Origin of the sequence: Novosphingobium sp. UBA6272, from assembly GCF_002440635.1 — a bacterium.
Taxonomy (GTDB): Bacteria; Pseudomonadota; Alphaproteobacteria; order Sphingomonadales; family Sphingomonadaceae; genus Novosphingobium.
The window spans coordinates 195,677-252,223 of record NZ_DJUW01000002.1; the positions used below are offsets into that span (position 1 = coordinate 195,677).

Consider the following 56,547-nt stretch of genomic DNA (forward strand, 5'->3'; position numbering starts at 1 on the left):
GGGTTCCTTCGGGAACCCGCCACTTTGTTTTTATCCGCCCCCCAAGCTAAGACCTTCAGCATGTCCGAACGCGCCGCCGCTTTAGCTGCCCTTCACCGGGTGCCACCCGCCGATAGCCTTGCCTTGCTTCGGGCCGCGTCCGAGGCTCTCAGCCATGGCCTCGCCGATACTGCCGAACCCTTGCTGGCTGCCGCCGCCGAACGGCAACCCGAAGATGCCCGCCTGTGGCAGTTTTTGGGACTGGCCCGCCGGGATCAGCAGGACAGCGCCGGTGCCCACGCCGCCTTTACCCGTGCCGCTGCCCTGGCACCCGCCGACCCGCTGATCGCGCACAGCCAGGCGCGGACGGCTTTCGAGGCAGGTTTCCCTGCGCTCCCGCTGTTCAACCGCGCCCGTCAACTCGCGCCCGGCGATGGTGCGGTGGCGCTGGGCCGGGCCGCAGCCATGTTCGCCGAAGGCCAGGGCCCCGCCGCCTGTGACCAGCTCGCCCACCTCCTCGCTAGCAGCCCGGGTTGGATCGATGGTCATGTCGCCTATGCCAGGCTCAACGCCCAGGTGCGGCCGGGCGAACCAATCGACGCTACGCTTCGTCAGGCACTGCGCCAGCACCCTCAGGCCGGTGCAATCTGGCAGGCGCTGTTCCAGGTTTTGATGGAAGCGCGCAATTATCTAACGGCGCTGGAAACCGTTGCCGAAGCGCGGCAATCGCTTGGCCCCGATCTTGAACTGAACCGGATCGAGGCGGCCTGCCTCACCGAACTTGGCCAGGCCGAAAGGGCTCAAATCCTGTTCGATAATCCGCCGTTTCCCGAAAATGGCGAGATGGCCTGCTGGCCGATCCGCAACTACATCCGCCTCGGACGGATCGAAGAGGCCCAGCTGCTGGCTGAGCAAAGCTTCGAGGGGCGCAGCGAAGGGGCGCTCTGGCCCTACCGCGCGCTGCTGTGGCGGCTGACCGGTGATCCGCGCTGGCAGTGGCTGGAAGGCGACGAGCGGATGATCGGCACGTTTGACCTTTCGTCCGAGGTCGGCTCGCTCGACCGGCTGGCCGAAGTGCTGCGCAGCCTCCATGCGGCAAAGGGTCAACCGCTCGACCAATCGGTGCGTGGCGGAACTCAGACTGATGGAAATCTGCTGGCCCGCGCAGAACCCGAAATCCGCCAACTCCGAGCCGCGCTGCTCGAAGCGGTGCGCAGCTATGTTGCGCAGCTCCCGCCGCCCGATCCGGCGCATCCTCTGCTCGTCACGCAACGGGATGCGCTGAACGTGGCCGGTGCTTGGTCCGTACGGCTGACCGACAAAGGGTTCCACGCCGACCATGTCCATTGGCAAGGGTGGATCAGCTCGGCCTTCTATGTGGTGGTCCCCCGGCCCGATCCGCTCGAGCCTGAAGGCGGCTGGCTGGCGTTTGGCGAATGCCGCGATCTGCTGCCCGACTTCGCGGCATTCCGCACGGTTGAGCCAAAGCCGGGAAAACTCGCGCTGTTTCCCTCTACGCTGTGGCATGGCACGCGTCCCTTTGGTAGCGGAGAGCGTATGACCGTCGCTTACGATATCGCCCGGCCGCAGCAAGACTGATGGATCCGGTCCAAGCCATCCGCGCCGCAGCAGACGCGCTGCGCCAGCGCCAGTTCGCTGCCGCCCTTGCGGCCGCGCAGCAGGGGCTTGAAGCAGCGCCCGAGAATCCGGCACTGCTTGGCATCACCGCACTGGCGCTGCTCCAGCTTGACCGCAAGGTCGAGGCGATCCCCTATCTCCGCCAGCAAATCGCCGTGTCACCGCAGGACATGGCCGCGCGCTTCAATCTGGCGACCGTTTTGACCGCTACCGGACAAAGCGATGAGGCAAGGCACCTGGCCTTTGATCATGGCGGGCATCCCGGGCTCGCGCGTCTGGCCGGCTATTTCCACCAGCAGGATGGCGCGATAAACGCTGCGATCGCCGCTTACCGGATCACCGTTGCCGCCGCGCCGCAAGACTGGGAAAGCTGGAATAACTTGGGCAATTGCCTGACCGATGCGGGTGACTGCAACGGCGCGATCCATGCCTTTGAAAATGCTGTCAACGGCTCTCCCTATCCCAGTCTACCGGAGATTTTCCTTAATCTGAGCCAGGCCCTGAACGCCGTCAAGCAACGCGAGGCGCGCCTGCGGAATGCGGAAGAAGCAGCTCGCCGCTTTCCTGATCATCACGAAATCAAGATCGAGCTCGGCCTGGCACTCGCCGCCGCTGGTAAAAGCGAACTGGCCCGGAAGATACTTCGTGCAGCGGCGACGGCCGAAGATCACCTTGGAGAGGCACGCATCGAGTACGGCTTGCTGCTGGAGCAGGCCAATCTTCTCGACCAACTCGACGCTCACATTGCCGAATGCGAAGCGCTCGATCCGCGTCCGGAGCTCTCGTTTCTCAAGGCCTGGAGCCTGCGTCGTCGCGAACGGTTCGAAGAGGCCGAGCGCGAAGCTGCCCGCATACCCGACACGATCAATCCGATTCGTACCGCTCAGGTCAGGGCGGAGATCGCCGAGCGCCTTGGCCAAACAGCCGAAGCATTCCGCCAGTTCGAAGCGATGAACCAGGCATCGCGCGCGGCCCATCCGGCCGAGCCCGGGCCGACCTATCGCGAGACAATCGAACGCCAGACCGCAGAGATGCAGCCGCCCTTGCCGGCGGCAGCGCCGACCGCGGGACTGCCGCAGGACCCGATCTTTATCGTCGGTTCACCGCGATCCGGGACGACACTTCTCGATACCTTGCTGACGGCCCTGCCCGAACTGCAGGTGTTCGAGGAACAGCCGACGCTGTCAACTATCGAACGCGAATTTCCCGATCTTGCCAGCGAGACCGATCAAGCTCGGGTCAATGCAGCGCGAACCCGCTATTTCGAGCTGGCCGCAGCTTTGCAGGGTTCCGCCGACGGACGCCGCATCGTCGACAAGATGCCCTTGCACATGACGCACATGCCGGTGATCCATCGCCTGTTCCCCGATGCGGCGATCGTGCTGGTAGAACGTCATCCCTGTGATGCGGTGCTGAGCTGCTTCATGGCCAACTTCGCGCCCAACCATGCGATGCAAAGCTATACCGAACTGGACGAAGCCGCGCGGACCTATGCCGCGATCTTCAGCAATTTCGAACGTGCCGAAGCGCTGCTCGGGCTGAAGCCGCAGCGGGTCCGCTACGAACGGATGATTGCCGATCTCGAAGCTGAAATGCGCACCTTGCTGGCTTTTCTGGGGCTGCCCTGGCGCGATGAAGTGCTGGACAATCAGGCCAGTGCTGCCCGGCGCGGGGCGGTGCGCACCGCCTCCTACGCCCAGATCGGGCAGCCGCTATACCAGCGCGCGGTCGGCCGGTGGGAACGCTACCGCCAACAGCTGGAGCCGGTCATGCCGGTGCTCCAACCGTGGATCGAAAAACTCGGCTATCAGGATTGAGCGGTCAGTCGCTCTTCCAGCGCTGGGTCTGGCTGCGTTCCAGATCCTGGCGATTGGCCGCCGCTTCGGCGTCCCACTGGGCCTTGGTCCGGCAGACCTTCTTCGAGCCGAGGCGCGTGCCGATCGATTCAACGCGGCGGCAAACCATCTTGTTGGTTTCGCCTTCGTCGGATTGCGCAGAATTCGACGGTGCCGTGTCCGATTTCGCGGAAACCGGGCCAGCCATCATTAACAGCGCGATGGCGCCAGCTGCGATCAGGGACTTGGTCATGAAGTCGAATTCCTCGTTGCGACGTGCAATATTGCAGAAGCAAAGCTGAACCCGCCATTACCCGTCAACCGTTTTTCGATCAATTGCCCTTGTCATCATCACTTGCAATTGGTGCCCCGGCGGCACATTCCGGCGTGACGATGGTGACCGACCCTGATCTTGCGCAACGTATTGCCGCAGCCGATCGCGCCCTAGCGGCGCGGAATCCTGCCGAAGCACGCGCAATCCTTGAAGCGGCGGCGCAGTCCGAACCGCACGACCCGGCTTTCTGGCAGCGGCTCGCCACGGTCCGGCAGATCTCGGGCGCGCCAGTCAAGGCAATCGAAGCGATTGACCGGGCGCTGGCATTTGCCCCGCTCGATTTCATCAACCTGCTGATGCGAGCCCGCATGCTAGATCAGGCCGGGCAGCCCGAAGCCGGCGAAGCCTATGGTCGCGCGCTGGCCCAGAAGCGGCCCGATCCGCTGCCGCCGTCGCTCGGGCCAGCGATCGATCGGGCCGAGATCGCCTGGGCCGCGCACCAGCAGCAGCTGGAGGCACGGCTTCACGCCGCAGTTGAGGCGAGCGGGGCCGACCTTACGCCAGCGGAACGCCGCCGTGCCGAGCGGCTTGCCAGCAATGTCACCCACCGCACCCGGATCTATCATTCGCAAGCGACGCATTTTCACTATCCCGGGCTGCGCGAAATGGAGTTCCATGACCGGGCGCTGTTCCCGTGGCTGCCCGAACTTGAGGGCCTGACCCAATCGATCCGGAATGAGATGGACCAGGTCGCCAATGCCGAAGAGGCCGTTCTCGTCCCCTATGTGCAATACGGGTCGAGCGAGCCGCTGGCGCAATGGCGCGAGCTCAACCACAATCGCGACTGGACTGCGATTCATCTGATCGAGCGCGGCGAGGTAGTGGGGCCAAACGCCGCGCTGTGCCCGCAGACGATGGGATTTTTGGACGGCATGGACCAGCCCTGGATCGCCGGCTGCGGCGCCAATGCGATGTTTTCGCTCCTGGCGCCCGGCACTTCGATCCCTCCCCATGTCGGCGTCGCCAATTTCCGGCTACTCTGCCACCTGCCGCTGATCATTCCGGGCCGGTGCTGGTTCCGGGTCGGTGAGGAAGTCCATGACTGGCAGCTTGGCCAGGCCTGGGTATTCGATGACACGATCGAACATGAGGCGGTCAACGAGACCGACCAGCTGCGAGTGATCATGATCTTTGACATCTGGCACCCGGATCTCTCCCCGGCCGAGCGAGCGGCGATTGCCGCTACGGTCGGGGCTGCGGCGATGCCCGCCGGCGCGCTCTGACCGGCCCGATCATGCGGCGGCGTGTGCTTGCCTTGCTGATTGCGCTGGGTCTTGGTCTGGCGACCTGGCTGCGCAGCACTCCGCTGCCCAGCGATGACCGTCCGAACCTGACGCTTGAGCGTCTCACGCTTGATCCCACTTGCTGCCGACTGGGCCCCTTGCGGCTCGAGGCTGCCTGGCAGTTGACCAGCCGCCATTCAGCTTTTGGCGGATACTCGGCCCTCCTGACCGAGCCGCAGGGCCGGCTTCTGGCCTTCAGCGACCGCGGTTATTATCTGGAATTCTCAAAGCCCGATGGTCCGGCCCGTCCGCCACGCTTTGGGGTCACACTGACCGATCGGCGCCAGCTCAAGAACAACCGCGACGTCGAATCCGCCACCCGCGATCCGCGGACGGGGCAGATTTGGCTGGCATTAGAGGGCCGCAATGCGATTGCGCGGCATGATGCCGAGCTACGCCGCGAAGCCTTCCGCGAGGAGCGCGACTGGAAGGGCTGGTCGAACAACGCGGGGGCCGAAGCGATGGTGCGGCTGACCGACGGGCGCTTCGTCGTGCTGTGCGAATGCCGCAACAGCTGGCTTGGCGCGCAGCACCCGGCATTTCTCTATGCCAGCGACCCGACCAGCGGGATCAAGGGCCAAGCCTTTACCTTCGAAGGCGGCGATGGCTACCGGCCGACCGATATGGCGGAATTGCCCGACGGCCGGGTGCTGATTCTCGCCCGTCGATTGCTCTGGCCGATGCCAGCGCGGTTCGCCATCAAGGTGCTGATCGCCGATCCCGCCGAAATCCGCCCGGGCCAGGTTTGGAACGCGAAAGAACTGGGCGAGCTGTCCGGCGGTTGGCCGGTCGACAATTACGAAGGTCTCGCGATCGAACGCCAGGCCGACGGCAGCCTGATCGCCTGGATCATCAGTGACGAAAACGGTGCGGCCAGCCAGCGGGTGTTGCTGCTGAAAGTAGCAATCGACGAGGCCCGCCTGCCACCAAAGCAAAAGGCGCCCGGGTGACCGGACGCCTTTGAATTACTTGACGAAAGTGCGCGGGGTTTAGGCCGCAGCAGCCTTCTTCTTGAGCTCGCGCTTGACCTTCTGAGCGGTGGTCGAGAGCTTTTCATCAGAGGTCTTGAGCAGCCAGTTGTCGAGACCGCCAACGTGCTCGACCGAGCGCAGGCCCTGGGTCGAAACGCGGAACTTGAAGCTGCGGTCCAGCCCGTCAGACATCAACGTGACGTTCTGCAGGTTGGGCAGGAACACGCGCTTGGTCTTGTTGTTGGCGTGGCTGACGTTGTGGCCGACCTGGCGACCCTTGCCGGTCAGTTCGCAAATACGGGACATGGTTATACTCGCTAAAAAACTGGACGCCCATGACGGGAGAAGGCGCGCCCATACCGATTCACCCTTGCACGGTCAAGGCATTGCGGCCAATTCCGCAGAAATGAGCCGCTGGCCGCTTCCCGAACCCATGCAGATTGCCCTCGATCAGGCGCGCAAGGGCGAATCCGCCGGGGAAGTGCCGATCGGGGCGGTGATCGTCAAGGATGGCGCGGTTATCGCGACCTCGCACAACGCTCCGCGCACCCTGCAAGACCCCACCGCCCATGCCGAGGTCCTGGCGATTCGCCATGCCGCCGCCCTGCTCGGCAACGAGCGGCTTGATGGCTGCGAGCTGTGGGTCACGCTGGAGCCCTGTGCGATGTGCGCCGGGGCGATCGCCCACGCCCGGATTGCCCGGCTCTATTACGCCGCGCCCGATCCCAAGGGCGGCGCGGTCGAGCATGGGGCGCGGGTGTTCGAGCACGAGCAGAGCCTGCACCGCCCCGAGGTCTATTCGGGCATGGGCGAGGAAGAGGCGAGCGGCCTGCTGAAGACCTTCTTCGCCAGGCTGCGCTCCTCCTGAGGGCTAGGCCTGAGGGCGACCCGGCATCGGGTTAGAGCCCGCGCCAGATATTCAGCGGCACATCGTTCTTCGGGCCCAGCTTGGACGCATCGCAGGCAGTCGGCATGAATTTGCGATCATAGCAAATCTGCACCTCGCGCAGCCATCCGCCATTGCTCGTCCTAAGACCGACTGAAGCTAGAGGCAGCCCGGGATTGAGCGCGACGAAGGCCCGGCGCAGGTCACCCGCAGTCAGGGCGGGCTGGCGTGAAAGCTTGTCGGCATCGGGCAGCCGGACCGAGTTCCACAGGATCGACGCAACCTTGAAATAGCCCGCCGGGCTTTTCGCCATGCAGCTGCCGTGCTTGGCCCATTCGTGCTCGAGCAGCCAGGGCACCGGGGTCATGCACAGGTTGGCCTTGAGCTCCGCCTCGGTCGGTCGCGGGGTAACGCTGCACCACTGCGGGTACTTGCCCTGCCCGCTTTCCGGCCACAGCCCGTGGAGGACGAAGCCGAACCGGCCGATGCTGCCGTTGCATTGCAGGTTGGCGGGATCCTTGGCCGCCTTGCCGCCGCGGCAGAACTCGGGCGACCAGCTGATCGCCAGGGTATAGCCGCGAATTGGAGATACGCGCCGCGGGCCGTCGGGCTGGATCGCGCGCGGCATCTCGATGCTCTGCGGCGCACGGCACTGATAGGCCTGGGCGAGGGCCGGGGTGGGCAGCAGGGCGAGGAGCAAGAGTGTGCTGCGCATCATAGCGGGGTGAAATCCAAACCGACATCGGCGGCGGGGGCGCTCTGCGTGAGGCGGCCGACCGAGACGTAGGTCACTCCGGTGGCGGCGATCGCGGCGATGGTATCGAGCCGGACCCCGCCCGAGGCTTCGCATGGCACGCGCCCGCCGATCAGCGCCACGGCTTCCTCCAGTTCGGCGACGCTCATGTTGTCGAGCAGCACGTGGCTGGCCCCGGCGGCGATCGCGGGTTCGATCTGGTCGATCCGGTCCACTTCGCAGATGATGTCCTTGACCCCGGCTTCGCGCGCGCGGCGCACCGCTTCGGCCACGCCGCCGGCGACCAGCACGTGGTTGTCCTTGATCATCGCCGCGTCCCACAGGCCCATCCGGTGGTTCTTCGCCCCGCCCATCCGGGTGGCGTACTTTTCGAGGTGGCGCAGCCCGGGAATGGTCTTGCGGGTATCGAGCAGCACGGCATGGCCGGCCATGGCATCGACGTAGCTGCGGGTCATCGTTGCGATGCCCGACAGGTGCTGGACCGTATTGAGCGCCGAGCGCTCGGCGGTGAGCATCGCACGGGCATTGCCAGTCAGGCGCATCAGGTCGGATCCGGCGGGGACCTTGGCACCCTCTTCCACCAGCACCTCGATCTCCATGCCCGGATCAAGCGCCCTGAAAAAGGCGGCTGCGATTGGCAGCCCGGCCACGACGATCGCATCGCGGCTGTCCATCACGCCGGAGAAGCGCGCATCGGCGGGGATCACGCTCTCACTGGTCACATCGTGCCCGCCGCCGGGCAAGCCAAGGCCCAGGTCCTCGTCCAGCGTGGCGCGAACGAAGTGGGCGAGATTGAAACCGGGGAGAGTGAAAGAAGGCATTCCCAGCGTTTTGCCCGGGTTCACAGGTTGCGCAATTGTTTTCTCACGCAAAGGCGCAAAGGCGCGAAGAGGCCGCTATACACGGCGAAGCCGCCTTCTTTTTCAAACCGATGCGGCACAGGTAGCAACCCGAGACCAAGGCGGCTTCGCCGCAAGCACGAGTTCTTAGCGCCTTTGCGCCTTTGCGTGAGAATAGATCAATGCACGAACCGCGCCACTACATCCCTGTACGAGCGTGAAACCTTCACATCCGCACCGCTCTCCAGCACCAGGAAGCATTCGCCGTTGGTGTGCGGCTTGACCTGGCGGACCTGGTTGAGGTTGACGATCCAGCTGCGGTGGACCCGCTGGAACACCCGCGGATCGAGCCGGCGTTCCAGATCCTTCATTGTCTCGCGCAGGATCAGGCTGTTGTCGGCGGTGTAGATGCACATGTAATCGCCGGCCGCCTCGATCCGCTCGATCGAATCGACATCGACCCGGAAGATCTGGCCGCGATCCTTGATGTTGATGAGCTTTTCGTAGCGCGCTGCATGCTCGGGCTCTTCGGGCATGGCGTCCATAGCGTCGGGGGCGACTTCGGCCAGCACGGTCTTGAGCTTCTCTGCCTCTTCGGCAGCCTGCTTTTCGGCGATGCGCAGCCGCACCCGCTCCATGGTATCGGCCAGCTTGTCCTCGTCGACCGGCTTCATCAGGTAATTGACGGCATTGGCCTCGAACGCGCGAACCGCGTGCTCCTGGTAGGCGGTCACGAAGACGATCAGCGGCGGCTCGATCTCCATGATCCCCTTGACCACCGAGAAGCCGTCGAACCCGGGCATCTGGATGTCGAGGAACACCAGGTCGGGCTTTTCGGTCTTGATCTTGCGGATCGCCTCGCGCCCGTTCGAACAGGTGTCGATCACCTCGACATCGGGAAACTTATCGAGCCGCAGCTGCAGCCCCTGGATCGCGAGCTTCTCGTCATCGACGATAATGGTGCGGATGGTCATGGGATCAGTGCCTTTAGCCGGCCAGCGCCGGGCGTTTGTCGGCCGCAGCGGTCGGCAAGGGAGTATCGCGGCGTTCGAAGGGGATCTCGATCAGCACGGCAAAGCCGCCCTCGGCAGGCTCCATCGTTTCGAAACGGTGTTCCTCGCCATAGGCCTGGGCCAGCCGGTCGCGAATGTTCGCTAGGCCCACTCCGGTAGATACCTGTTCGCCGCCGTCGAATGTCACGCCGGTCAACCTGTTGTTCGGGCCCCCCGATTGCAACCCCGGGCCGGTGTCGGAGACGGTGATGCGAAGGTTTGGGCCGACGAGTTGCACGGCAATGGTGATTTCGGCGCCCGATTCCTGCGGACTGACCGCATATTTGATCGCGTTTTCGACCAGCGGCTGCAGCAGCAGCGAAGGAAGCAGCCCGCTTTCCGTGCCGGATTCGATCTGGAACCGGGTCCGCAGCCGCTCTTCAAACCGCATCCGCTCGATCTCGAGGTAGAGCTTCAGCGTGTCGATCTCCTGCGCCACGGTGACCCGCCCGGTCGGCTCGTTGACCAGGGTATAGCGCAGAAAGCTCGACAGCCGGCTGAGCATGGCATTGGCCGGCTCGGTCTGCTTGAGCAGCACCAGTGTGCTGATCGAGTTGAGCGTGTTGAACAGGAAATGCGGGTTGAGCTGATAGCGCAGCATCGCCAGTTGGGCCTGGGTCGCCTGGTTCTCCAGCTGGATCAGCTGGTCGTTCTGCTCTTCGATCTGCAGGAAGAAGTTGATCATGTAATAGAGCGCCGACCAGGCGAGCAGCAGGGTCGCGTCGATATAGAACAGACCGATGAACCGCTGGGCGAAGCCGGATCCGGAATCGCCAGCGTAGAGCCCGGCCACCCAGGTATCGACAAAGGCGTTGAGGAAAGCCGCCATCGGCATGACCAGGACCGTCAGGCCCCAGGTGATCAGCGGGCGCCGGTTGATCAGCTGGCGATAGATGACCGACAGGATCAGGGTCAGCGAGAGCCCGGTAATGGTCGAGATCAGGACCAATACGAGGTAGGACAGCGGCTGGCCATTGGCGAGGCCCGAGGCCCCGCGCAGCAGCATCGCCCCGCCCCAGCCCGCTGCCTGCAACCGCCAGAACGCGCGGTTCTTGTTGGCGAAGAACGGGATCGGGCGAAACGGCAAGACGGCCATGGCCCCGACCTTAGCAGGTTTTTCCATCGGCAAAGAGCGAATTACCGCTTACGGGCTTCGGCGATTGCCTTGCCCAGCACGTCCTTACCAACCGCGCCGCTGAGCAGCTGTTCGCCGACCACCCAGCTTGGCGTGCCATCGATGCCAAGCTGCCGGGCAAGTTCAAGATTGCTCGCCAGTTCAGCCTTGACCCGCGGGTCATCGATGAACTTGCGGGCGCGGTCGAGATCGAGCCCTGCCGCACGGGCGGCCGCCTCAATGCTCAGTGCATCGGTCCGCCCGGCGGCAAACATTGCCTTGTGAAACTCGGGATACTTGCCTTGCTCGGCCGCAGCCAGGCCCCAGCGCGCCGCATCAGGGCTGGTGGGTGCGATGATCGGCAATTCGCGGATGACGATTTTCAGATCGGGATTGGCGGCGATCAGGGCATCGACATCGGCCAGACTCTGGCGGCAGTAGGTGCAGGCGAAATCGGTGAATTCGACTAAGGTGACCGTGCCGTTCGGATTGCCCATCACCGCGCCGGGGAAGGGGACTTCCAGCTTGTCACCGGTGGCAGTGATCTGCTTGTTGGTTTCCCTTTTGCGCAGGTTCTCCATTGCCTCGGGCAGAATCTCGGGATGGGCGAGGATATATTCGCGCACCACGGTTTCAACCGCAGCCTTATCAGTGGTGCCGCCGCTTCGCCCGAAAGTGAAGCCGGCCGCCCCTCCGGCAAGCAGCAGGGCAATGCCGGACAAGACCAGCGGCACGGCAGGACGGGAATTTGGTTCAGCCATGCAGCCTGGGCTAACGGCGTTTCTTGCGCTGTTCAATCGCGGCGCGGGCTTCCATGGCGATATCCCCGGCGCGAATCCAGTCGGGCGAGCCGGTGGGGAGCCCGGCCTGGGCGGTCTGCGCGCTTTGCAGCGCCTGCGGATAGTTCAATTGCAATGCCTGCTGTTCGGCGCTGGCCAACCGGGCGCGGGGAAGATCGCCCTTCATCCCATAGATCACCCCCAGCTGGTACCAGGCAAAGGGATTCTCGCGGTCGCGCGAGACGGCGGCGCGCAGCACCTGCTCTGCCTCGCCCAGCTGGGCCGGATCCTCGGTCGCGATCAGGGCGTGACCGAAGGTGGTCGCGATCAGCGGGTGAAAGTTCGACAGCTGGGTCGCCCGCCGCAGCATTGGCAAAGCCTCGCCCGGGCGGCCGGATTCGAGCAGGATCTGACCCTTGAGCTCAAGGAAGTAGGGATCATTAGGGGCAAGTGTGAGCAAGGCGTCAGTCTCGGCCAGGGCCTTGTCGAGCCTTGCGTCTTTGTGAAAGGCGTAAGCGCGGGCATAGCGGGCCGGGACATCGGTCATCGTTTCGGGATAGACCTGCAGGGTCCGCTGCGGTTCGGACAAATAGCCGAACAGCTTGGCCTTGACCCGCTTGAAGCGGCCTTCCAGCTCCGGATCGGCCGGCGCATTCCAGGACGGATCCTTTTCATAGGTATCCTGCAGCGTGGTGATCCGGTCCGATGTCATCGGGTGAGTCGAATAGAACTCGCTGTCGGCATTGCGCGTAAAGCCATAGCGCATTTCGAGGTTCTGGAGCCGCTTGAAGAAGCTCAGCGAACCGCGCCCTGACAGACCGGCCTTGGAAAGGTATTCCGCTCCGGCTGCGTCTGCGCTGGCTTCCTGGCCGCGGCTGAAGGCCAGGTACTTGCCCAGTGCGGCCTGCTGGCCGGCCATGATCACCCCCATTGCCGCATCGCCCGATCCCGCTGCCGCCGCGATCCCGCCGAGCAGCAGCGAGAGGATCGAAATCCCCTGTGCCTCGCGCGAGCCGCCGTCACTGATGACGTGCCCGCCGGTGATGTGGCCCAGTTCGTGAGCAATCACGCCCTGGACCTCGAGCGCCGATCCGGCCTCATTGATCAGGCCGGCATTGATGTAGACCGCTTGTCCGCCGGCGACGAAGGCGTTGATCGACATGTCGCCAACCAGCACAACCGATACGTTGCGCGGATCGAGCCCGGCGGCGCGGATCAGCGGCGTCGCCATGTCGTGCAACAGGGCTTCGGTTTCGGCATCGCGCAGGATCGATTGGGCCATGGCCGGCTGCGCGATCAGCGTCATGGCCAGCACTACCGCCAGGCAGCGGACGAAAAAGCGGTTGAGCGCGCGCATCGGGGCCACGCTTAGCGGCCTGCCGCCTGAACCGGTGCTGAAGCGCCGCCGTGCGCGGCCAGGAAAGCCAGCACCGGATCGAGCACCCGGCGATCCCGGTCGAACGGCGCCGCCAGTTTCATCGCTGTACCGGAATGATCCACTCCGGTCAGGATCACCGGCTCGGTCGCTTGCCCTGCGGCGCTAAGCGCCTTGGCGAGGACGCGGGAATTGCGGGGCTTGACCGTTTCGTCGGCATCGCCGGTCAGCAGCAGCATTGGCGGGCCATCGCCGCGGACGTGGTTGATCGGCTGAGTGATCGCGGGATCGGCTTCATGGCCAAAGGCATTGCGCGCCGAATCCGATGTGAAGGGGAAGAAGTCATAGGGACCGGACAGGCCCACCACCCCTTTGAGGAACCCATCCGGCACCCCGGCGCGGCCGAGCCACTGGCGCTCCAGCCCCAGCATGACGACGTTGTAGGCTCCGGCCGAATGGCCCATGGCAAAGACCCGTCCGGGATCGCCGCCATATTTCGCTGCGTTTTCTTGAACCCAGGCCATGGCCAGGGCGCTGTCCTGCAGCATGTGCGGGTAGCGTCCCTCCGGCCCAAGCCGGTATCCGGCGAGCACGACGACATAGCCGGCCCGGGCGAACTGCCGGCCGACAAAGCGGTAATCGCCGGGTGTGCCCGAATGCCAGCCCCCGCCATGAATGAAGACCAGCACCGGGCGCGGTGCAGCGGCCGCCGCGTCGGGCACGATCACGCCGATCCGCTGCGCCTCAAGCGGGCCATAGCGGCCCTCGGCCAGCGCCACGCGGTAGCCCGCATTGCCGCCGAACTGACGGTCGGCCCAGTCGAGCAGGCCAACCGCATTGGTCGCCATCGCATAGCGCCAGGCCCCGAACAGCGCGCCCGCCATCAGTGCCAGGATGATCGCAATCCAGCCCATCCGCGAAATCTGCCTCTGCTTGGCAACCTCAGTCATCGGGGCCGTCTAAGCCGTTTTGCGCGCGGGGGAAAGCTGCCCCTTGGTCCGGCCCCCCAAACGCAAGGGGCGCGCCATGCCCCCCGACACGGCGCGCCCGGCGCGGCTGATTGATGGACTTGGACTTGGGGATCAGCCGAGCAGCTTCTTTGCCGCCTTTTCCAGCAGCGGGATATCGTCGGCCACTTCGCCCAGCAGCACCACTTCTCCGGTGGGCAGCCGGCGGGCGACCAGCAGCGTGAATTCCGCGCCTTCACGCGAAACCGCATCAAGCGGGGCATGGTCGAGCTTGCGCAGCTTCTTGGCCAGCGCCTCGCGCGGGGTATCGCGGACTACGGCTTCCTGGCCGCTTTCCTCGCGCTTCAGGCGGCGTTCTTCGGTGACCACGCCCTTTAGCCCGCCCGGAGCGGCGGCGAGGTATCCGGCCAGCGCCCCGCGGCCGAGCCCGATCCGCTGGGCATGGCTCAGCGCCGAGGCATATTCGGTCAGGCGGGTCTTGTCGTATTCGGCGCCGAACACCAGCTTGACCACCGGGGTCATCGGCGCCCGGTCCTGGACGGTCAGGCCCGAATCCACCACCAGTTCGGCAAATTCATCGGGCGCATCGGCGGCGGCGAGCGAGAAGTCGTAAGCCTTGCCGATCGCGGCGTAGAGCGCCTGGCGGGTGCGGTCTTCCGATCCGCGCGCCGCTTCGGCCAGTTCGCGGGCAGAGGCAAGCCAGTCGCCCAGACCCATGTCGTCCTCGGCCAGATTGGGCAGAGCAATCTCGGTCGCGCTGGCCACGGCCCTTTCCGCGGCTTCGCTGTCAGCATCGTCGGCCAGTTCGGCAAAACCGTCGAGTTCCAGTGGCGGCAGGTCGCCTTGCGCACGGGCTATGGCGCGAAGGTCAAGCGGAGCGGCGGGCTCGTCTTCGTCTTCGTCGTCCGCGGATGTCATCGGAGACAATCCGGCAAAGCGTGGAGCCGGGGTTTCGGGTTCGATGTCTTCGGCCGGCGTTTCCAGCCAGGCAAGGTCGAGCACGTCTTCGGCCTCATCCTCGTCTTCATCGAAAGCTTCTTCGGCAAGCGAATCGGCCGGGCCATCGGCCCATTCGGTCAGGGGATCGGAACGGCGGGCCTCGACATGGCCGTTGGCTTCGAGCGCCTGATCGATTTCCTGCAGCAGCTCGTCGGTGGTCGCCTGGTCGGCCAGTTCCTTCCAGTTGATCACGCCGTAGATGAAGTCGATCGCCACGTCGTCGGACGAGAAAGGCAGCAGGATCCCGCGATAGAGGATCGTGCGGCCGCGCTGGTTGACGAATTCGGCCTCGAACCCGATCGGCGCCTGATTGGCCAGAATCTGCATGTAATGGTCGGTGATCCGCGACAGCAGTGAACGCGCCGGCACGTCGGACAGGGTTTCGATCTTGCCGCTGGTGCCGCATTCGGTGGCGAGCATGTCGCCGAGATAGCGGATCGCCGGGTTTTCGATCCCCGCGGTGAAATCGAGCATGACGCTGTAGGGCCCGAAATCGGGCAGTTCGGCCGGCGCAATATCGCCGATCGAGGGGAAATTGCGATCGTCGAGCAGGCTCGCCCAGTGATTGTAGGCGCGCACCTGCATGCGGCGCTCGTCCTGCCCGATCGGGCTGGGCGGCGGCTCGCGCGGGGATTCCTCCTCGCCGAATTCCACTTCCGGCCAATCGTCGGCCGCATTCGAATCAAGATAACTTCCGCGATACGTGTCCATGTGGGTTCCCCACCAAGTCCTGTCCGAAGCCAGTTCTGGCGCAACATGGTAAATTTAGCGTTAAGTTGCGCGGAGCCGGTGGCGTACCGGATTTCCGGTCAGCGGCTCCAGCCGGACAGGCCGGGATCGAGCAGCCCCAGCTGGCGGCGCAATGCCGCCCGGGCGAGCCGTTCGGTCTCGGCCTTGCGCCGCGCGGCGGCCAGCGGCACGGTCGCGGCCGGGCGCAGGATCTCCGCGTCATAGCCATCCGCCACGATCAGCCCGCAGCGCTCGGGCAGGAACGCCGGTTCTTCCAGGCAGGCACGGTCAAGGTGCGGGGCGAGGCCCCAATAGAACCGGTCGCAATGGTCAAGATAGTCGGTCCACTTGCCATCGCCGAGCAGATCGGCCCGGCTGACCTTGATCTCAACGATCACGAGGTGGCCCTTTGCATCGATCCCCATCAGGTCGGCGCGGCGGCTGGAGCGGAGCGGCATTTCCGCCAGGCAGAAGATATCGTTGCGCGCGAACAGCCGGCAGATCCCGCGCGCCACGGCCTGCGCCGCCTTCAGCTCGGCATCATCGGGAATCGGGACGGGACCGGCCATGACCGATTCCTAGGAACAAACTGGGAACCGCGCAAGCGCGGGCATTGTTATATAAGGCGTACCCAATCAGGGGTGCTCGTTGAATGAGTGCTGGTTTAGCCGATGAGTTTAGCAGTCTCTTGCTCGATTTCGAACACGAGCCCTTCAACCATGCTGTGAAATTCCTGGAAAAGAATGGAGGCAGGCTTCTGGGTCAGTGGGCTAGAGTTCAATGCCCTAATCTCAACATAGAGATTCAAGCCGATCTCACCCTCCCGCGCAGTGGGAAAGGCTCGGAGTATTTCAAACTCAAAGTCAGATATCTGCTTGAACTCGGCGAAATAGTCGAACCCACGGAGCTTCGAGATACCGATCCCGTTGGGTAAAATCACAGTCCTAAGAGTCACTTGATGCTTGTTCGAGTTGGCCATATTATTGAGAAGGCACAGGAGTTTATCTCCATCTGTTCCGTCCTCCTTTGTAAGGAATGGTGCGAACGAGAGGAGCTTAGGGTGCAACTCGACGGGTATCCCCCGAAATACGCCATTTCGAGCAGCAATGCGTCTTTTAAAGTCATGTTCGGTATCCGCGAATGGGAAGTTGGTATGCTTCGGGCTACCACAGCCTATCGCGTGCGAAGCGGCGGAAACGGCTTGATCGAGTGCGTTCCGCAGATCACTGATAATTCGATATCCGGCCCGCTCGACTTCCTCACTCGGTTGCCTAATGATGACCGCCTTGAGGAGTGTAGAAATGAGTTTTCCGCCAAGGCGATTCTCTACCGGGACGATCTTGTAAGTTGGGTCACTCAGGATCTCACTGATTGCGGAGTCGAAGTTTCCAATCTCTTGATTAGCCCAGCGACAAAGTTTCTTGGGGCTATCAAATAAACCACCTGTCATTGATCAAGATTTGCAAAGCGCGTGATCTTGTATAGCGCTTCATCGGCCTTAGTAGGGTTTAGCTCGCCAACGGCGATCATGGGCTCGACCGCGACGCGAAAGCTCGCGTTCTGCTGGTCTTGGGGTTCTCTCCGCTTCTTCTTTGGCATCAGGCCGCACCGGTGGTTTGATAAGTCGGACGCCCGTCGACGATATCTTTGAGCAATGCATCGACGCGGTCGGCGTCGTTGTAGCCGAGCGCAGCGCGGTTGCTGTAGCGGAAATTGAATTCATTGACGCGGCGGTGCAGGGGTTTCCCGGCGCAAGGCTGAAAAATGCCCATCATCTCGCCCCCCAAGAAGCCGAAATAGCCTTCAAAAGCATTGGTGCGAATGAAATTTGCTCGCCCCCAAGCGCGCTTACATGAAGCGGCGTGGGGTCGTCGCTTCGGGCGGGGGCGTCAGCGCCAGCAGCGCAGCCCGCGCGGCGTGGAATTCCTGCCACAGTGCCAGCGCTGCCGGGGCCGGATTGGCCCCGCGCGCGTGGATCGCCAGCAGCGCGGCAATGCCGGGCTCCATGACGGCGGAAAGATCGTCGATCCCCTGCTCGGCCCGTTCGCGGCGCCAGCCCCCGGCATCGCGCATCACGGCGGGGAAATTGCGTACTTCGGGGCGCATCGCTTCGGTAGCGAGACCGGCCAGGCTGCCGACCACCGAGATCGCATCGTGCAGCGCCGACCACTTCATGCTCATCGCGCTGGCCGAGGCCTGGCCGAATTCGGGCCGGCCCGAAGTGGGCAGCGCGCCGGAGGCCGGCTGGACCGGCGGAGCAAAGCTGGAATGCATGTTCATGGCCCGGCATTAACCCGGAGGCCCTTGCCAAATCGCTAAAGCCCGCGAAAAGGCACTGGCGCTTCGCCGCCCGCACTGCTAACCGCGCCAGCCACGCACCCGTAGCTCAGCTGGATAGAGCGCTGCCCTCCGAAGGCAGAGGTCACAGGTTCGAATCCTGTCGGGTGCGCCAAAGACAAAGGGCGTCCCGTCTGGGGCGCCCTTTGTCTTTGGCGCACTTGGCTGCTTTATTCGCCGCGCCTTGTGCCCAGACCGAATGGCAAGCTTTGCTTTGATGCTCCACCGCCCAATAAGAGCGGCAGAGCACCAATCGAATTATGATTAACTCAAATAAACTTAAGGAATGTCACCCCGCTGGAACGCCCAATCATAAGAACGGCCCAGCCAGCCTTTGGTGGCCTTCGAAACTTTTCCAAGCTTGAACATGACAACCTCCTTTTGTTTTGAATCTGACCGGAGTCAGGACTTAAGGGTTAGTCTTTCGGATTGATGCGTCAACTCAATAGCGATAAACGGTTCGTCGCCTTAATTGACTGGGCCCAGGTTTCCCAACTGAAGAATTCCAGCGGAATTCCCGGACCAATCGCACGCGGCGCCATGCCGCGCAGCAGCTCTTCAAGCGGGCCGCGGGCCAGCACCCCGCTGCGGACCAATTCACCGTCAAGCAGGACCTCGCGCAGGAACGGCAAGTTTCGCGCCAAAACCTGTTCATAGAGATCGTCGGGCGTGCTCTTGCTTGTGCGATGCAGCACTTCTGGTGCCAGCATGTTTCGGAAAGCATGGCGCGCCAAAGCGCGATCGACCCCGCCGTGGGTGAAGTTCCAGGTGGGAATGCGTAGGCACAGTTCGATGACCGGCTGTGACAGGAGCGGGCAGATCCGCTCAATCCGATACTGCGGGCGCCAATGGTCGTAATAGGGGATCGACAGGAACGCCGCAGACAGGATGTGAGCGCATTTGCCCGGAGGGACGTCGCGGTCCGGCAAAAGCAAGGGATGCAATAGGTCCAGCCGTGGACCACGATCAAGCAGGGCATCGCCCAGATAAGGCCACCGATTTGATGGCGCCACCAGCCCGGTTACCAGATTGAACGGGTCGCTGGGACGCAGTCTTTCACGGATCATGGCACCGACGGTTTTCCAGACCGTGGTCCGGCCATAACGCGCGGCATCGAATATTACCCGGGGCAATGCCGAAGTCCCAATTCCCGTCCGGGCATAGTCAAGCGCAGACAGAATGTGCGGTAGCTGGAAAAATATGTTGTCGCCGCCGACGCCGTAGAACAGCGAATCGGCCCCCACCTCCATTGCCAGATCATAGACACCTCCGGCGGGAGAGGTGCAGTCGAACATTGGCATCGGATTTACTTGCGGAACGATCCGCATCATCTCAGCCAAATCGACGTGTGCGGGATCAAGTGGCCGGTGGATGAAGTCCACTCCGGCAAAGACGGCGGCGGCCTGGCCATATCGGCGCTCATCCCCCTTTGGAGTGGTAGTCGAAAAGTTGACTGCTCGAAGCATTTGGCTTTCGCCACCGCCGGCAAGGCAAGCCAGGATGATCGACGAATCCAGTCCCCCAACGCTGACCAGAGGACTGCTTTGCGCGCTTGCAAGACTTCGGGTTGCACGGACGACAACCTCCCTCAGCAGGTCGCTGGCCCGTCCGGGTTCAAGCAGGCGTTCACCCTCAGCGAATTCATAAGGGTTCCAACCGAACTCGCTCTTGATACCGTTTTGGCTGAAGGTCTGAATCTGCCCCGGCAAGACCTCTGTAACGCCTTTTATGCCGGTGATCGACTTTTGGAACTGCGGGGCGAGCGCATTGAGGGCCAGATAGTCGATATCGATCTCGGCCGAGAATTGCGGCCAGCCCAGCAACAGGGCCAGGTCCGAAAAAAAGATCCGGGCTTTGCCAACAGCGGTATGAAAACAAGGCAGAGCACCGGTGGGATCGCGCAAAGCATGGACAGAGCGGCCATCCGAACCGGCAATGAAGGCCAGGTATCGCCCCCAGTGTCGCGAGAAAAGCGAGTGCCCGCGTGAAGCGCGCATTGCGCTTGCCTCGTCCCGGTCCAAAGCGCCGATCTGGGCCGAATGATCCGGATTGCCGGTTCGAAAGATCTGGCCAAGCAAAACGCCTGAACGGTCCGGCAGGTCGATCCGCCCAAGCGCGGATCCTCGGCCTGTCTTTGACCATATGTTCAAGGCAAGCGACCCGTCTTCGGTCTCAAGTCCGGTGGCCCCAAAGCCCGTCAAATGCGCGGCCAGCGAACTTAGAGTGGCTTGCTCATTTGGATCGCGAGGATCAATTAGAATGGCGACGAAATCGAACATCAGCAGCGCATGATTACGGAATAGTCACAGACATTTTCCAGGTCGTCGTCCAGAACCAACGACTCAAGCTGGACCCAGCAATGTGCTGCAAACGCGTTTTGCCGAACGCCGAACACCCAATTGGGATAAATCGAATAGCTTGCCAGAAATTCGATCAGTGTCAGTGCATCCAGCAGGCACTTGTCGCGGCGGGCCATGAAGAGCGGCCGAAGTTTCCGGTATATTTCCACCAATGCGCGGAGATATTCTCGCTCGGGCGCGACCGGCAGGGCCGGTCGCCGCCGCTTGATTGACTCGACTGCCCGAAACAAGGGCCAGATCCCTAGCTTCCAACGGGCCAGAATGACTGCCTTGGCCATTGCAATGAAATGGCTCGATTTGATATTTGGGCCACCTACGCCGAACCGTTGAAGTTCCTGGATATCGGCTGGATGCGTGAGCAATTCGAGCGGCTGCGCGGCCTCTTGGAGGCGTACGAGCCCTGCTTCGGCAAGGTCGCTCAGCAAGGCTGTGAAGTCTGCTGCGTCAACGTCGCAGCCGCTGCCCGCAGGCATGCCAAATGGTGGAAGTCCCAATCCTTCTATAAGACGATCGGCAAACCTCGATTCGATAGAGATGTAATCATCACGTTTGAGATCAAGAAATATCAATGTATCTCCGCACTGAGCAAGAAATACATCATGGCCGATTTCGAGATTCGGCAGTGCTTGCTCAATCCGATCGGAATTTTCAACAAGCGGTTTTTTCTGGGCGGCCAACAAGACCTCCAAGTCGTTATCTGTATTGGCCCATTTTGATATTCTTCGCTCATCAGCAAAGCAAGCTGCTGGCAGGGGGTGTGGCCGCTTTTCTAGGTCGGTCCGGCGCTAATTGAGGGCAGCTTGTCTGAACATGGCTTTCAGGCCGCCGCGAAACCCCGTTCCAGAAACCGCACCGCGCAGCCGGCCAGCAGGGCAGCGCCTTTGGGCAGGGCGGTTTCATCCACGGTCATCCGGGGTGAGTGGATCGCGGGGCAGTTGTGCCAGTCGGCACCTTCGGCTGCGACCCCCAGGAAGAACATCGCGCCGGGGACCTGCTGGAGGACATAGGCGAAGTCTTCCGCGCCCATGATCGGCTGGTCGAGCCGGCGGAACGCGCCTTCGCCGAACAGTTCGGTGCTGACCGCCTCGCCCAGATCGACCGCGCGGGAATCGCAGACCGAGACCGGAAAGCCCGGGGTTATTGTGACGCGCGCTTCGGCCCCGTGCGCGGCGGCGATGCCCTTGGCGAGCTGTTCGAGCGCGGCGTGGAGCTTGTCGCGGTGGCGGTTGGAGAGGGCGCGCAGGGTGCCGCGCAGCGTTGCGAAATCGGCGATGATGTTGTGCGCGGTGCCAGCCTCGATCCGCGCGACGGTGCAAATCACCGGATCATTTGCGTCGAACTGGCGGGTGACCAGGGTCTGCAGCGCCATCACGATCTCGCAGGCGATCGGCACCGGATCAAGCGCGCTGTAAGGCATCGCGGCATGTCCGCCGCGCCCCCGCACCGTGATGTCGAACTGGTCGGCCGAGGCCATCAGCGCCCCGGCCCGCCCGGCAACCTGGCCGTGCTTGGCATTGGGCATCACATGGAGGGCAAAAGCGGCCTCGGGCAAGGCGCGGCCGGTTCCCTCGCCGCCCAGCAACCCGTCCTCAAGCATGAATTTCGCGCCATGAAAGCCTTCCTCGCCCGGCTGGAACATGAACCGCACTTCGCCCTTGAGCGATTCGCGGCGCGCGCAAAGCAGGCGGACCGCGCCGGCCAGCATCGCAGTGTGGGTATCGTGGCCGCAGGCATGCATGGTGCCTGGGATTGTCGAGGCATAGTCCAACCCGGTCTCTTCCGGCATCGGCAGCGCGTCCATGTCGCCGCGCAGCAGCACGCAGCGGCCCGGCCCGGCGCCGCCTTTCAGCGTTGCGACCAGGCCAGTGGTCGAAGGGCCTTCGCTCCATTCCAGCGGCAGGTTGGCCAGCGCGGCGCGAACCTTGTCGCGGGTCAGCGGGGTGTGCAGGCCCAGCTCCGGCTCGGCATGGATCGCGCGGCGCAGCGAGACGATCTCGCCTTCGAGCGCACGGGCTTCGTCGAGCAGTTTTTCATGCAGCATCGGCGTTCAGGCTCCGATCTTGGCGGCGATCCGGCGGGCGGAGGCATTGTGGGCGCGCACCGAATGGACCAGCAACAGGTTGAGGACGATCGACTGGTAGAGCATGTACCACAGCGGGCTGCCCGCGAACATCGAAACCCCCAGCACGATTGCGCGCGGGTTGGGGCCGAGGATCTTGCACAGCAGCAGCAGCGGCGGTGCTTCGGCCTTTACTGCCGAAGCGATCGCATCGAGCCGGGGCTTGTCGCCCTGCGCGGCCTGGACCGCGGCGTCGATCTTCAACGCTTCCGGGGTCATTCCGCTGGCCACGCCGATATAGGCCGAGACCAGCCGCCCCGCCCAGCTCCGCGCAGTGGCCGAGCCTTCCTGGCTGTGGCTGTTGCGCAGCCAGGGCGTGCCATAGACCCACCACTGGTACTGGCGGCGCTGGACCTCGACATGGTTGGACTGGATCGCGTGGCTGATCCCTGCGCCGACCACCAGCACCCAGGCCAGCCAGCCGCTTACCAGACCTGTGCCCGCCGCAAGCATTGCGGCCAGGATCAGATAGAGCGCGATGTGGCTAAGGTAATCGCACAGCCCGTCAACCATTTCGCCGATCGGGCTGGAGCGCCCGGTCAGGCGGGCAAGATCGCCGTCGGCGCCGTCGACCACATGCCAGGTCATGTGCAGAACCATGCCGAGTGCCGCCGCCACCGGCCAAGTCAGCTGGGTATAGGCCAGCGCCGCCGCAACCACGAAGCCTGCGCCCACGACCGACACCATGTTGGGGGTGATCGGGGTCGGCGCGAGCAGCCGGGCGAGCTGCCAGGCCAGGGGGTGGTAGAGGTAGTAATTGAGCGGGTCCTGCAGTTCGCGCGGACGCAGCGGGCGCTGGATGCGCGGCGGCGGCGACTCGAACCGGGCCGGTCCGTCGGCGGTTGATAGGTCCATGGTCTCTCAAGCGCTCCCGATAGGCAAGGCCAGCGCGCTGCCCGCCTGTTTGCCGCCTTATAGCCTGCGCTGCCGGTACGGCCAGCCACTTTGCCGCTTTGCGGCCAAACGGACATAGTGTCGGCTTTGGAGAGCCAGGCCTGAGCTGTGAATGCTTGGCAAACCGGGTCCTTCGGGTTCATAACGGGTTCAGGCCGGAGACGCCTTTAGAGGTCCGGCATCCCGGGCATTGCGCCCGGATTGAAGTTCAACCCGGTTGGTCGCGAACAGGTAGGATATGGCATTGCACGATCCCCAGTCGGCGCAAGGTAAGCCGGATTCGGCCCGGAGCGCGAACAGCTTTCGCGCCGTGATCGCCCCGGCCGGTCACGGCGGGGGGTGGCCGCACAAACTGGCCGGAATTACCATTGCAGAGCGACAGCAGCGGCAATTGCTGCGGCTTGGCGCGGGCAAGGTCGATCTTGCCGGAGAGCACGGAGCAATCGTTGGCCCGGTGCTGGTGATCGAAGCCGGGCTGGTCGCCGACGAGCGCCTGATCGCGGCCTTCATTGAGGCGGCGCGGACCCGTGGCCCCGGCAGTCCGGCTCTGGTGGCACTGGGCCCGGACGGCGAAACCGGCGGGCTCGCTTGGCTGCCCGATGGCGGCCGCGATTTTGCCTGGCCAGCGCTGCTGGCCGGGGCTGACCGGATCGATCTGGGCCAGGTCGACAGCTATTCGCCCGAACGGCGCCGCAGGGTTCCGCTGATCTGGGAGCGTCCCAGCGATGCGGCCGCGGCGCGGCGCGTGGCGGGAGATCTGCTGGCCTCGGCCCAGAAGGGCTGTCTCGACTGGCCGGCGCGGTTTATCCATCCGCCGATCGAGAACGCCTTCGTCCGCTTGCTGCTGCCGACCCCGATCACCCCCAACATGATCTCGGTCATGGCCTTCCTTTTGGGACTTTATGCCGCCTGGTGCTTTGCCACGGGATCAATGTGGGCCGGCTTGGTGCTGGCCTTGATGATCGGCCCGATCGACGGGATCGACGGCAAGCTGGCCCGCACCCGGGTCGAGTTCTCGCCCTGGGGCGATCTTGAGCACGTCGGCGACAAGGTCGTAGAATATGCGTGGTTCGCTGCTCTTGCCGCAGCAATCGGGACCGGTTGGGCCTGGGCACTGGCCGCCCTGATCGTGGTCACGGCCCTGGCCGAAGCGCTGCAGGGCGAATTCTACCGCCGGCTCACCGGCGCCCAGCTCGACGATGCCGGGGGCTTTGAACGCGCCTACCGGCTGGTTTCCGGGCGCCGAAACACCTTCTTCTGGTGCCTGCTGCCCTTCGCCTGGTTTGAAGCCTGGGGAGCGGGGCTGGTGATGATCGCGGTCTATGCCGCCGCGAACTTTTTCGTGATGCAGGGCCGCTTCTTCATCCGCCTCGCCGAGTATGGCCGGGCCCATTCTGTGGCGATCGCGGCGAATCTGGACGCGACCGCATACGGGGTGCTCGATCCCGCTGATTTGGAAGAGGATCGAGCCGAACCGGCCAGCGTTGTCGGCCCGGTCGTGCTGCCGTCCTCCGGAAGTCTAGGGACGCGCTGATTTGCAAGGGATTTCGCCTCTAATCGCCGTGCCGTGTCGCCCAGCGCAAGTGCATCCGAATTGTCACATTGCCAGACGGAAGCACGCATTCGGCTTGACGCGGGGCAATTGGCTTGCTTTTGGCGCGTGATTTTTTCAAAGACGGGCCTTTCGCGGCCCCCAACGTGTCGCTCGAGAAGGACAAGATCAGAATGAAGCCTATCAAGGTCGCCATGATTGGCGTCGGCAATTGCGCAAGTTCGCTGGTGCAGGGTGTTGCCTACTATCGCCAGAACAACTCCTCGCAGGGCCTGATTCACGACAAGATTGGCGGCTACGGCGCCGGTGACGTCGATTTCGTGCTCGGCATCGATGTTGACGCCCGCAAGGTCGGTAAGGACATTGCCGAAGCGATCTTTGCCCAGCCCAACAACACCAAGGTGTTCAAGGCCGACGTACCGGCCACCGGGGCCAAGGTGATCATGGGCAAGATCTCCGATGGCGTTGCCGCGCACATGACCACGGTCGGCGAAAAGGGCTTCATCGTTTCGAACGAACCCGAAGCCGATCAGGCCCGCATTGTCCAGGCAATCAAGGACTCTGGCGCGGAAGTGCTGATCAACTTCCTTCCGGTCGGTTCGCAGGAAGCCACCGAATTCTACATGGAATGCGCGCTTGAAGCCGGCGTTGCGGTGGTCAACTGCATGCCGGTGTTCATCGCCAGCCGCCCCGAATGGGAAGCTCGCTTCCGCGAAAAGAACATCCCCATCGTCGGCGACGACATCAAGGCCCAGGTTGGCGCCACTATCGTCCACCGCGTACTTTCCAGCCTGTTCGCCGCGCGCGGTGTCACGGTTGAGCGGACTTACCAGCTCAACACTGGCGGCAACACCGACTTCATGAACATGCTCGATCGCCAGCGGCTCGGCTCGAAGAAGGAATCGAAGACCGAAGCGGTTCAGGCCATGCTCGCCCAGCGGCTTGCGGATGAGAACATCCACGTCGGCCCGTCGGACTATGTGCCGTGGCAGAAGGACAACAAGCTGTGCTTCCTGCGCCTCGAAGGCCTGCAGTGGGGCAACGTCCCGATGGAACTGGAACTGCGTCTTTCGGTTGAAGACAGCCCGAACTCGGCAGCCTGCGTGATGGACGCGATCCGCTGCGCCAAGGTTGCGCTTGAGCGCGGTGAAGGCGGCGCCCTGATCGGCCCGTCGGCCTACTTCTGCAAGCATCCGCCGCAGCAGTTCAACGACGATCTGGCCGCCCAGATGGTCGACGAGTATGTTGCGGACGCGCCGCTCGCCGCCGAATAAGCCCGAGCCTACCAAGTCCACGAAGCGGCGCCGGGCAACTGGCGCCGTTTCTGTTTGGAGAGTTACTCATGGACGCCCTGATTATCGCCGCCGGATTTGGCAGCCGTTTGCGGGATATCTCCGATTCCAAGCCGATGACCCCGATCGCCGGGATTCCGTTGCTTGAGCTGGGGGTACGTCAGGCCAAGGCGGCTGGGATTGAGCGGGTTGTGGTGGTTGCCGGGCACGAGGCTGACCGGCTCGAAGCCGGGCTGCCCGCGCTGGCGGATCGGGCGGGTATCCCGGTGGTGGCGCAGCGAGTGGAAGACTGGTCCAAGCCCAACGGCTGGTCGGTGCTGGCCGGGGCCAGCGTGATTCCCGGCAATTACCTGCTGATGATGAGCGACCATATATTCTCGGGCTCGATCCTGACCCGGCTGGCACAGCAGGGCGGGGCGGACCGCGGCGTAACCCTGGCGGTCGATTTCCGCTGCGATCACCCGCTGATCGATCCGGACGATGCAACCTGGGTCAAGCTGGACCAGCGCGGCTTCATCCGCGCGATCGGCAAGACCATCCCCGAATATGATGCTGTCGATTGCGGGGCCTTCCTCGCCACGCCCGAACTCGCCGAGGCGATCCGCGCGGCGATTGCCGAAGGCAAGGCCGGCAGCCTGTCCGAAGGAATGCAAAGGCTGGCCGACGCAGGCCGCGCCGCGACGATGGATATCGGCGCGGCCTGGTGGCTCGATGTCGATGATCCCCGTGCCCACGAACTGGCTGAGGCCCAGGCCCCGGCCGAACTGCCCGAAATCTACGGTTAGGGGTACTTCATCCGGATTCGCAGCGAAGCGCCGGGTCCCGACACCACGACGCGGACTTTCTTGAAGCTTGGTGCGCTGAAGAAGATCCGCGGGTTGTTGGAAAAGCCGAAACCTTCCTTCGGAATGCCAAGACCGTTCTTGTCGACTTTGCCGTTCGCATTCTCGTCATGGTACAGGGCCAGGCCATAAGCCCCCGGCTCCGGCAGAAAAATGCACGCCTGCACCATCCCCGCGCGGGCCTTGACCCGGCCATTGGCGAGCGAGCCGCGTGGCTTCAGGAAGACGGCCGGATTATCGGGATAAGGCGCGATAGTGACCACGCCGTTGCTGTTGCGCAGGCCTTCGATCGTCAGGTTGACCCATGTCGCACTGGGCGCACCGGTGCACCCGGCCGGCGCGCCGCCTTGCGCTCCCGCCGTCTGCGATGCCGACAATGTCAGGCCAACCGCCGCCAGCGCCAGCCAGGTCCTAGCCAATCCGAACTTCATTGCAGGCTTCCTTGCCCCCTGAATTCCCGCGCCTAATGCGACAAAGTAACACGTTGATGCAAGTATCGATTCACTCGGCCTGAGCCAGCCGCCCGGCATCGAGGCGGATTTCCCGGTCGGCCAGTTCGACAAGTTTGCCACGGTGGCCAATCACCACCACGGCCAGGCGTTCGCGCAAAGGGCCCAACGCGGCGGCTATCTGCGCCTCGTTGGCGGCATCGAGCGCGCTGGTCGCCTCGTCGAGGATCAGCAGCGCCGGTTCGCGCAGCAGCGCCCGGGCCAGCATCAGCCTTTGCCGTTCGCCGCCCGAAAGCTGCCGCCCGCCATCGCCGAGCGGGGTATCGAGGCCCTGCGGCAAGTCGAGCGCAAACCCGGCCGAGGCAGCGGCCAGCGCTTCGACCAGCCGCGCATCGTCGGCCTCCGGCGCGGCCCAGCGCAGATTGTCGCGCAGCGAGGCCGAAAGCAGCACCGGGTCCTGCTGGACATAGGCCACCCGGCTGCGCCAGGCCTGCCGTGCGGCTCCGCGCAGCACGGTTCCATCAACCATGACCGCGCCATCATCAGGCTCAAGCAAGCCGCCGATCAGGTCCGCCAATGTGCTCTTGCCGGCACCCGAATGACCGGTGATCGCGGTGATCCCCCGCGCCGGTATCGTGGCGGTCACCTGGTCAAGCGCGGCGCCGGCCTCGCCTGAAAAACGGACCGTGGCATCGACCAGCTGGATTGCCTGGTTGAGCAGTGGTGGGGCAACATCGCCGGCGGGTTGCTCGCGCGCGGCTTCGGCCATGGCGATCAGGTCCAGCGCGTCGCGAACCGCGGGGCGGGCGTGCGAGGCATTGAGGCCGGCCTGCTGCAGGCCGCCGATCAGCGGCAAGGCACGGGCAAACAGCGCAACCATCGGCAGGACCACCGCGACATCGCTGTGCCAGCGTTCCAGCGCCAGCCAGACCAGCAGCGCGAGCAAGGCGGCGCCTCCGGCCTGCAGCGCGATCTGGCCGCGTCCAGTATCGCGCAGATAGGCTATCGTCGTCTCACGCAGGCCGGCAAATTCGCTGACCAGCTCGTCCAGCGCTTTATCCTCGCGGCCCAGACCCTTGATCACCCGCAGCGCGCCCAGCCCTTCGTCGAGGCGGCTGTGGATCCCGCTGTGGGCGCGGCCCAGCGCGTCGCCCAGCGCCGCCGCGCGCCGCCGCATGCCGTGGAAGGCCGTGAGCACCAGCAGGCCCGATACGATCGCTCCGGCGGTCAGCAGCGGCGAAATGACCAGGGCTGCCAGCGCAATGCCGCCCAGCGTGATCAGGGTCGACAGCGCCAGAATCGCCTGATTGACGAAGATCCCGGCCCGGTCGACCCGCGATATAAGCAGGCTGGCAGTATTGGAGCGCTTCATCCCCAGCAGCACCCGCCATTCGCAGTGAAGCAGGGCCTGCCAGGCCCGGCGGCGCAGGCCGTCGACCACTTCGGTCTCAAAGCGGTGCCCGGCCAGCGCCCGCAGCTGGACGATGACCGCGCGCAGCGTGACCAGGGCGACGAACAGGATCAGCAGCGGGCCCAATCTGGTTGGCATGCCCAGCGCGGTCAGGGCCGCGCCGATTCCGCCGGGATCGCCCTGCCCCAGCGAGCCCAGCAGCGGAACCAGCAGAACCAGCCCCAGTCCCTCGGTCGCAGCGGAAATGGCCATCAGCGCGAGCAGCCAGGCAATCCTGGGATAGTGCTCCGCTGCAAGCAGGCGGGGCGGGGCTACTGCACGGGCGTTCATCGATTTCAGCCATGCCCGGCCCCTTGACCAAGGTCAATTGCGCCAGAGCGGGGCCGGTTCGCGCCGAGTACCCAAGATACTGTGTGGAAAAGCCGTATCTGCGGCTTGTCGCCCCCCAGATGCGGTGGGTAAGCGCCGGGAAAGGAGCCTTTTGCAACAGCTCATGTTGGCACCGCTTATCTCGCCCTCGATCCTCTCTGCCGACTTCGCCCGGCTGGGTGAGGAAGTGCGCGCGATCGACGCGGCCGGGGCCGACTGGATCCATGTCGACGTGATGGACGGCCACTTCGTCCCCAACATCACGATCGGCCCGATGGTGGTCAAGGCGCTACGCGGGCACACCGCGAAGCCGTTCGACGTGCACCTGATGATCACGCCGGTCGATCCCTATTTGCAGGCCTTCGCCGATGCCGGGGCCGACATCATCACTTTCCACCCCGAAGCCGGTCCGCATGCCCATCGCACGGTCCAGGCGATCAAGGCGCTGGGCAAGAAGGCGGGGGTATCGCTCAATCCGGCGACCCCGGCCAAGATGCTCGATTACCTCTACGAGGAAATCGACCTGGTGCTGGTGATGAGCGTCAATCCCGGGTTCGGCGGGCAGAGCTTCATTTCCAGCCAGCTGCGCAAGATCGAGGCGATCCGCAAGGCGATCGACAAGACTGGTCGCGAAATTCACCTTGAGGTCGATGGCGGAGTCGATGCCGTCACCGCACGGCAATGCGTCGATGCCGGTGCCGACGTGCTGGTTGCGGGATCGGCCACCTTCAGGGGCGGGCCCGATCACTACGCCGCCAATATCGCCGCGCTGAAGGGGGCCGGATGAGCCATGAGCGATGCCGCCCTCACTACCCGCAGCGTGCCGCTGGATGCCGCTTCGGCCGATGGACCGGCACTCACCTTGGGCGGCTCTGATGAGGCTGGACTGGTGAGCGAGACCGCGCCCGCCCTGCCCTCTGGTGGCGAAGTCGTCGAGCCCGGTCGGGCGCTGGCCCTGGCCGATTTTGCCCCGCCTGCAATCGGCGCGGGGGAACGGCTGCTGCGGCTGGCCTACCGGCTCGGCATTCCGGGATCGGCGCTGACCGCGCCCTTCGGCAAGAGCGCCAAGCCGCGCCTGCTGGCCACGGTCACCAATCCGCTCGAAGGCAGCAAGGTTGCCGGAACCGCGCTGCGGGCCGGGCATTTTCTGGTCCACGGCGCCAAAAGTCCGATCGCCCAGATCGAATTCGCCGGGGCTGCGCGGCTCGCCCCGCCGCTGGAAAAGGTGGTCCACACCTTCTCGTGGCTGGCCGACCTTGAAGCGAGCGCGCCGCGCGAAGTCGTGGTTCCGGTGGCCGAGCGGATTCTCGGCGCCTGGCTGAGCGCCAATCCCAAGCCACCGTCGCGCCCCGGCAAGGGTCCGGCCTGGAACCTGGGAAATGCAGGCACACGTGAGCTCAACTGGCTGGTCCATGCCCCGTTGATCCTTTCTGGCAGCGACAAGGCGCAGCGCGCCAGGATCCTCGCCGCGCTGGGCGATACCGCCCGCTGGCTCGACAAGAATGTTGGCCGGGCGGAAGATCTGTTGTCCGAAGTTGCGGCCTGGTGCGGGATTGTCGCCGCTGGCCTGCTCCTGCCCGAAGGCAAGCCGCGCCGGCTGTTCGGCGAAGCGGGGCTGATCCGGGCGCTGGGCGAATTGGTCGGCGACGATGGCGGCGCGTTGTCGCGCAGCCCGCTGGCGCAGATGGAAGCGATCGCGCTGCTGGTGAAGCTGCGCGCCTGCTACCAGGCGGTTCGCCGCGATCCGCCGCAGGCACTGGAAACGATAATCGGCTTGCTGGTCCCGCCGCTGCTGGCGCTGACTCACGGCGATGGCTCGCTGGGATCGTGGCAAGGGGGCTGGGCGGTTGACGGGGCCGAGGTTTCGGCGCTGATCGCCGCTTCCGGTGTGCGCACCCGCCCGCTTCGTGATGTACGGCAGTGGGGCTATCAGCGGGTGGTTGCGCAGAAGGGCATCCTCCAGTTTGATGCCGCGCCTCCACCGCTGGCCAAGCACGCCCGCCTGGGCTGCGCTTCGACCTTGGCCTTCGAATTCAGCCATGCCGGGCAGCGGCTGGTGGTCAATTGCGGCGGGGCGGGCTGCGCCGGCGGGCTGATGCCGGTTCGGCTGGAGCAAGGCCTGCGCGCCACTGCAGCCCATTCGACCCTGGTGCTTGACGATGCCAATTCCACTGCGGTGCTGATCAATGGCCGGATCGGCAGCGGGGTTTCCGAAGTCGAGATCGACCGCCGTACTCTGGTGGGTGACAAGCTGGCTGGGGCGACCCGGCTTGAAGCCAGCCACAACGGCTATGGCACCCGCTATGGCCTCACGCACCGCCGGATCCTGATCCTGCGCGACGATGGCACCGAACTGCGCGGCGAAGACCTGCTGGTTCCGGCTGGGCGCAGGGGCAAGAACGGCAAGGTCGGCTTTGCGATCCGCTTCCACGTCGGCCCGGGGGTCGAGGTCGGGCTGAGCGAAGATGGCCAGGGCGCAGGGCTGGCGCTGCCGGACGGGTCCTATTGGCAGTTTCGCGCCGGGGGCGGCCAGGTGTCGATCGAAGAAAGCATCTGGGCCGATGGCCAGGGCCGCCCGCAACCGATCCAGCAGATCGTCGTATCCGGATTGGTTTCACGCGGCGGAGGGAACTTCGCCTGGCTGCTGAAGAAGATGGGGTAGAATTCCAGTGACGAACGTAACGATCCGCCGGGCGCTGCTTTCGGTGTCCGACAAGGCCGGGCTGGTGGAACTGGGCCAGGCCCTCTCAGCGCGCGGGGTGGAACTGGTCTCGACCGGGGGCACCGCCAAGGCGCTGCGCGATGCGGGCCTCGCGGTGATGGACATTTCCGAACTGACCGGCTTTCCCGAGATGATGGACGGGCGGGTCAAGACGCTGCACCCCAAGGTCCACGGCGGACTGCTGGCGGTGCGCGATAATCCCGAGCATGCCGCTGCGATGGCAAGCCATGAAATCGGCGCGATCGACCTTGTGGTGGTCAACCTCTATCCGTTTGAGGCAACTGTCGCCAAGGGGGCCGGTCGTGACGAGGTGATCGAGAATATCGACATCGGCGGGCCCAGCATGGTCCGCTCGGCGGCCAAGAACCACGCCTATGTAACGATCGTCACCGATCCCGCCTACTATGCCGGGCTGCTGGCCGAGCTGGAGGAAACCGGCGGCGCGACCCGCTATGAATTCCGCAAGCTGATGGCTGCCCGCGCCTTTGCCGCGACCGCCGCCTATGACAGCATGATCAGCCAGTGGTTCGCCTTTGCCGACCAGCAGCAACTGTTCCCCGAAATGCTGGCGATCACCGCTACGCGCAAGGAAGAGCTGCGCTACGGCGAAAACCCGCACCAGCGCGCCGCGCTGTACATTCCCAAGGGTCCGCATGGCACCGGGATCGCGCAGGCCCGGCAGCTGCAGGGCAAGGAGCTGTCCTACAACAACTACGCCGACGCCGACGCCGCGCTGGAGCTGTGCGCCGAATTCCGCGGCCAGGATCCGGCGGTGGTGATCGTCAAGCACGCCAACCCGTGCGGGGTGGCGCAAGGCGCGAGCCTGCTCGAGGCCTGGAACGGAGCGCTGCAATGCGACGACGTTTCGGCCTTTGGCGGGATCGTCGCGGTCAACGTCCCGCTCGACGGGCCGACCGCCGAGGCGATCTGCGAGATCTTCACCGAAGTGGTGGTCGCCCCTGATGCCGATGAGGCGGCGATTGCGGCCTTTGCGAAGAAAAAGAACCTGCGGCTGCTGCTGACCGGCAGCTTGCCCGATCCGCGCCGCGGTGGGCTTGCGGTCAAGCCGATCACCGGCGGGCTGTTGGTGCAGAGCCGCGACAACGGCACGATTACCGCCGACGACCTCAAGGTCGTGACCCGGCGCGCGCCCAGCGAGCAAGAGCTTAAAGATTGCCTGTTCGCCTGGACCGTCGCGCGCCACGTCAAGAGCAACGCGATCGTCTATGCGCGCGACGGGATCACCGCCGGGATTGGCGCGGGCCAGATGAACCGCCGCGATTCGTCTCGGATCGCCGCGATGAAGGCGGCCGAAGCGGCAGAGAAGTTCGGCTGGGCGCAGAGCCGCACCGTCGGCAGCGCGGTTGCCTCGGATGCCTTCTTCCCCTTTGCCGATGGACTGCTGGCCGCTGCCGAGGCCGGAGCCACGGCCATAATCCAGCCGGGCGGATCGATTCGCGATGACGACGTGATCAAGGCCGCAGACGACGCCGGCCTGGCGATGGTCTTTACCGGGATGCGCCACTTCCGGCACTAGGCACTCGGTTTGCCGCAGCCCGATTTCACTTCATCGCTCTGTCGGCGAAGTGAACGCGGCATTCACTGGACGGTAACGACCGAATCTGCACGAGGGCGCCAGCAGAAATACCTAACCGAGTGATTCCTCCATGGGCCTGTTCAAAGCCGATCTTTACCGCTCCTTCGCCGTCGGCTTCGTGCTGGGTGCGGCGATGTTCGCGGCGGTGATGGGCAGCAAAAGCGACCGGCCGATCGCGGGCCAGGTAATCCCCTCGGCCACAGCGGCCCCCGCCCAACTTGATCAGACCCTGCTGGATCCCGCCGCGCGCTAGGATTTGCCGTTCGCGCTGCGGACGCCTATATCGCGCCTATGGCAAGCGCACATCACCATCATCATGAGCCGACCGGGCAGACCCTGGTTGAGGAAGCCGCCAAGGCGCTGGTCGATGCCGGCGAACAATGGACCGGCATGCGCGAGGAAGTGTTCGAGGCGCTCGCCGCCCGCGCTCGCCCGGCCTCTGCCTATGACATTGCCGAGGACGTATCCAAGTCACGCGGCAAGCGGGTCGCGGCCAATTCGGTCTACCGGATCCTCGACCTATTCGTGGCCAGCAACCTGGCTCGCCGGATCGAAAGCGCCAACGCCTATGTCGCCAACCCCCACCCGGGCTGCCGCCATGACTGCATCTTCCTGATCTGCGATTCCTGCGGCAAGGCTACGCACCTCGACGATGACGGGCTGACCGGCGCACTGGTAGAGGCCGCGCACAAGGCCGGCTTTGATGATATCCGCCCGGTGGTCGAACTGCGCGGGGTCTGCGCGGATTGTAGCTGATCGGTTTCGCAAGCTGATCGCGGATGCGATCAGCGCACTTAGCCAAATTGCGTCAGGCTGAGGCCGTTGCCGTCGGGATCGGCGAACCAGGCGATCTTCGCCCCGCCATCGGGCGAGCTCCAGACTCCGTCCGGGTCCTGGCCGAACCCTTCGAACACCTGGAACGTCACCCCCTTGGCCTTGAGCCCGGCCATCGCGGCGCGGATATCGGCGACATGCCAGCCGAGCACGGTATGGCCGGTGGCCTTGTGGTCGGGCAGGTCGGTCAGCCGCATCGGGGTGCGGTTGCCGAGGTCGAAGGTCGCCGCGTGGCTATCCTCGCCCAGCAGGCGCAGGCCCAGCACGTCGCGGTAAAACGGCATGGACCGGCTACGGTTCGCCGTCATCACGAATGTCAGCGGGGGCGAATTGGCGGGCAGGGACATTGGTCGGCCTCCTTCAGGGGTCCATCGAAACTGCACCATACTGTCAATCGACACGAATGAAACCAAGGTGTAAGGGCCGGTCCCATGAGTTCAGACCCGGCAACGCCGCTTCTCGACACTGTCGATGTTCCTTCCGACCTGCGCCGGCTCGCGCCCGGCCAGTTGCGCCAGCTGGCGGACGAGCTGCGCAGCGAGATGATCAGCGCCGTCGGCACAACCGGCGGGCACCTCGGCTCGGGGCTGGGCGTGGTCGAACTGACCGTCGCGATCCACTATGTCTTCAACACGCCCGACGACAAGCTGGTCTGGGATGTCGGCCACCAGGCCTACCCGCACAAGATCCTGACCGGACGGCGCAGCCGGATCCGCACCCTGCGCCAGGGCGGCGGGCTATCGGGTTTCACCAAGCGCAGCGAGAGCGAGTACGATCCGTTCGGCGCGGCGCACTCCTCCACTTCGATTTCGGCCGCATTGGGCTTTGCAGTGGCCAACAAGATGATCGGCCAGCCCGGCAAGGGCATTGCCGTGATCGGCGACGGGGCGATGAGCGCCGGCATGGCCTATGAGGCAATGAACAACGCTGCCGAGGCGGGCAACCGGCTGGTGGTGATCCTCAACGACAACGACATGTCGATCGCCCCGCCGGTTGGCGGACTGTCGGCCTATCTCGCCCGGCTGGTATCCTCGCGGCCGTTCCTGGGTCTGCGCGATATCGCCCGGCGGTTGTCGCGCAAGCTGCCCGAACCGCTCCACCGCGCCGCCAAGAAAACCGACGAATTCGCCCGCGGGATGGCGATGGGCGGGACCCTGTTCGAGGAACTGGGCTTCTATTACGTCGGCCCGATCGACGGCCACAACCTCGATCAGCTGATCCCGGTGCTTGAGAACGTCCGCGATGCCGCCGAAGGGCCGTGCCTGATCCATGTCGTCACCCAGAAGGGCAAGGGTTATGCTCCGGCCGAAGCCAGCGCCGACAAGTATCACGGGGTGCAGAAGTTCGACGTGATCACCGGCGAACAGGTCAAGGCTCCGGCCAAGGCCCCGGCCTATCAGAACGTGTTCGGCGAAACGCTGGCCAAGCTGGCCGACAACGATCCCCGGATCTGCGCGATCACCGCCGCGATGCCGAGCGGGACCGGGGTCGACAAGTTCGCCAAGGCCCACCCGGACCGCGCCTTTGACGTCGGGATTGCCGAGCAGCACGGGGTAACCTTCGCCGCCGGCCTCGCCGCGCAGGGAATGCGGCCATTCTGCGCGATCTATTCCACCTTCCTGCAGCGCGCCTATGACCAGGTGGTCCACGATGTGGCGATCCAGAACCTGCCGGTCCGCTTCGCGATTGACCGTGCCGGGCTGGTCGGAGCCGACGGGGCGACTCATGCCGGCTCGTTCGACATCACTTACCTCGCCAGCCTGCCCAACTTTGTGGTGATGGCCGCAGCCGACGAGGCCGAGCTGGTCCACATGACCTATACCGCCGCTCTCCACGACAGCGGCCCGATCGCCTTCCGCTATCCGCGCGGCAATGGGGTGGGGGTAGAGCTGCCCGAAGTTCCGCAGCAGCTTGAAATCGGCAAGGGCCGGATCGTCCGCCAGGGCAGCAAGGTCGCGATCCTTTCGCTAGGTACGCGCCTCGCTGAAGCTTTGAAGGCCGCCGATCAGCTCGAGGCCAAGGGGCTATCGACCACGGTTGCCGACCTGCGCTTTGCCAAGCCGCTCGATACCGATCTGATCCGGCACTTGATGACCAGCCACGAAGTGGTCGTGACGGTCGAGGAGGGCAGCATCGGCGGGCTCGGCGCGCATGTGCTGACCATGGCCAGCGACGAAGGCCTGACCGACGCCGGCCTCAAGATCCGCACCCTGCGCCTGCCCGACACGTTCCAGGATCACGACGCGCCGGATAAGCAGTACGACGCCGCCGGGCTGAACGCGCCGCACATCGTCGATGCGGTGCTGAAGGCGCTGCGGCATAACTCGGCGGGGGTTGAGGAGGCACGGGCTTGATGCGGCGTGCCCTGCTAGCGATCGCCCTGCTGATATCGGGCGCTTATGCGGCAGGTTTGGGCAGCCTTTTCTACTATCAGCGCAGCCTGATTTTCCCCGCACCCAGCCTCCCTTGGCCCGAGGAAGCCGGCTTTGAGACCGTGTCCTATCGGACTGAAGACGGGCTGACGCTGCGCGGGCTCTACCGCGCGGCCCAGCCGGGCCAGCCGACCATCGTATTCTTCCACGGCAACGGCGACAGCCTTTCGGGCTCACTGGTTTCAACCGAGCTTTATGCCGCAGCCGGCCACGGACTGTTGCTCGTCGAGTACCGGGGATATGGCGGCAATCCCGGCGCGCCTGACGAAGCGGGGCTCTACCAAGACGGACGAGCGGCACGCGGCTGGCTAGCGGCCGAGGGAATTCAGCCTGAACGACAGATTCTGATCGGATACTCGCTGGGCACCGGGGTTGCGGCGCAACTGGCGCTCGAACAGGCCCCGGCCAGGCTTATCCTCATCGCGCCCTACACCAGCCTGCCAGATGTGGTGACGCATCGTTTCGGCGGGCTGGTTCCTACTTCGCTGGTCAAGGACCATCTCGACACGGCAGCAAAGATTGCCCGGATCGGTTGCCCGGTGCTGATCATGCACGACCGCGATGACGCATCGGTCCCCGCCGCTCAAGGCGAAGCTTTGGCTCGCGCGTCAAAGGGCGCGAAGCTGCTCCTGTTCAACGGCCATGGCCACCAGCTGGGATTCTCAGAGGAAGCCCAGCAGGCTGGCCTCACATGGCTTCAAGCCAATCAGACTAGTTAACCCAACCACCGCCACACCCCCGCCGGCATCGCGATCAGCCAGCCGTGGGCCCAGGTGGCGACCAGCCAAAGTGCAATCCCGCCAAGCCATGGCACAGTGCCGGCCTTGCCCAGCGCGCCAAGCCTCGGCCAATAGCAGGTCTGCGCTTGCCAACCCTGCCACGCGGGTCCCATTAGCACGGCCTTCTTGCGGTCCTGCATGTGCGCGCCGACCAGCGCCAGGATGGCCATGGCCAGGCTCAGGACGATCACCCGCGGGGTCGGGCTGACCAGCACATGGGCGGCGCTCCATAGCGCGAAGGACCACATCATCGGATGGCGGGTTGAATGGAACACCCCGTGCGGGCCTTTGGCGGCCAGCGCCGCGGCGCCGGGCGCCGGCATCGCCGGGTTGCCCTTGAACGAGCCGACCAGCAGCACCGAGGCAAGCAGCATCAGCAGCGTCGCGATGATCCACGGCCCCTTGGCCAGGCCATCCCACAGCGGCGCGGCGGGCGGCACGGCGCGGAAGGCCATGACCAGCCAGCCGAAGGTGGCGAAAGCGACCAGCGAATAGAGCGCCGGGAAGGCCTTCTCCCCAGTCAGCCGCGCCAGCGGCGCGCGCAGGGGGTGCGACAGGGCGAAATGACTGCCGACGAAAGCAGTGCAGGCGGCGATCAAACCGGCGAGAGCGTTATCCATGCGGCTTCCCCTATGTTTACGGCGTCAACATAGGTAGCACAACGCAACTGGATGGCAATCGGAATTTTCTTTGGCGTCTTACCAGTCGTAGGCCTTGGGCAGGCTGCCTTCGCTGGGGGACTTGGCATAGCGATCGCGCAGCCGGGTCTGGTGATCGCTCAGCGGTTGCTCGACCCCGTCGATGAACACACGGCTCACCCCGGTCTGCAGTTCAAGCGGATCGCCATCCCAGATCACCACGTCGCCAGCGCGGCCCGGGCGCAGCGAACCGATCCGGTCGCCCAGCCCCATGGCCTCGGCCGGGCCCGAGCTGATCGCGGCAAAGGCCTGATTCCAGGTCATCCCGCTCGCCCCCGGAACCCGGCTCAGCGCAACCATGTTGCCGGCATATTGCGGGGCATAGCGCGGCTGGTCGAAGAACGCGCCGAGCGCGACCTTGACGCCGCCCGCTTTCATCCGCCCGACGTTTGACTGGGTTGCGCCGAGCTGCTCGAAGCTGGCCGGCAGATCATTCAGCGGAGTGGCCAGCACCGGCACACCCGACCGGGCCAGTTCGCCCGCCACCATCCAGCCTTCGGTCGCGCCGACGATCACCAGCCGGATCAGCGGGAACTCCTTCTTGAGGCCCAGCACCATGCGGATATCGGCGGCGCGCTCGACATGGACGTAGAGCGGTTGGTTGCCAGTCACCACCGGGATCAGCGCCTGCGCGTCGCGGCGGGTCAAGCGGACATCGTCGCGGCGTACGCCGCCGGGTGAAAGGCTCAGCTCGCGCGCTTCGATCAGGCCGTCGTGCAGCTCGGCCCAGGCCGCCACCCGGCTGCCCCCGGCGCGGGCCGCGCCGGTTTCGCCCAGCTCGACGTACTGGAAGGCGCGCGGAATCATCACCGGATCGGGATCGGCCCCCAGATCGATCACCGCGCCCTGGCCGCCGAAGATCGCATTGGTACCCAGCGGCGCGATCGCCGCGCGGGTTACCCCGCCGGACCGGCTGACCTTGATATGCTGGGCATCGGGATTGATCGCATAGGACAGATCGAGCCCGGCGCTGAACGGGCTCTTGCGGGCATCGGAATCGTTGCTGTCATCGACCGCGCCGACATCGTAAAGTCCGATATCGGTCACCGCGACGACCAGTCCCGGGGTCACCCATTTGCCGCTGGCATCGATGGTGCGGACCCCCGCCGGAACTGCAACGTTGCGGCCCGCGGCGACCACCTTGCCGTCCTGCACCAACACGGTGCCGCCCTCGATCGGATCGCTGCCATCGCCGATCACCACCTTGCCGCCGGTGATCGCCACCGTCTGGGCCAGTGCCGGAGCGGCGGTGCAGGCGAGCAGCGCGGCCAGGGCCGCATTCACGCGCCGGGCGCTCATTTCACGTCTCCTTCACCGGGCTGGCCCAGCTCGAAATCGCTGACCGCGCGGCGCTTGCGGTCGGCACTGTCGAACAGCAGCGCGCCGTCGACCCAGACCTTCTCGGGCCGCGAATAGACCGACAGCGGATTGCCGTTCCACAGCACCACGTCGCCGGCCTTGCCGGCTTCAAGGCTGCCGGTCAGCTTGTCGATCCCGATCGCCTTGGCCGGGTTGAGCGTCAGCCAGCGGATCACCTCGGCATCGGGCGCATCGATCCCGATCCGGCGGGCGTCGCCCTGGGCCTTGGCTGCTTCCTGCGGCAAGCGCTGGATTCCGTTCTCGTCATCCGAATGGATCACCACGCAGGCCCCGGCCTTGTAGAGCAGCCCGGCGTTCTCGGGGATGCCGTCATAGGCTTCCATCTTGAAGCCCCACCAGTCGGCCCAGATCGCGCTGCAGGTGCCGGCCGCGGCGAGCAGATCACCGATCTTGTAAGCCTCAACCGCGTGGTGGAAGGTGCTGACCTTGTAGCCGAATTCCTTGCCCATATCGAGCACGATGGCCATCTCGTCGGCGCGGTAGCAGTGGTTCTGGACCAGGATTTCGCCGTCGAGCACCCCCGCCAGCGTTTCCATCGCCAGGTCTCGGCTCTCCAGCTTTCCGGCCTTGCGCTTGGCGCGGTATTCGCTGGCCTTGATCCAGGTTTCGCGGTTGACCGCAAGGTTGCCCATCCGGGTCGAAGGCGCGCGGCCCTTGGCGCCGTAGACCCGCTTGGGGTTTTCGCCGCAGGCCATCTTCAGGCTGTAGGGCGCACCGGGGTACTTCATCCCCTGCATGGTCCGCGAAGGCACGTTCTTCAGCACCACGCCGCGCCCGCCCATCAGATTGCCCGATCCGGGCAGGACCAGCAGCGAGGTGACCCCGCCATTTGCCATGGCCCGCGAAAAGCCCGGGTCCTGCGGCCAGACCGAATGCTCGGCCCAGACGTTGGGGGTGGTCGGGTTGGTCATCTCGTTGCCGTCGGAATGGGCATCGACCCCGGGGCTCGGATAGTCGCCCAGGTGGCTGTGGGCATCGATGATCCCGGGGGTGACGAACTTGCCCGTCCCGTCGATCCGCACCGCATCGGCCGGCACGTCGAGATCGGCCAGACTGCCGGCTACGGCGGCGATCTTGCCATCGCGGATCAGCACCACGCCGCGATCGATCCGCTTGCCCGCGCCGTCGAACACCGTGGCATTGGTGATCAGGGTCGGGTGCGAGGGATAGGGCCGATAGGTCGAAGGATAGGGATCCTTGTTGAAATCCCGCGCGGCCTTCACCGCGGCGCTTTCTTCCTTCTTCTTGTCGTCCTTGTCGGCTGCAAGTCCCGGCGCGGCTGCGGCCAGCATCAATGATCCAGCCGATGCAGCCAGCAGCGTCAGTTTATACCCCCGCATATCGCTTACTCTGCCTTGGCTTCGACGCGGTCTTCCAGCGTATCGAGGTGCATCCAGCCCTTGACCACCCGCGACAGCAGCAGAACGACAACGGCCGCGCCGATCGAAATCCAGCCGAACATTTCGTAGATCTCAAGCAGCTTTTCCTTGCTCATTTCGCCGCCATGGCCGCCGGTCGCTTCGCCAATCTTGCCGGCCACGAAGTTGCCGACTGCGGTCATGTAGAACCAGGCACCCATGATCAGCGAGGCAAGGTAGCTCGGCGCCAGCCGATTCATCGCGCTGAGCCCGACCGGGCTGAGGCACAACTCGCCGGTGGTGGCCAGCAGGTAATAGAGGAACACGAAGATCACCGGGGTCATCGCCGCAATCCCGAACGCCTGCGCGCCCCAGACCAGCACCAGGTTGGCGAGGCCCATCTGGGCAAGGGCGAGACCGAACTTGGCGGGGGCCGAAGGTTCCTTGCCCTCCCGGCCCAGCCATTGCCACAGCCCGGCGAACAGCGGGGCCAGGATGATGATGTAGATCGGGTTTATCGACTGGAAGATCGAAGCCGGCACCCCGCCGCGATCGACATAGCGATCGGTGAACAGGCTCATCGAACCGCCGGCCTGTTCGAAAAGGCCCCAGAACAGCGGGTTGAGGCTGATCAGGAACAGGATCGCGAACATCCGCTCGCGCGGCTCCTTGTCGAGCTTGAAGGTTTCGTACAACACATAGCCAAGCAGGCCGATGCCCGAGACGACCAGCAGGCTCTGGATCACCGACTGGTACTGGACCAGAGCCCAGATCACTGCCACGGCCCCGAAACCGATCGCGTAGAGCCCGTATTCGAGCCCCTTGCTGAGCGGACGCGGGGCTTCCCCGGCACCGTTAAGCGCCTTCTTGCCCAGCACGAAGACGACCAGGCCCGCGAGCATGCCGATACCGGCCAGACCAAAGCCATAGCCCCAGCCGATGGTCTCACCGAGGTAGCCGACCAGGATCGTGCCGATCGCCGCGCCCAGATTGATGCCCATGTAGAAGATCGTATAGGCCCCGTCGCGGCGCACATCGGTCAGCTTGTAGAGCTGGCCGACCATCACCGAGATATTGGCCTTGAGGAAGCCCGAGCCGACGATGATGAAGGCGAGCGCGGCCCAGAACACATTGATTGTCGGGTCATTCTGCCCGCCGACACCTTCAACCGCCATCAGCGTGTGACCAGCCGCCAGCAGCAGCCCGCCGAACAGCACCGCTTTGCGCTGGCCCAGATAACGATCGGCCAGATAGCCGCCCAGCACCGGGGTGATATAGACCAGGCTGGTATAGGCTCCGTAGATCAGGTTGGCCTTGCCATCGCTGAACAGCCAGTGCTTGGTCAGATAGAAAATCAGCAGCGCGCGCATGCCGTAGTAGGAAAAGCGCTCCCACATTTCGGCGAAAAACAGCATGTAGAGGCCCTTGGGATGCCCGGCAAACTCCGGCTCCTTCTGGACCGCAACCTTGGCTCCGATGGCCAGGAAAACCGCAAGAACCACGACTGAGATCGCAGTGATCCAGTCGGCCTCTTGCCACAATGCGACATCTTTCATTTCAAGCTCCCCGAAAGTCTCAGGCAAGGCCGATCCCTGCGGCCCTTTGCATGGCGCCCGAGACTAACCGCGATTTCGCGGGTGTGAAGCGAAATTTGCTCCCGTTGTTGCTTTATTACGCGGGCAGAATCCGGGCTATTTCCCTTGCCTGCCGCGCTGTATTATGGCACTGATGCACCTATGGCCGACAACAGCAAACCCGTCTATCTCAAGCTCCGTGACAAGATCGCCGCGGCGATCATCGAAGGGACCTATCCCGAAGGGGCGATGCTCCCCTCGGTCCGCGCCTTTGCGGTCGATCAGGGCGCCAACCCGCTGACCGTGGCCAAGGCCTATCAGCAGTTCCAGCTCGACGGCCTGGTTGAGGTGCAGCGCGGCGTCGGCATGTTCGTCGCGCGCGGCGCTGCCGACAAGCTGCGGCGGAGCGAGCGCGAGACTTTCCTGCGCCACGAATGGCCGACGATCCGCCAGCGGATCGAGCGGCTGGGCATCGTGCCGGACGAACTGCTCGCCGAAATTTCCTGATCCGCGACTACAATTGTCGATTGCGGAAGGCGTAGGGGTCTGGCACAACCGGGCTTGTGCAGTGCTGCTTGCACCGGGTCGGAAGCTGCGCCGCGCTTTTACCAATTCTTTGGGAAGGGTCATCCATGGTGGCCCTGGGAAAGGCGTGTTTTATGATCCGATCCGAGCTTGTAGCCGCAATTGCCCGTGAAAATCCGGGCCTCCGCATGGAAGAGGTTGAAAAGGTGGTCAGCACCTTCTTCGACGAAATCGCCGGCCGACTGGCTTCGGGCGGGCGGGTAGAGCTGCGCGGCTTCGGTGCTTTTTCCACCCGCGCCCGCGAAGCGCGCAAGGGCCGCAACCCCCGGACCGGTGAAGCCGTCAGCGTCCCCGGCAAGCGCGTGCCCTATTTCAAGCCCGGCAAGGAAATGCGCGCGCGGCTTAACGCTGACTGATGCGTTGACGGGATTGGCAAAGCCAATCCCTGGCGCAACACCGGCCCAGTGTTGCAAGGCGGGGATGGATATCCCCGCCGCACCCCCCTATGGCGGACAAAGCGCGGACGTGGCGGAATGGTAGACGCCGGGGACTTAAAATCCCCTGAGCCTTGCTCGTGTGGGTTCGAGTCCCACCGTCCGCACCAGCAGACTCGGGGTTTGTCCCTAGCCGCCGATTGACCGCGTTTTTCCAGCCACAACCCTAGCACTCCCGCTGCGCCGCATGGGCGCCGAAGGGAGCGTTATGGAGCTAGTTCCGCCAATCGCGGACGCCGGCCAGACCGACCGCCGCGCAGGCAAGCGCTACACGCTGATCCTGCGCGCCGCGAAGCTGGTCTGCGAAGCGGGCGAGTTCCTTTGCGTGCTGCGCGACGTTTCAGACAAGGGCCTCAAGGCGCGGCTGTTCCACGCCATGCCGACCTGCGATGCCTACGAAATCGAGTTTGGCAGCGGCGAACGCTTCGCGGTCGAGCCGATCTGGAACCGGGGTCGCGATACGGGATTCCGCTTTGCTGCCGGACCGATCGACGTCCAGGGTCTGCTGGCCGAGGCCGGCCCCTTTCCCAAGCGGAGCATCCGTTTGCGGATCGCCGAAGAACTGCCGGTGCGGCTGCGCTTCGACAATGGGGAGCTGACCGGCCGGGTGCTCGATATTTCGCAGCACGGCGCGCAGATCGAACTCCCTGCCGCGCTGCCGATCGGGCAGCGGCTGCGGATCGAAGCGTGCGGCCTGCCGGTCCTTCACGGCCGGGTTCGCTGGCGCCGCGCGGCCCGGCACGGGGTGGTCTTTCAGGAAGGCTTCCGGCTTGATGAACTCGCGCAGCTGACCGCGGACATGCAGATCGGGTCCGCAAAGCCGCCCGCGCTGGCGCGGAGCGATCCTAAGGCCGGGCGGCATTAACCATCGATTAGGCATTTTCCTTCACTTGTGGCGGAGCACACAGACTGGGGGCAAAATGACGATTTCCGGCTTCTCCGGCGCAGCGAATTCCGCGCCGAACCGCGAGAAACAGGTCGATGTGGCGATCATCGGGGCGGGGCCGGCCGGGCTGACCGCCGGTTACCTTTTGACCAAGGCCGGACTTTCGGTCGCCGTGATCGAGAAAGACGCCACCTACGTCGGCGGGATCAGCCGCACGGTTGAGGTTGATGGCTACCGCTTCGACATCGGCGGGCACCGCTTCTTCTCGAAGTCGAAGCAGGTCGTCGAGCTGTGGAACGAGATCCTGCCCGACGATTTCATCGAGCGGCCGCGGATGAGCCGGATCTACTACGAGGGCAAATTCTATTCCTACCCGCTGCGCGCCTTCGAGGCGCTGTGGAACCTGGGAATCGTGCGCAGCACGCTGTGCATGGTCAGCTTCGCCAAGGCCAAAGTCTTCCACAACAAGCAGATCAAGAGCTTCGAAGACTGGACAGTCAACGCCTTCGGCTGGAAGCTCTATTCGATCTTCTTCAAGACCTATACCGAGAAGGTCTGGGGCATGCCCTGCGACGAGATGAGCGCCGACTGGGCCGCGCAGCGGATAAAGGGTCTGTCGCTGTGGGGTGCGGTGGTCGATGGGCTGAAGCGCAGCCTCGGTCTCAACAAGGTTCCCAACGACGGGATGCAGACCAAGACCCTGCTCGAAAGCTTCCGCTATCCGCGGCTTGGGCCCGGCATGATGTGGGATGCCGCGCGCGACCGGATCGTCGAGAGCGGCAAGGGCGAGGTGCTGATGGGCCACGCGCTCAAGCAGCTGGCCAGCGACGGCCAGGGCGGCTGGCGCATGACCGCGCGCCACGATCAGGGTGAGACGGTTATCGCTGCCCGCCACGCGATCAGCTCCGCGCCGATGCGCGAACTCGCCGCGCGGCTGCACCCGCTACCCGCGACCAGCCTTCAGGCCCGGCAGCTGCGCTATCGCGACTTCCTGACCGTGGCGCTCAAGATCCGCAGCGACGACCTGTTCCCCGACAACTGGATCTATATCCACGATTCGAAGGTCAAGGTCGGGCGGATCCAGAACTTCCGCTCGTGGTCGCCCGAAATGGTTCCTGAGGAAGGCGTGGCCTGCGTCGGCCTTGAATACTTCTGCTTCGAAGGTGACGGGCTGTGGTCGATGGCCGATGACGAGCTGATCGCGCTCGCCACCTGCGAACTGGCCCAGCTTGGGCTGGTTTCGGCGGAGCAGGTATTCGGCGGGGCGGTTGTCCGGCAGGAAAAGGCCTATCCGGTCTATGACGAGGACTACGCCAGCCACGTTGCCGCGATGCGCAGCGAACTGGAGGAGCGTCACCCGACGCTGCACCTGGTCGGGCGCAACGGGATGCACCGCTACAACAACCAGGATCACGCGATGATGACCGCGATGCTCACGGTCGAGAACATCTTGGCCGAAGCCCGCGTCTATGACGTGTGGGCCGTCAACGAGGATGCCGAGTATCACGAGGCTGGAGCCGAGGGCGCCGAGCTCGATCTGGCTGCCCGCCGCGCGCCGAGCGAGGATCAGGCCGCTGCGCTGACCTCTGTCCGCGACGTGCCCGAACGGATAGTGCCCGAGAAGAAGCGCGACGCGGCCTGACATGCTGCTGCGCCGCGCCTTCGATATCGTGTTCCTGCGCTACATTGCTGCCAGCGCGCTGGCGCTGGGTATCGACATGGGCACTTTCCTTGCGCTTCTGACGCTCGGCCTGGCTGCGGCCCCCGCTGCGGCGCTGGGCTATGGCCTCGGCATCATTGCTCACTGGCTTGCCTCCAGCCGCGCGGTCTTCGCGCGCGGGGTGGCCGAGCGCGGACCCGAGCGGCACCGGCAGAAGGCCTTGTTCGTTGGCTCGGCGCTGGCTGGTTTGGCACTGACCACCGCAATCGTCGGGGCGGGCAGCGCGTTCGGGCTCGATCCGCGCCTTGCCAAGCTTGTGGCGATCGGCGCCAGCTTTTCCCTCACCTGGCTGCTGCGCGAACGGGTAGTCTTCCGCCCGGCCGGGGCGACCTGATGCTCAGCGAACGTCGCCGCCCTGCCTTCACGGCCGATCTGCTGCTGCGGGTCGGCCTTGTCTGGTTGCTGGTTGCGGTGATTTTCGTAGCGGTCAAATGGCCGGCCATCGCCGCGCTGCAATTGCCCGATGCGGATGATACCTTGCGGCTGGTCCAGCTGCGCGATCTGATCGCCGGACAGGGCTGGTTCGATCTTCACCAGTACCGGATCGACCCGGCCAATGGCGGCGTGCTGATGCACTGGTCAAGGCTGGTCGATGTGCCCTTGTGGCTGGTGCAATCCGCGCTGAGCCCACTGCTTGGACCAGCCCTGGCCGAGCGCGCCACGCTGGTGATCGTCCCGCTGATCACGCTGGCTGCCGCGTTGCTGCTGGTCGGCCGCCTCGCCTGGCGCCTGCTCGGCGAGGAAACGGTGTTCTGGGCCTGCCTGGTCTTTGTGCTGTCCTCGGCGGTCGCCGGGCAGATCCAGCCGCTGCGGATCGATCATCACGGCTGGCAGATCGTCTGCCTGCTCGCCGCGCTCAACGGCCTTGCCGCGCGAAGCGAGCGGACCGGCGGACGGATCGCCGGGATCGCGCTTGGTCTCGGCATGACGATCAGCCTGGAGCTGCTGCCGGTGGCGGCGCTGTTCGGTGCGGTCCTTGCCCTGCGCTGGATCCGCGATCCAAAGGCCAAGGCGCTGTGCCTGCATTTCCTTCGCGCGCTGGCGCTGACCGGGATTGCCGCCTTTGCCGCGACGCGGGGCTGGGTCGATCTGGCCAATCATTGCGACACGCTTTCGCCCGCCTACCTGGCCGGGCTCTCTGTAGCGGCCTTTGGCATGACCTTGCTGTCGCTGGCCGGGAATGTTCCGCGCCCGGTGCTGGTGCTGGGCATGGGCGCCTGCGCCGCTGCCGCGCTCGCCGCCGTGCTGGCACTGGCCCCGCAGTGTTCGTCGGGGCCGTTCGTCGCGCTTGATCCGCTGGTCCAGCAGTACTGGTACGCCAATATTCGCGAAGGCATGCCGGTCTGGCGGCAGGACTTTGCGGTGATGCTCAAGCTGATGATCCCGCCGCTGGCCGGGCTGTGGGCCGCGCTGCTGCTGTGGCAGCGCAGCGCGGGCTGGCTGGCGCGGTTCTGGGGAGAATATGCCCTGATCGCCATCGGCACGCTGCTGCTGGCGCTGCTGGTCAGCCGCTCGGCCGCCTTTGCCGCGGCGCTTGGCGCGGTGCCGCTCGGCTGGATGCTGCGCGACTGGCGGCGCAGGGTGCAGAACCTGCCGCGTCCGGGGCGGCGGATCGCCGTACTCGCCGCTTCCGCCTTGATCCTGATTCCCGACCTGCCGCTCGCCGCAGCTCGGTTGGTCACCCCGGCGCGGGCTGCGGCCAGCGGGTCGGCGCAGCAGGTCTGCGACATTTCCGCCGCCGCGCCGATGCTGGGCAAGCTCGCTCCGGCGACGATCTTTGCCCCGATAGACAACGGGCCGATGCTGCTGCTGCAAAGCCGCCACAGCGTGGTCGCTACCGCGCATCACCGCGCCGCCACCGCGCTGCACGACACGATCGCGGCGTTCCTCGCCGAACCAGTCACGGCCGAGGCGATCGTACGCCGTCACGGCGCGCGTTATGTCGCGATCTGTCCGGGCCTGGCCGAGGCGGCAATCTACCGCCAGGCTGCGCCGCAGGGATTTATGGCCGGGCTGATGATGAACGAAGCGCCAGCCTGGCTGGCCCCTGTGGCCATGCCACAGTCCAGCGGACTGATGCTGTGGGAAGTGCTGCCGCCGGTTCAGGCCGGGACGAAGACCAGCGCGTCGCCGTTCATGCAGTAGCGCTTGCCGGTGGGCTTGGGCCCGTCATTGAAGACATGGCCCAGATGTCCCCCGCAGCGGGCGCAGTGCACTTCGGTGCGGGGATAGCCGGTCTCGAAATCGACCGAAGTCTTGGTCGCCTTGGGCAGGACCTGCCAGAAGCTGGGCCAGCCGGTGCCGCTCTCATACTTGGTGCTGCTGGAATAGAGCGGATTGGCGCAGCCCGCGCAGGCGAAGGTGCCGCGCCGCTTTTCCTTCAGCAGCGGTGAGGTTCCGGGCACTTCGGTGCCCTTTTTGCGCAGGATCGCATATTGCTCGGCGGTCAGCCGCTTGCGCCATTCGGCATCGCTGAACGATACCGGATAAGCCTTGGCCTCGGCGCTCGATCCGCAGGCGGCGAGCACCGGAAAGGCGGCCGAGAGGCCCAGCCAGCCCAGCAGGCGGCGGCGCGATGTGGGGGTGATCTGGTTCATAGGTACGGCCTTTCGACTCTGCTATACCCAGTACGTGGCGAAACCCGGAAAGGTTTCACCGCGATGGTCAGAACTTTTCCAGGGTCACGTCCATCCGGCGGAACCCGTGGACGAAGTTGGCGCGGACCCGCTCGACCTTGCCGGTCACGTTCACCCGCATCCGGCGCTTGTGCATTTCCTCCATCAGGATCTTGAGCTGCAGTTCGGCCAGCCGTGCGCCCACGCAGCGGTGGATGCCATAGCCGAACGAAAGGTGGCGGCGGGCATTCTCGCGGTTCAGGATCACGCGGTCGGCGTCGTCGAACACTTCTTCATCGCGGTTGGCCGAGATGTACCACAGGATCAGCTTGTCGCCCTTCTTGATCTGGTGGCCGAACAGCTCGGTATCGGCGGTGGCGCTGCGGCGCATGTGGGCCAGCGGGGTCTGGAAACGGATGATTTCCTGGACCGCGTTGGGGATCACCGAAGGATCGCTTTCGAACAGCGCGCGCTGATCGGGGAAGCTGTGCAGGCCGTGGATGATGCCCGACATGGTGTTGCGGGTAGTATCGTTGCCGCCCACGATCAGCAGGATCAGGTTGCCCATGAAGGTCTGCGGGCTCATGTCCTTCATCGCGTCCGAATGGACCATCATCGAGATCAGGTCGCGCTGGGGCGGCTTTCCCATCCGGTCGATCCACAACGTCTTGAAGTACTGCGCCATCTCCTGGAAGATTTCCCAGCGGGTTTCAGTGAGTCCACGCGCAAAGCTTAGCTCGACATCACCGGCCCAGTCGGACCAAAAGGTCAGCAGGCGGCGGTCTTCCCAGGGGAAACCGAACAGGATCGCCAGCATGCCGGTGGTCAGTTCGACCGAAACCTTGTCGACCCAGTCGAACTCCTCGCCGAACGGCAGGGTGTCGAGCGTCGCGGCGGTCCGCTCGCGAACCTCGGAGGCAAATTTCTCGATCTCGCCGGGGGTGAAGGCCGGGGCAACGGTGCGGCGCTGTCCGGTATGTTCTGGGCGGTCCATCGCGATGAACATCGGCAGGCGGCGCTCGGCCAGCTGCTCGGGCGTAACGTCTGCCGGCGGCTCGGTGATGGTGATGCCGCCATATTGCCAGGAGGAGGAGAACAGCTCGGGCAGCGCTTCGACATGCTGGATCGCCTTCGATGTGGTCACGTTCCAGTAAGCGCCATAGGGCGATTCGGGCACGTAGTTGACCGGCTCCTTGGCGCGCATCTCGGCAAAGATCGGCTGCCAGCGGTCCTCGACATAGATGTCGCTGCGCGAGACGTCCCAGGGATGGCTGTGGACCGGCAATTCCTGCCCGTGTTCCTTCAGCCAGGCTTCGAATGCCTCGGTCGCGGTCGGCGAAGTCCGGTAGACGAACTTCTCGGGGGCTGCTGCCAGGGTTGCCATCTTTGTCTCTCCACTGCCCGCATCTGCAAATGCGTTGCGCGGAGAGACTTATCCCGCTCAACTTACCGAAATGTCAATAGTGGCTCGGCGAACCGCCTGAAATGCCTGTCAGGCGGGCGCGCGGCGAAACAGGCTCCGTTTGGTGGCTCCTGCCGGGCCGCTTTGCATGACCCGCTTCTTGAACATCGCTGCGCCGCCGCGGACCAGCACGGCGACGCATAGCCCCTGCCAGGCGATCGCCGCCGCGTGCAGCCACAAGCCTTCATGCTGCGCAGCCCGGGCCAGCATGGTAAAAGGTGAAGAGAACGGCACGATCATCGCGGCCTTTTCAACCCAGGTTCCCGGCATGGCCATCGCGAAATTGGCAAAGAAGAAGTTCAGCAGTTGCAGCATGGTGACCGGCATCGACAGGGTCTGCACTTCGCGTACCGTGGTCGCGAGCGATCCGATCGCCAGGAAGATCGAACCAAGCACCAGATAGCCCATCGCGAAATAGATCACGCCCAGGGCGAAGAAGGCTGGCCAGCCGACCGCAGGTGCGGGATAGTCGCTCAATCCGTTGCCGGCGCTGACCCACAAGGATCCGCCGACCAATGCCCAAACCGTGATTCCGACAAAGGAAATCGCCAACATCGCGAAAAGCTTGCCCAGGAACACCGCATCCATCGGGATTGCGGCGGCCAGCACTTCGATAATCTTGTTGCCCTTTTCCTCGACCAGATTGGACAGCACCATCCCGGCGAGGATCATCATCAGCATGAACAGCACGGTCTGACCGATCTGCGCGGTTGAGCGCTGGCCCTGCGTCTTGTCCGCAGTCGAGGTGGCAATCCCCGCCAGCGTCACTTCCGGAAAGTCGGTCGGTCCGCGCTGCAGGGCCTGCGCGGTCAGCAGGGCCACGCGGCCTTGCCAGTCGGCAATGCGCTCTTCGGGGCCGGTCAGGACCGGTTTCTCAAGCGTCCCGCTGACGATCGCGGCCAGGTTGGCGCGGTTGGACTTCATTGCGATCAGCGGGTCGAAGGCTTCGCCTGGCTGAAGCTTGCGGACCACGACCAGAGTTGGCATCGCCGGACCGAGCCGTGGGGCCAGCACCTGCTGGGCGCGGACCAGGGCATCGGCATCGGCGGCGTTCATCGCCACGCCCAGTTCGGGGCGGCTGGCGTTCTGCCGGACCTGCTGGCCGACTCCGCCGGCCACATACATCAGCGCCATCATGAACAGTGGTCCCAGCAGGAAGAAGATAAAGCTGCGGGAAAACAGGATCGCGGTGAAATCGCGCCGGGCGACAACGAGGGCCGCAGCAAGCGTCGAGAGCCGGCCGGTGTGAGACTGTTCGCTCACCGGCGGAACTCCTCTTTCTCTTCCTCAAGCGCCCGTGCCGCTGCCTCGCCGGCAATTGCCACGAAGGCATCATGCAGCCCGGCCCGCTCGATCGACAGCGAGAGGATCCCCGCCTCGCCCTCGATCAGGGCCCGCAGCAACGGTTCGATCCCGGTTTCAGGCAGGCTGAAATACCAGAAGCTCCCTTCGTGCCGGGCATCGGCCGGCAGGGCGCCGCGCCAGGGGCCGTCACCAACCCGGGTTTCGAGGCGGACCTGCGGACGGATTCGGTCGCGGGCCACATCGACCGGACCAGCGAAGGGTACCTTGCCCCCGGCGATGATCGCCACCGCGTCACACAGCCGTTCGGCATGGGCGATGACGTGGGTCGAGAAGATTACGGTCGTGCCCTTTTCGGCCAGCGTGCGGATCATCCGTTCGAGCTTGCCCTGGTTGAGCGCGTCGAGGCCCGAGAACGGCTCGTCGAACACCACCAGCCGGGGATTATGCACCAGGGTCCCAAGCAGCTGGACCTGCTGGGCCATGCCCTTGGAAAGCTGGCGGATCTGCCGGTCGATCGCATAGCCCAGGCCATGTTCTTCCAGCAGTTCCTTGCCGCGTCGCCGCCCTTCGGCCAGCGGGAGCCCGCGCAATGCGCCGAGGAAGGCGATCGCCTCGTAAGCTTTCATCGAGGGGTAAAGCCCGCGCTCTTCGGGGAGATAGCCGACGGTATGAGCCACCTCGTGCGGTCGGTCGGTGCCAAGCAGGCGGCGCACCCCGGCGTCCGGATCGATGATCCCCAGCAGCATTCGCAGCGTGGTGGTCTTGCCCGCCCCGTTGGGACCAAGGATGCCGTAGATCGCGCCTTCGGGAACCGACAGGTCGACCCCGTCGACCGCGGTGAAGCCGTCGAACCGCTTGACCAGACCGCGTGCTTCGATCGCCAGCGGGCGGTCCTGCGCACCGCTTGCATTGCTCGTCATCGGTCCATCGCCTAGCTTCATCATCCGCGTGCCTTATGGAGCGCTTGTGAACAGGAGCAACAGGAAGTTTGGTTAACGCGGCTTCAACTGCAGCGCTAAAGCATGACCTGGCCGCCGAGGCCGGGCGTTTGGGCTTCGTCGCCTCCGGGATTGCTCCGGCAGCGGAGGACCCGCTGCGCGCGGCGCGGCTTGAGCAATGGCTTGGTGAGGGCAGCCATGGCGACATGGAGTGGATGGCGGCGCGGCTGGAGCATCGCCGCAGCCCGCAAGGACTGTGGCCAGAGGCGAACAGCGTGATTGCACTGGGGATGAGCTATGCGCCTGAGGCCGATCCGCTGGCGTTGGCCGACGTGCCCGATCGCGCCCGGATTTCGGTCTATGCCCAGGGGCGTGATTATCACGATGTGGTCAAGAAGGCGCTCAAGGCGCTGGCCCGCTGGCTGGTCGCCGAAGCGGCGCAGCGCGGCCTGGGCGCGGCCGGGGTTAAGGTCTTCGTCGATACCGCGCCGGTGATGGAAAAGCCTCTTGGCATGGCCGCCGGGCTGGGCTGGCAGGGCAAGCACACCAACCTGGTCAGCCGCGAACATGGCTCGTGGCTGTTCCTCGGCGCGATTTATACCACGCTGGAATTTGAACCCGATCCGCCGGGCGACGATCGCTGCGGCTCGTGCAGCGCCTGCCAGGCGGCCTGCCCGACCGGGGCCTTCCCGGCACCCTACCGGCTCGACGCGCGGCGCTGCATTTCCTATTTGACGATCGAGCTGAAGGATGCCGTGCCGGTGGAATTCCGCAAGGCGCTGGGCAACCGGATCTATGGCTGCGACGATTGCCTGGCGGTCTGCCCGTGGAACAAATTCGCCCAGAGCGCGCAGGCCATGCAGGCCTTCCTGCCCCGCGCCGAACTGGCAGCGCCGCGGCTGGCCGAACTGCTGGCGCTCGACGATGCGCGATTTCGGGCACTGTTTTCCGGCTCGCCGATCAAGCGGATCGGGCGGAACCGGTTCGTGCGCAATTGCCTCTATGCCGCCGGCAACAGCGGCGATCCCCGGCTGACCCTGCCGGTCACGGCGCTGCTCGGCGATCCCGATCCGGTGGTTGCTGAAGCGGCCCGTTGGGCGCTGGGCGAGCTGGGCGAATGAGCCCAAAGGCGCGTCGAACCATTTTCCTACAGGCCGCGAATCTGGCAGATTCGCGGCATGCCGAGTTTTGCGTTCTTTCGCGATTGCCAGCCTGTTGCCCGCCGCAGCGGAACACCACAAAAGGTAACCAAAGGTAACGCGCTAGCCCGCTTGTGCGTGCCGCTTTGTTACCTTTGGTGAGGCTACCGCGCCAGCAGGTTGCGGGCCTGGCTGGCCAGTTGGGCCAGCATCGCCGGGGCGACCGGCACCGCCGCCTGGGCGCGGTGCACGACCTTGCGGAACTGCGAGACGCCTTCGGCCTGGCTCTCCGCCCAGGCCGCAACCGCAGCCAGGGCATCGCCCTTCCGGCCGGCGACGCGGCGCAGAAAATCGAGCCGCATCTGCTGGAAATCGCGGGCCAGACCATTGACCAGCAGCCGCTCCCATGGGTCCGACGGGCTCATCCGGGCGGCGGTCTGCTGGGCCCAGTCGAGCCCGATCCGCGCGCCCAGATCGGCAAAGGCGGCGGTAATCGCCCGGGCCGGACTGCCGCTTTCGCGGGCCAGCCGCGCAATCCCGACCGCGCCGTCCAGATCCTGCAGGGTCGCGACCAGCGCCGCTTCCTCGGCCGGAGCGCCGGCTTCGGCCAGTTGGGCCCGCATCCGGCCCGACTGGGCGCGGATTTCGCCCGAGAGCAGGCTTTCGGTATCGCGGCTCAGCTCAATGACGCTGCCCTGCAGTTCGGCGACCAGCTTGGACGGTTCGCAAGTATGCCCGCCGACCCGCAGCAGGTCGGCGATGTGATCGGACAAGGCAGCGGCGGCGCGGTCAAACAGGGTGATGCGCGCGGTCTCGCTCATCGCTGCGGTTTCGATGCGCTGCCAGATCGCATCCATCCCGAACAATCGCTCGGCCGCGACGAAAGCGGCAACGACCTGGGCCAGGTTGGCGCCTTCTTCCTCGGCGAGCTCGAAAGGATGGATCAGCCCCAGCCGGTTGATCACGCGGTTGGCCAGCTTGGTCGCGATGATCTCGCGCCGCAGCCGGTGGTCCAGAATCTCGCGCTTGAACTTGCCGCGCATCGGCTCGGGGAAGGCGGCGAGCAGATCGTCGGCGAGGCCTGGATCATCGGGCACTGCCGACGCTTCGATTGCCGCCTGCAGGGCCAGCTTGGCGGTCGACAACAGCACCGCCAGTTCGGGCCGGGTCAGGCCGTGTCCGTCGGCGGCGCGGCGGACATAGCCTTCGCCATCGGCCAGGCCTTCGGTCTTGCGGTCCAGCTGGCCCAGCGCTTCCAGCGTCTCGATCAGCCGCAGGTGCGATGCAGTCGCCGGGGCGCCGCCGGCCTGGGCGATCGACAGGGCCAGCGCTTGCAGCCGGTTGTCTTCCAGCACGATGTCGGAAACCTCGTCGGTCATGCTGGCCAGCAGCTTGACCCGCGCGGGTTCGGTCAGCCGCCCGGCGCGTTTGGCTCCGGCCAACGCGATCTTGATATTGACCTCGTTGTCCGAACAATCGACCCCGGCCGAATTGTCGATGAAGTCGGTATTGATCCGCCCGCCGTGGAGCGCGAACTCGATCCGCCCGGCCTGGGTGGTGCCAAGGTTGGCGCCTTCGCCAATCACCTTGCAGCGCAGGTCTGCGCCGTCGATCCGCAGCGCGTCGTTGGCCGGATCGCCGACCTGGACGTTGTTTTCGGCGCTGCTCTTCACATAAGTGCCGATCCCGCCGAACCACAGCAGATCGACCTGGCTCTTGAGGATTGCGGTGATCAGGCTGTCGGGATCGATCGTTTCCGCCTCGATCCCCAGCAGCGCGCGGACTTCCTTGCTCAGCGCGATTTCCTTGGCGCTGCGCGCGAACACGCCGCCGCCCTTCGAGATCAGCTTCTTGTCGTAATCGTCCCAGCTTGAACGCGGCAGCGCGAACATCCGGTCGCGTTCCTTCCAGCTCTTGGCCGGATCGGGATCGGGATCGAGGAAGATGTGGCGATGGTCGAAGGCGGCGACCAGCTTGATCGCCTTCGACAACAGCATGCCGTTGCCGAACACGTCACCCGACATGTCGCCGCAGCCGGCGACCAGCACCGGTTCGCGCTGCACGTCGACGCCCATTTCGAGGAAGTGCCGCCGGACGGAGAGCCAGGCTCCCTTGGCAGTGATCCCCATCGCCTTGTGGTCATAACCCTTGGAGCCGCCACTGGCGAAGGCATCGTCGAGCCAGAAATCATGCTCGTCGGCGATCGCGTTGGCGGTGTCGGAAAAGGTCGCGGTGCCCTTGTCGGCGGCGACCACGAAATAGGGATCCTCACCGTCGCGGATCGTCACCCCGGCGGGATGGACCACCTTGCCACCGACAATGTTGTCGGTGATCGACAGCAGCGTGCGGATGAACAGCTTGTAGCTTTCCTTGCCCTCGGCCAGCCAGCTGTCGCGATCGCGCGTGGGGTCGGGCAATTGCTTGGGATAGAACCCGCCCTTGGCCCCGGCCGGCACAATCACCGCGTTCTTGACCTTCTGGGCTTTCATCAGCCCGAGCACTTCGGTGCGGAAGTCATCGCGCCGGTCGGACCAGCGCAGCCCGCCGCGCGCGACCGGGCCGGAGCGCAGGTGGATCCCCTCGACCCGCCGCGAATAGACGAAGATCTCCCGCCACGGCAGCGGCTTGGGCAACCCCGGAACCAGCGCGGAATCGAGCTTGAAGGCCAGCGCGGCCAGCCCTGCCGGAGCAAAGGCATTGGTGCGCAGGCAGGCTTCGACTACGGCGCGGAACTGGCGCAGCAGGCGGTCGTCGTTGATCGCCTTGACCTGGGCCAGACCGGCGCGGATCGCGTCCTGCGCGGCAGTTTCGGCCTTGGCCCGATCGCCCTTGAACGCAGGATCGTGACGCGCCACGAACAGCGCAATCAGACCGCGCGACACTTCGGGGGCATTCTGCAGGGCATCGACCGCAGTCGGGACCGAGTAGT

At 64.9% G+C, this 56,547-nt stretch carries 52 protein-coding genes and 2 tRNA genes (1 of these 54 running past the window's edge); 24 read left to right on the forward strand and 30 right to left on the reverse strand.

Translation table 11 applies throughout. The features are described 5' to 3' along the window. Nucleotides 1-60: 60 nt before the first annotated feature. On the forward strand, nt 61-1,578 hold the full coding sequence (locus B2V17_RS01685; RefSeq protein WP_292994507.1) for a putative 2OG-Fe(II) oxygenase: 1,518 nt from the start codon (nt 61-63) through the stop codon (nt 1,576-1,578). Beyond that, the gene (locus B2V17_RS01690; RefSeq protein WP_292994509.1) at nt 1,578-3,434 is read left to right on the forward strand and encodes a tetratricopeptide repeat-containing sulfotransferase family protein; all 1,857 of its coding nucleotides are present in this window, start codon (nt 1,578-1,580) and stop codon (nt 3,432-3,434) included. Before B2V17_RS01685 ends, B2V17_RS01690 begins: the two co-directional genes overlap by 1 nt. 4 nt (nt 3,435-3,438) lie before the next feature. Here B2V17_RS01690 and B2V17_RS01695 read toward each other — a convergent pair whose 3' ends face one another. After that, entirely contained in the window at nt 3,439-3,705 is a 267-nt protein-coding gene (locus B2V17_RS01695) for a hypothetical protein (protein ID WP_292994511.1), read from the reverse strand. A gap of 140 nt (nt 3,706-3,845) precedes the next feature. On the opposite strand from B2V17_RS01695, the gene B2V17_RS01700 reads away from it, so the two are divergent. Both B2V17_RS01700 and B2V17_RS01705 read left to right on the forward strand, forming a co-directional pair. Beyond that, a complete protein-coding gene (locus B2V17_RS01700) occupies nt 3,846-5,009 on the forward strand; it encodes an aspartyl/asparaginyl beta-hydroxylase domain-containing protein (RefSeq protein ID WP_292994513.1) in 1,164 nt (387 codons plus the stop codon). An 11-nt stretch (nt 5,010-5,020) separates the two neighbouring features. Beyond that, on the forward strand, nt 5,021-6,019 hold the full coding sequence (locus tag B2V17_RS01705; RefSeq protein WP_292994515.1) for an esterase-like activity of phytase family protein: 999 nt from the start codon (nt 5,021-5,023) through the stop codon (nt 6,017-6,019). A 39-nt stretch (nt 6,020-6,058) separates the two neighbouring features. Here the strand turns inward: B2V17_RS01705 and rpmB are convergent, their stop codons facing one another. Next, on the reverse strand, nt 6,059-6,346 hold the full coding sequence (gene rpmB, locus B2V17_RS01710) for a 50S ribosomal protein L28 (protein WP_292994517.1): 288 nt from the start codon (nt 6,344-6,346) through the stop codon (nt 6,059-6,061). 100 nt (nt 6,347-6,446) lie between these two features. On the opposite strand from rpmB, the gene B2V17_RS01715 reads away from it, so the two are divergent. Next, entirely contained in the window at nt 6,447-6,908 is a 462-nt protein-coding gene (locus B2V17_RS01715) for a nucleoside deaminase (RefSeq protein WP_292994519.1), read from the forward strand. 31 nt (nt 6,909-6,939) lie between these two features. On the opposite strand, the gene B2V17_RS01720 is transcribed toward B2V17_RS01715, so the two are convergent. From B2V17_RS01720 to B2V17_RS01775, 12 genes are all read right to left on the reverse strand, one after another. Continuing rightward, entirely contained in the window at nt 6,940-7,626 is a 687-nt protein-coding gene (locus tag B2V17_RS01720; RefSeq protein WP_292994521.1) for a ribonuclease T2 family protein, read from the reverse strand. 14 nt (nt 7,627-7,640) lie between these two features. Next, nucleotides 7,641-8,501 (reverse strand): carboxylating nicotinate-nucleotide diphosphorylase, encoded by an 861-nt coding sequence (gene nadC / locus B2V17_RS01725; RefSeq protein ID WP_292994523.1) that lies wholly within the window; start codon nt 8,499-8,501, stop codon nt 7,641-7,643. A 197-nt stretch (nt 8,502-8,698) separates the two neighbouring features. Beyond that, a complete protein-coding gene (locus B2V17_RS01730) occupies nt 8,699-9,493 on the reverse strand; it encodes a LytR/AlgR family response regulator transcription factor (protein WP_292994525.1) in 795 nt (264 codons plus the stop codon). 13 nt (nt 9,494-9,506) lie between these two features. Beyond that, entirely contained in the window at nt 9,507-10,667 is a 1,161-nt protein-coding gene (locus tag B2V17_RS01735) for a sensor histidine kinase (RefSeq protein ID WP_292994772.1), read from the reverse strand. Between the two features lie 41 nt (nt 10,668-10,708). After that, nucleotides 10,709-11,446: a DsbA family protein gene (locus B2V17_RS01740; protein ID WP_292994527.1), complete on the reverse strand. Its 738-nt coding sequence runs from the start codon at nt 11,444-11,446 to the stop codon at nt 10,709-10,711. A 10-nt stretch (nt 11,447-11,456) separates the two neighbouring features. Beyond that, nucleotides 11,457-12,821, reverse strand: a complete 1,365-nt coding sequence (locus B2V17_RS01745) for a M48 family metalloprotease (RefSeq protein ID WP_414690749.1) — start codon at nt 12,819-12,821, stop codon at nt 11,457-11,459. A gap of 11 nt (nt 12,822-12,832) precedes the next feature. Continuing rightward, nucleotides 12,833-13,789, reverse strand: coding sequence for an alpha/beta hydrolase (locus tag B2V17_RS01750; protein WP_292994529.1), 957 nt, complete (start codon nt 13,787-13,789; stop codon nt 12,833-12,835). Between the two features lie 132 nt (nt 13,790-13,921). After that, complete coding sequence (locus B2V17_RS01755; RefSeq protein ID WP_292994531.1) at nt 13,922-15,517, reverse strand: PAS domain-containing protein; 1,596 nt, start codon at nt 15,515-15,517, stop codon at nt 13,922-13,924. A 98-nt stretch (nt 15,518-15,615) separates the two neighbouring features. Continuing rightward, nucleotides 15,616-16,104 (reverse strand): MmcB family DNA repair protein, encoded by a 489-nt coding sequence (locus B2V17_RS01760; RefSeq protein ID WP_292994533.1) that lies wholly within the window; start codon nt 16,102-16,104, stop codon nt 15,616-15,618. Nucleotides 16,105-16,199: 95 nt separating this feature from the next. Next, on the reverse strand, nt 16,200-16,985 hold the full coding sequence (locus tag B2V17_RS01765) for a hypothetical protein (RefSeq protein ID WP_292994535.1): 786 nt from the start codon (nt 16,983-16,985) through the stop codon (nt 16,200-16,202). Nucleotides 16,986-17,133: 148 nt separating this feature from the next. Then, a complete protein-coding gene (locus B2V17_RS01770; protein WP_292994537.1) occupies nt 17,134-17,310 on the reverse strand; it encodes a hypothetical protein in 177 nt (58 codons plus the stop codon). A 73-nt stretch (nt 17,311-17,383) separates the two neighbouring features. Continuing rightward, entirely contained in the window at nt 17,384-17,815 is a 432-nt protein-coding gene (locus B2V17_RS01775) for a hypothetical protein (protein ID WP_292994539.1), read from the reverse strand. A 95-nt stretch (nt 17,816-17,910) separates the two neighbouring features. Here B2V17_RS01775 and B2V17_RS01780 point away from each other — a divergent pair. Next, nucleotides 17,911-17,987: transfer RNA gene (locus B2V17_RS01780), tRNA-Arg, on the forward strand. A gap of 322 nt (nt 17,988-18,309) precedes the next feature. Here B2V17_RS01780 and B2V17_RS01785 read toward each other — a convergent pair. The 4 genes from B2V17_RS01785 to B2V17_RS01800 form a co-directional block, all read right to left on the reverse strand. Further along, nucleotides 18,310-20,151: an asparagine synthase C-terminal domain-containing protein gene (locus B2V17_RS01785; RefSeq protein WP_292994541.1), complete on the reverse strand. Its 1,842-nt coding sequence runs from the start codon at nt 20,149-20,151 to the stop codon at nt 18,310-18,312. Continuing rightward, complete coding sequence (locus B2V17_RS01790; RefSeq protein WP_292994543.1) at nt 20,151-20,909, reverse strand: lasso peptide biosynthesis B2 protein; 759 nt, start codon at nt 20,907-20,909, stop codon at nt 20,151-20,153. The genes B2V17_RS01785 and B2V17_RS01790 overlap by 1 nt, the downstream gene beginning before the upstream one ends. Before the next feature lie 140 nt (nt 20,910-21,049). Then, on the reverse strand, nt 21,050-22,273 hold the full coding sequence (locus B2V17_RS01795; RefSeq protein WP_292994545.1) for a M20 metallopeptidase family protein: 1,224 nt from the start codon (nt 22,271-22,273) through the stop codon (nt 21,050-21,052). Nucleotides 22,274-22,279: 6 nt separating this feature from the next. Beyond that, complete coding sequence (locus B2V17_RS01800; RefSeq protein ID WP_292994547.1) at nt 22,280-23,206, reverse strand: CDP-alcohol phosphatidyltransferase family protein; 927 nt, start codon at nt 23,204-23,206, stop codon at nt 22,280-22,282. Nucleotides 23,207-23,483: 277 nt separating this feature from the next. On the opposite strand from B2V17_RS01800, the gene B2V17_RS01805 reads away from it, so the two are divergent. The 3 genes from B2V17_RS01805 (at nt 23,484) to B2V17_RS01815 (ending at nt 26,874) form a co-directional block, all read left to right on the forward strand. Then, nucleotides 23,484-24,779, forward strand: a complete 1,296-nt coding sequence (locus B2V17_RS01805; RefSeq protein WP_292994549.1) for a CDP-alcohol phosphatidyltransferase family protein — start codon at nt 23,484-23,486, stop codon at nt 24,777-24,779. A 191-nt stretch (nt 24,780-24,970) separates the two neighbouring features. After that, nucleotides 24,971-26,071, forward strand: a complete 1,101-nt coding sequence (locus B2V17_RS01810; RefSeq protein ID WP_292994550.1) for an inositol-3-phosphate synthase — start codon at nt 24,971-24,973, stop codon at nt 26,069-26,071. A 68-nt stretch (nt 26,072-26,139) separates the two neighbouring features. Continuing rightward, nucleotides 26,140-26,874, forward strand: coding sequence for an NTP transferase domain-containing protein (locus B2V17_RS01815; protein ID WP_292994551.1), 735 nt, complete (start codon nt 26,140-26,142; stop codon nt 26,872-26,874). Here the strand turns inward: B2V17_RS01815 and B2V17_RS01820 are convergent. Both B2V17_RS01820 and B2V17_RS01825 read right to left on the reverse strand, forming a co-directional pair. Next, on the reverse strand, nt 26,871-27,362 hold the full coding sequence (locus B2V17_RS01820) for a DUF2141 domain-containing protein (RefSeq protein ID WP_292994553.1): 492 nt from the start codon (nt 27,360-27,362) through the stop codon (nt 26,871-26,873). The genes B2V17_RS01815 and B2V17_RS01820 overlap by 4 nt on opposite strands. 70 nt (nt 27,363-27,432) lie before the next feature. Further along, entirely contained in the window at nt 27,433-29,121 is a 1,689-nt protein-coding gene (locus B2V17_RS01825) for an ATP-binding cassette domain-containing protein (RefSeq protein ID WP_292994555.1), read from the reverse strand. 163 nt (nt 29,122-29,284) lie between these two features. Here B2V17_RS01825 and rpe point away from each other — a divergent pair, with 163 nt between their 5' ends. The 5 genes from rpe (at nt 29,285) to B2V17_RS01850 (ending at nt 34,235) form a co-directional block, all read left to right on the forward strand. Beyond that, the gene (rpe, locus tag B2V17_RS01830; protein WP_292994557.1) at nt 29,285-29,947 is read left to right on the forward strand and encodes a ribulose-phosphate 3-epimerase; all 663 of its coding nucleotides are present in this window, start codon (nt 29,285-29,287) and stop codon (nt 29,945-29,947) included. Nucleotides 29,948-29,950: 3 nt separating this feature from the next. Next, on the forward strand, nt 29,951-31,822 hold the full coding sequence (locus tag B2V17_RS01835; RefSeq protein ID WP_292994559.1) for a heparinase II/III family protein: 1,872 nt from the start codon (nt 29,951-29,953) through the stop codon (nt 31,820-31,822). 7 nt (nt 31,823-31,829) lie between these two features. Then, nucleotides 31,830-33,419 carry a bifunctional phosphoribosylaminoimidazolecarboxamide formyltransferase/IMP cyclohydrolase gene (gene purH / locus B2V17_RS01840; RefSeq protein ID WP_292994561.1) on the forward strand — a complete coding sequence of 530 codons (1,590 nt, stop codon included), beginning with the start codon at nt 31,830-31,832 and terminating at the stop codon, nt 33,417-33,419. A 130-nt stretch (nt 33,420-33,549) separates the two neighbouring features. Next, the gene (locus B2V17_RS01845) at nt 33,550-33,732 is read left to right on the forward strand and encodes a hypothetical protein (RefSeq protein ID WP_292994563.1); all 183 of its coding nucleotides are present in this window, start codon (nt 33,550-33,552) and stop codon (nt 33,730-33,732) included. Between the two features lie 38 nt (nt 33,733-33,770). Next, nucleotides 33,771-34,235 (forward strand): Fur family transcriptional regulator, encoded by a 465-nt coding sequence (locus B2V17_RS01850; RefSeq protein WP_292994565.1) that lies wholly within the window; start codon nt 33,771-33,773, stop codon nt 34,233-34,235. A gap of 38 nt (nt 34,236-34,273) precedes the next feature. On the opposite strand, the gene B2V17_RS01855 is transcribed toward B2V17_RS01850, so the two are convergent. Next, on the reverse strand, nt 34,274-34,660 hold the full coding sequence (locus tag B2V17_RS01855) for a VOC family protein (protein ID WP_292994567.1): 387 nt from the start codon (nt 34,658-34,660) through the stop codon (nt 34,274-34,276). Nucleotides 34,661-34,744: 84 nt separating this feature from the next. Here B2V17_RS01855 and dxs point away from each other — a divergent pair, with 84 nt between their 5' ends. Together dxs and B2V17_RS01865 are read left to right on the forward strand one after the other, a co-directional pair. Continuing rightward, on the forward strand, nt 34,745-36,667 hold the full coding sequence (gene dxs, locus B2V17_RS01860; protein ID WP_292994569.1) for a 1-deoxy-D-xylulose-5-phosphate synthase: 1,923 nt from the start codon (nt 34,745-34,747) through the stop codon (nt 36,665-36,667). After that, complete coding sequence (locus B2V17_RS01865; protein ID WP_292994570.1) at nt 36,667-37,464, forward strand: alpha/beta hydrolase; 798 nt, start codon at nt 36,667-36,669, stop codon at nt 37,462-37,464. Before dxs ends, B2V17_RS01865 begins: the two co-directional genes overlap by 1 nt. Here B2V17_RS01865 and B2V17_RS01870 read toward each other — a convergent pair. From B2V17_RS01870 to B2V17_RS01885, 4 genes are all read right to left on the reverse strand, one after another. Then, complete coding sequence (locus B2V17_RS01870) at nt 37,461-38,144, reverse strand: NnrU family protein (RefSeq protein ID WP_292994572.1); 684 nt, start codon at nt 38,142-38,144, stop codon at nt 37,461-37,463. The genes B2V17_RS01865 and B2V17_RS01870 overlap by 4 nt on opposite strands. A gap of 78 nt (nt 38,145-38,222) precedes the next feature. Further along, the gene (locus B2V17_RS01875) at nt 38,223-39,521 is read right to left on the reverse strand and encodes an amidohydrolase family protein (RefSeq protein WP_292994574.1); all 1,299 of its coding nucleotides are present in this window, start codon (nt 39,519-39,521) and stop codon (nt 38,223-38,225) included. Next, complete coding sequence (locus B2V17_RS01880) at nt 39,518-40,942, reverse strand: amidohydrolase (protein WP_292994575.1); 1,425 nt, start codon at nt 40,940-40,942, stop codon at nt 39,518-39,520. The genes B2V17_RS01875 and B2V17_RS01880 overlap by 4 nt, the downstream gene beginning before the upstream one ends. A gap of 5 nt (nt 40,943-40,947) precedes the next feature. Then, entirely contained in the window at nt 40,948-42,516 is a 1,569-nt protein-coding gene (locus tag B2V17_RS01885) for a peptide MFS transporter (RefSeq protein WP_292994576.1), read from the reverse strand. A gap of 180 nt (nt 42,517-42,696) precedes the next feature. On the opposite strand from B2V17_RS01885, the gene B2V17_RS01890 reads away from it, so the two are divergent. From B2V17_RS01890 to B2V17_RS01920, 7 genes are all read left to right on the forward strand, one after another. After that, on the forward strand, nt 42,697-43,041 hold the full coding sequence (locus tag B2V17_RS01890; RefSeq protein ID WP_292994577.1) for a GntR family transcriptional regulator: 345 nt from the start codon (nt 42,697-42,699) through the stop codon (nt 43,039-43,041). 152 nt (nt 43,042-43,193) lie between these two features. Beyond that, on the forward strand, nt 43,194-43,475 hold the full coding sequence (locus B2V17_RS01895) for an integration host factor subunit beta (protein WP_292994578.1): 282 nt from the start codon (nt 43,194-43,196) through the stop codon (nt 43,473-43,475). A gap of 103 nt (nt 43,476-43,578) precedes the next feature. Continuing rightward, nucleotides 43,579-43,663: transfer RNA gene (locus B2V17_RS01900), tRNA-Leu, on the forward strand. A gap of 77 nt (nt 43,664-43,740) precedes the next feature. Continuing rightward, a complete protein-coding gene (locus B2V17_RS01905) occupies nt 43,741-44,418 on the forward strand; it encodes a PilZ domain-containing protein (protein WP_292994579.1) in 678 nt (225 codons plus the stop codon). Nucleotides 44,419-44,473: 55 nt separating this feature from the next. Further along, the gene (locus tag B2V17_RS01910; RefSeq protein ID WP_292994580.1) at nt 44,474-46,081 is read left to right on the forward strand and encodes an NAD(P)/FAD-dependent oxidoreductase; all 1,608 of its coding nucleotides are present in this window, start codon (nt 44,474-44,476) and stop codon (nt 46,079-46,081) included. 1 nt (nt 46,082) lies between these two features. Beyond that, the gene (locus tag B2V17_RS01915) at nt 46,083-46,493 is read left to right on the forward strand and encodes a GtrA family protein (protein ID WP_292994581.1); all 411 of its coding nucleotides are present in this window, start codon (nt 46,083-46,085) and stop codon (nt 46,491-46,493) included. After that, complete coding sequence (locus B2V17_RS01920) at nt 46,493-48,304, forward strand: hypothetical protein (protein WP_292994582.1); 1,812 nt, start codon at nt 46,493-46,495, stop codon at nt 48,302-48,304. Before B2V17_RS01915 ends, B2V17_RS01920 begins: the two co-directional genes overlap by 1 nt. Here B2V17_RS01920 and msrB read toward each other — a convergent pair. The 4 genes from msrB to B2V17_RS01940 form a co-directional block, all read right to left on the reverse strand. Next, entirely contained in the window at nt 48,262-48,756 is a 495-nt protein-coding gene (gene msrB / locus B2V17_RS01925; RefSeq protein WP_292994583.1) for a peptide-methionine (R)-S-oxide reductase MsrB, read from the reverse strand. The genes B2V17_RS01920 and msrB overlap by 43 nt on opposite strands. 67 nt (nt 48,757-48,823) lie before the next feature. Then, nucleotides 48,824-50,158: a cytochrome P450 gene (locus B2V17_RS01930; RefSeq protein WP_292994584.1), complete on the reverse strand. Its 1,335-nt coding sequence runs from the start codon at nt 50,156-50,158 to the stop codon at nt 48,824-48,826. 108 nt (nt 50,159-50,266) lie between these two features. After that, nucleotides 50,267-51,499, reverse strand: a complete 1,233-nt coding sequence (locus B2V17_RS01935; RefSeq protein ID WP_292994585.1) for an ABC transporter permease — start codon at nt 51,497-51,499, stop codon at nt 50,267-50,269. Beyond that, nucleotides 51,496-52,461, reverse strand: a complete 966-nt coding sequence (locus B2V17_RS01940) for an ABC transporter ATP-binding protein (protein WP_292994586.1) — start codon at nt 52,459-52,461, stop codon at nt 51,496-51,498. The genes B2V17_RS01935 and B2V17_RS01940 overlap by 4 nt, the downstream gene beginning before the upstream one ends. A 68-nt stretch (nt 52,462-52,529) precedes the next feature. Between B2V17_RS01940 and queG the strand changes: the two genes are divergently transcribed. Next, nucleotides 52,530-53,600, forward strand: a complete 1,071-nt coding sequence (queG, locus tag B2V17_RS01945) for a tRNA epoxyqueuosine(34) reductase QueG (RefSeq protein WP_292994587.1) — start codon at nt 52,530-52,532, stop codon at nt 53,598-53,600. 182 nt (nt 53,601-53,782) lie between these two features. Here the strand turns inward: queG and B2V17_RS01950 are convergent, their stop codons facing one another. After that, on the reverse strand, nt 53,783-56,547 hold the 3' portion of the coding sequence (locus B2V17_RS01950; RefSeq protein ID WP_292994588.1) for an NAD-glutamate dehydrogenase domain-containing protein. The gene runs 1,903 nt beyond the window's last position; 2,765 of the gene's 4,668 nt are visible here — the last part of the coding sequence; the start codon falls outside the window, past its right edge; the stop codon is at nt 53,783-53,785.

Coding starts and splice junctions, on each gene's coding strand:
- B2V17_RS01685 (WP_292994507.1), top strand. CDS start 61: ATGTCCGAACGCGCCGCCGCTTTAGCTGCCCTTCACCGGGTGCCACCC.
- B2V17_RS01690 (WP_292994509.1), top strand. CDS start 1,578: ATGGATCCGGTCCAAGCCATCCGCGCCGCAGCAGACGCGCTGCGCCAG.
- B2V17_RS01695 (WP_292994511.1), bottom strand. CDS start 3,705: ATGACCAAGTCCCTGATCGCAGCTGGCGCCATCGCGCTGTTAATGATG.
- B2V17_RS01700 (WP_292994513.1), top strand. CDS start 3,846: ATGGTGACCGACCCTGATCTTGCGCAACGTATTGCCGCAGCCGATCGC.
- B2V17_RS01705 (WP_292994515.1), top strand. CDS start 5,021: ATGCGGCGGCGTGTGCTTGCCTTGCTGATTGCGCTGGGTCTTGGTCTG.
- rpmB (WP_292994517.1), bottom strand. CDS start 6,346: ATGTCCCGTATTTGCGAACTGACCGGCAAGGGTCGCCAGGTCGGCCAC.
- B2V17_RS01715 (WP_292994519.1), top strand. CDS start 6,447: ATGAGCCGCTGGCCGCTTCCCGAACCCATGCAGATTGCCCTCGATCAG.
- nadC (WP_292994523.1), bottom strand. CDS start 8,501: ATGCCTTCTTTCACTCTCCCCGGTTTCAATCTCGCCCACTTCGTTCGC.
- B2V17_RS01730 (WP_292994525.1), bottom strand. CDS start 9,493: ATGACCATCCGCACCATTATCGTCGATGACGAGAAGCTCGCGATCCAG.
- B2V17_RS01735 (WP_292994772.1), bottom strand. CDS start 10,667: ATGGCCGTCTTGCCGTTTCGCCCGATCCCGTTCTTCGCCAACAAGAAC.
- B2V17_RS01740 (WP_292994527.1), bottom strand. CDS start 11,446: ATGGCTGAACCAAATTCCCGTCCTGCCGTGCCGCTGGTCTTGTCCGGC.
- B2V17_RS01745 (WP_414690749.1), bottom strand. CDS start 12,821: ATGCGCGCGCTCAACCGCTTTTTCGTCCGCTGCCTGGCGGTAGTGCTG.
- B2V17_RS01750 (WP_292994529.1), bottom strand. CDS start 13,789: ATGACTGAGGTTGCCAAGCAGAGGCAGATTTCGCGGATGGGCTGGATT.
- B2V17_RS01755 (WP_292994531.1), bottom strand. CDS start 15,517: ATGGACACGTATCGCGGAAGTTATCTTGATTCGAATGCGGCCGACGAT.
- B2V17_RS01760 (WP_292994533.1), bottom strand. CDS start 16,104: ATGGCCGGTCCCGTCCCGATTCCCGATGATGCCGAGCTGAAGGCGGCG.
- B2V17_RS01765 (WP_292994535.1), bottom strand. CDS start 16,985: ATGACAGGTGGTTTATTTGATAGCCCCAAGAAACTTTGTCGCTGGGCT.
- B2V17_RS01770 (WP_292994537.1), bottom strand. CDS start 17,310: ATGATGGGCATTTTTCAGCCTTGCGCCGGGAAACCCCTGCACCGCCGC.
- B2V17_RS01775 (WP_292994539.1), bottom strand. CDS start 17,815: ATGAACATGCATTCCAGCTTTGCTCCGCCGGTCCAGCCGGCCTCCGGC.
- B2V17_RS01785 (WP_292994541.1), bottom strand. CDS start 20,151: ATGTTCGATTTCGTCGCCATTCTAATTGATCCTCGCGATCCAAATGAG.
- B2V17_RS01795 (WP_292994545.1), bottom strand. CDS start 22,273: ATGCTGCATGAAAAACTGCTCGACGAAGCCCGTGCGCTCGAAGGCGAG.
- B2V17_RS01800 (WP_292994547.1), bottom strand. CDS start 23,206: ATGGACCTATCAACCGCCGACGGACCGGCCCGGTTCGAGTCGCCGCCG.
- B2V17_RS01805 (WP_292994549.1), top strand. CDS start 23,484: ATGGCATTGCACGATCCCCAGTCGGCGCAAGGTAAGCCGGATTCGGCC.
- B2V17_RS01810 (WP_292994550.1), top strand. CDS start 24,971: ATGAAGCCTATCAAGGTCGCCATGATTGGCGTCGGCAATTGCGCAAGT.
- B2V17_RS01815 (WP_292994551.1), top strand. CDS start 26,140: ATGGACGCCCTGATTATCGCCGCCGGATTTGGCAGCCGTTTGCGGGAT.
- B2V17_RS01820 (WP_292994553.1), bottom strand. CDS start 27,362: ATGAAGTTCGGATTGGCTAGGACCTGGCTGGCGCTGGCGGCGGTTGGC.
- B2V17_RS01825 (WP_292994555.1), bottom strand. CDS start 29,121: ATGAACGCCCGTGCAGTAGCCCCGCCCCGCCTGCTTGCAGCGGAGCAC.
- rpe (WP_292994557.1), top strand. CDS start 29,285: ATGTTGGCACCGCTTATCTCGCCCTCGATCCTCTCTGCCGACTTCGCC.
- B2V17_RS01835 (WP_292994559.1), top strand. CDS start 29,951: ATGAGCGATGCCGCCCTCACTACCCGCAGCGTGCCGCTGGATGCCGCT.
- B2V17_RS01845 (WP_292994563.1), top strand. CDS start 33,550: ATGGGCCTGTTCAAAGCCGATCTTTACCGCTCCTTCGCCGTCGGCTTC.
- B2V17_RS01850 (WP_292994565.1), top strand. CDS start 33,771: ATGGCAAGCGCACATCACCATCATCATGAGCCGACCGGGCAGACCCTG.
- B2V17_RS01855 (WP_292994567.1), bottom strand. CDS start 34,660: ATGTCCCTGCCCGCCAATTCGCCCCCGCTGACATTCGTGATGACGGCG.
- dxs (WP_292994569.1), top strand. CDS start 34,745: ATGAGTTCAGACCCGGCAACGCCGCTTCTCGACACTGTCGATGTTCCT.
- B2V17_RS01865 (WP_292994570.1), top strand. CDS start 36,667: ATGCGGCGTGCCCTGCTAGCGATCGCCCTGCTGATATCGGGCGCTTAT.
- B2V17_RS01870 (WP_292994572.1), bottom strand. CDS start 38,144: ATGGATAACGCTCTCGCCGGTTTGATCGCCGCCTGCACTGCTTTCGTC.
- B2V17_RS01875 (WP_292994574.1), bottom strand. CDS start 39,521: ATGAGCGCCCGGCGCGTGAATGCGGCCCTGGCCGCGCTGCTCGCCTGC.
- B2V17_RS01880 (WP_292994575.1), bottom strand. CDS start 40,942: ATGCGGGGGTATAAACTGACGCTGCTGGCTGCATCGGCTGGATCATTG.
- B2V17_RS01885 (WP_292994576.1), bottom strand. CDS start 42,516: ATGAAAGATGTCGCATTGTGGCAAGAGGCCGACTGGATCACTGCGATC.
- B2V17_RS01890 (WP_292994577.1), top strand. CDS start 42,697: ATGGCCGACAACAGCAAACCCGTCTATCTCAAGCTCCGTGACAAGATC.
- B2V17_RS01895 (WP_292994578.1), top strand. CDS start 43,194: ATGATCCGATCCGAGCTTGTAGCCGCAATTGCCCGTGAAAATCCGGGC.
- B2V17_RS01905 (WP_292994579.1), top strand. CDS start 43,741: ATGGGCGCCGAAGGGAGCGTTATGGAGCTAGTTCCGCCAATCGCGGAC.
- B2V17_RS01910 (WP_292994580.1), top strand. CDS start 44,474: ATGACGATTTCCGGCTTCTCCGGCGCAGCGAATTCCGCGCCGAACCGC.
- B2V17_RS01915 (WP_292994581.1), top strand. CDS start 46,083: ATGCTGCTGCGCCGCGCCTTCGATATCGTGTTCCTGCGCTACATTGCT.
- B2V17_RS01920 (WP_292994582.1), top strand. CDS start 46,493: ATGCTCAGCGAACGTCGCCGCCCTGCCTTCACGGCCGATCTGCTGCTG.
- msrB (WP_292994583.1), bottom strand. CDS start 48,756: ATGAACCAGATCACCCCCACATCGCGCCGCCGCCTGCTGGGCTGGCTG.
- B2V17_RS01930 (WP_292994584.1), bottom strand. CDS start 50,158: ATGGCAACCCTGGCAGCAGCCCCCGAGAAGTTCGTCTACCGGACTTCG.
- B2V17_RS01940 (WP_292994586.1), bottom strand. CDS start 52,461: ATGACGAGCAATGCAAGCGGTGCGCAGGACCGCCCGCTGGCGATCGAA.